This window comes from Tardiphaga sp. vice304 (assembly GCF_007018905.1).
Classification (GTDB): domain Bacteria; phylum Pseudomonadota; class Alphaproteobacteria; order Rhizobiales; family Xanthobacteraceae; genus Tardiphaga.
The window spans coordinates 1,840,418-1,897,605 of the sequence record NZ_CP041402.1 but is presented as its reverse complement, the minus strand read 5'-3'; the positions used below and the strand labels follow the sequence as shown (position 1 = coordinate 1,897,605).

At 64.3% G+C, this 57,188-nt stretch carries 52 protein-coding genes, 1 tRNA gene and 2 pseudogenes (2 of these 55 running past the window's edge); 30 read left to right on the top strand and 25 right to left on the bottom strand.

The features are described from left to right. Window positions 1–70: the beginning of a flagellar protein export ATPase FliI gene (gene fliI, locus FNL56_RS09005; protein ID WP_143572477.1), read on the bottom strand. Its footprint begins 1,256 nt before the window's first position; only the first 70 of its 1,326 coding nucleotides appear in the window; its start codon is at window positions 68–70; its stop codon lies off the left edge, out of view. Window positions 71–437: 367 nt separating this feature from the next. Between fliI and ctrA the strand changes: the two genes are divergently transcribed. Further along, window positions 438–1,139, top strand: a complete 702-nt coding sequence (ctrA, locus tag FNL56_RS09000) for a response regulator transcription factor CtrA (protein ID WP_143572476.1) — start codon at window positions 438–440, stop codon at window positions 1,137–1,139. 249 nt (window positions 1,140–1,388) lie between these two features. Here ctrA and FNL56_RS08995 read toward each other — a convergent pair whose 3' ends face one another. The 6 genes from FNL56_RS08995 to chpT all read right to left on the bottom strand — a co-directional run bounded on the left by FNL56_RS08995 (window position 1,389) and on the right by chpT (window position 7,936). Next, on the bottom strand, window positions 1,389–2,261 hold the full coding sequence (locus FNL56_RS08995) for a CheR family methyltransferase (RefSeq protein WP_143581938.1): 873 nt from the start codon (window positions 2,259–2,261) through the stop codon (window positions 1,389–1,391). After that, the gene (locus tag FNL56_RS08990) at window positions 2,258–3,421 is read right to left on the bottom strand and encodes a protein-glutamate methylesterase/protein-glutamine glutaminase (RefSeq protein ID WP_143572474.1); all 1,164 of its coding nucleotides are present in this window, start codon (window positions 3,419–3,421) and stop codon (window positions 2,258–2,260) included. Before FNL56_RS08990 ends, FNL56_RS08995 begins: the two co-directional genes overlap by 4 nt. Window positions 3,422–3,499: 78 nt before the next feature. Further along, complete coding sequence (locus tag FNL56_RS08985) at window positions 3,500–3,865, bottom strand: response regulator (protein ID WP_143572473.1); 366 nt, start codon at window positions 3,863–3,865, stop codon at window positions 3,500–3,502. A 54-nt stretch (window positions 3,866–3,919) separates the two neighbouring features. Continuing rightward, the gene (locus FNL56_RS08980; protein ID WP_143572472.1) at window positions 3,920–4,390 is read right to left on the bottom strand and encodes a chemotaxis protein CheW; all 471 of its coding nucleotides are present in this window, start codon (window positions 4,388–4,390) and stop codon (window positions 3,920–3,922) included. A gap of 7 nt (window positions 4,391–4,397) precedes the next feature. Further along, window positions 4,398–7,085, bottom strand: a complete 2,688-nt coding sequence (locus FNL56_RS08975; protein ID WP_143572471.1) for a hybrid sensor histidine kinase/response regulator — start codon at window positions 7,083–7,085, stop codon at window positions 4,398–4,400. Window positions 7,086–7,288: 203 nt separating this feature from the next. Beyond that, window positions 7,289–7,936, bottom strand: coding sequence for a histidine phosphotransferase ChpT (chpT, locus tag FNL56_RS08970; RefSeq protein ID WP_143572470.1), 648 nt, complete (start codon window positions 7,934–7,936; stop codon window positions 7,289–7,291). A 155-nt stretch (window positions 7,937–8,091) separates the two neighbouring features. Between chpT and cysQ the strand changes: the two genes are divergently transcribed. Continuing rightward, a complete protein-coding gene (cysQ, locus tag FNL56_RS08965; protein ID WP_143572469.1) occupies window positions 8,092–8,934 on the top strand; it encodes a 3'(2'),5'-bisphosphate nucleotidase CysQ in 843 nt (280 codons plus the stop codon). 3 nt (window positions 8,935–8,937) lie between these two features. On the opposite strand, the gene FNL56_RS08960 is transcribed toward cysQ, so the two are convergent. Next, complete coding sequence (locus tag FNL56_RS08960) at window positions 8,938–9,426, bottom strand: YHS domain-containing (seleno)protein (protein ID WP_143572468.1); 489 nt, start codon at window positions 9,424–9,426, stop codon at window positions 8,938–8,940. A 109-nt stretch (window positions 9,427–9,535) separates the two neighbouring features. On the opposite strand from FNL56_RS08960, the gene FNL56_RS08955 reads away from it, so the two are divergent. From FNL56_RS08955 to FNL56_RS08935, 5 genes are all read left to right on the top strand, one after another. Beyond that, window positions 9,536–10,129 (top strand): DUF1134 domain-containing protein, encoded by a 594-nt coding sequence (locus tag FNL56_RS08955; RefSeq protein WP_143572467.1) that lies wholly within the window; start codon window positions 9,536–9,538, stop codon window positions 10,127–10,129. A 125-nt stretch (window positions 10,130–10,254) separates the two neighbouring features. After that, window positions 10,255–11,511 carry a hypothetical protein gene (locus FNL56_RS08950; protein WP_143572466.1) on the top strand — a complete coding sequence of 419 codons (1,257 nt, stop codon included), beginning with the start codon at window positions 10,255–10,257 and terminating at the stop codon, window positions 11,509–11,511. A 143-nt stretch (window positions 11,512–11,654) separates the two neighbouring features. Next, window positions 11,655–11,729: transfer RNA gene (locus FNL56_RS08945), tRNA-Val, on the top strand. Window positions 11,730–11,914: 185 nt separating this feature from the next. Next, on the top strand, window positions 11,915–13,330 hold the full coding sequence (pyk, locus tag FNL56_RS08940) for a pyruvate kinase (protein WP_143572465.1): 1,416 nt from the start codon (window positions 11,915–11,917) through the stop codon (window positions 13,328–13,330). Between the two features lie 354 nt (window positions 13,331–13,684). Beyond that, window positions 13,685–14,251, top strand: coding sequence for a MarR family winged helix-turn-helix transcriptional regulator (locus FNL56_RS08935; RefSeq protein WP_168204654.1), 567 nt, complete (start codon window positions 13,685–13,687; stop codon window positions 14,249–14,251). Between the two features lie 362 nt (window positions 14,252–14,613). On the opposite strand, the pseudogene FNL56_RS08930 reads toward FNL56_RS08935, so the two are convergent. The 4 genes and pseudogenes from FNL56_RS08930 to FNL56_RS08915 all read right to left on the bottom strand — a co-directional run. Beyond that, a pseudogene (locus tag FNL56_RS08930) lies at window positions 14,614–14,982 on the bottom strand (ABC transporter ATP-binding protein); the annotation flags it as partial. A 78-nt stretch (window positions 14,983–15,060) separates the two neighbouring features. Continuing rightward, window positions 15,061–16,128 carry an ABC transporter substrate-binding protein gene (locus FNL56_RS28320; protein ID WP_246661637.1) on the bottom strand — a complete coding sequence of 356 codons (1,068 nt, stop codon included), beginning with the start codon at window positions 16,126–16,128 and terminating at the stop codon, window positions 15,061–15,063. A 102-nt stretch (window positions 16,129–16,230) separates the two neighbouring features. Beyond that, the gene (locus FNL56_RS28595; protein WP_256365924.1) at window positions 16,231–16,362 is read right to left on the bottom strand and encodes a hypothetical protein; all 132 of its coding nucleotides are present in this window, start codon (window positions 16,360–16,362) and stop codon (window positions 16,231–16,233) included. 150 nt (window positions 16,363–16,512) lie between these two features. Beyond that, entirely contained in the window at window positions 16,513–18,051 is a 1,539-nt protein-coding gene (locus tag FNL56_RS08915; protein ID WP_143572463.1) for an acetolactate synthase large subunit, read from the bottom strand. A 159-nt stretch (window positions 18,052–18,210) separates the two neighbouring features. On the opposite strand from FNL56_RS08915, the gene FNL56_RS08910 reads away from it, so the two are divergent. Beyond that, window positions 18,211–18,816, top strand: a complete 606-nt coding sequence (locus FNL56_RS08910) for a L,D-transpeptidase (RefSeq protein WP_143572462.1) — start codon at window positions 18,211–18,213, stop codon at window positions 18,814–18,816. 96 nt (window positions 18,817–18,912) lie between these two features. Continuing rightward, complete coding sequence (locus FNL56_RS08905) at window positions 18,913–19,713, top strand: DUF2927 domain-containing protein (RefSeq protein ID WP_143572461.1); 801 nt, start codon at window positions 18,913–18,915, stop codon at window positions 19,711–19,713. A 130-nt stretch (window positions 19,714–19,843) separates the two neighbouring features. On the opposite strand, the gene FNL56_RS08900 is transcribed toward FNL56_RS08905, so the two are convergent. Continuing rightward, window positions 19,844–21,016, bottom strand: a complete 1,173-nt coding sequence (locus tag FNL56_RS08900; protein WP_143572460.1) for an isovaleryl-CoA dehydrogenase — start codon at window positions 21,014–21,016, stop codon at window positions 19,844–19,846. 209 nt (window positions 21,017–21,225) lie between these two features. Here FNL56_RS08900 and FNL56_RS08895 point away from each other — a divergent pair, with 209 nt between their 5' ends. The 7 genes from FNL56_RS08895 (at window position 21,226) to FNL56_RS08865 (ending at window position 30,269) form a co-directional block, all read left to right on the top strand. Next, window positions 21,226–22,491 carry a cytochrome P450 gene (locus FNL56_RS08895; RefSeq protein ID WP_168204653.1) on the top strand — a complete coding sequence of 422 codons (1,266 nt, stop codon included), beginning with the start codon at window positions 21,226–21,228 and terminating at the stop codon, window positions 22,489–22,491. Between the two features lie 49 nt (window positions 22,492–22,540). Next, window positions 22,541–23,713, top strand: a complete 1,173-nt coding sequence (locus FNL56_RS08890) for an acyl-CoA dehydrogenase family protein (protein WP_143572458.1) — start codon at window positions 22,541–22,543, stop codon at window positions 23,711–23,713. A 214-nt stretch (window positions 23,714–23,927) separates the two neighbouring features. Beyond that, a complete protein-coding gene (locus FNL56_RS08885; RefSeq protein WP_143572457.1) occupies window positions 23,928–25,022 on the top strand; it encodes a CaiB/BaiF CoA transferase family protein in 1,095 nt (364 codons plus the stop codon). Between the two features lie 9 nt (window positions 25,023–25,031). Further along, complete coding sequence (locus tag FNL56_RS08880; protein WP_143572456.1) at window positions 25,032–25,883, top strand: FAS1-like dehydratase domain-containing protein; 852 nt, start codon at window positions 25,032–25,034, stop codon at window positions 25,881–25,883. Then, window positions 25,877–26,245, top strand: a complete 369-nt coding sequence (locus FNL56_RS08875; RefSeq protein WP_143572455.1) for a DUF2147 domain-containing protein — start codon at window positions 25,877–25,879, stop codon at window positions 26,243–26,245. Before FNL56_RS08880 ends, FNL56_RS08875 begins: the two co-directional genes overlap by 7 nt. 37 nt (window positions 26,246–26,282) lie before the next feature. Continuing rightward, entirely contained in the window at window positions 26,283–27,905 is a 1,623-nt protein-coding gene (gene mdlC, locus FNL56_RS08870; RefSeq protein WP_143572454.1) for a benzoylformate decarboxylase, read from the top strand. Between the two features lie 24 nt (window positions 27,906–27,929). Beyond that, window positions 27,930–30,269, top strand: coding sequence for a molybdopterin-dependent oxidoreductase (locus FNL56_RS08865; protein WP_143572453.1), 2,340 nt, complete (start codon window positions 27,930–27,932; stop codon window positions 30,267–30,269). 182 nt (window positions 30,270–30,451) lie between these two features. Here FNL56_RS08865 and FNL56_RS08860 read toward each other — a convergent pair whose 3' ends face one another. Continuing rightward, entirely contained in the window at window positions 30,452–31,249 is a 798-nt protein-coding gene (locus FNL56_RS08860) for an SDR family oxidoreductase (RefSeq protein WP_143572452.1), read from the bottom strand. A gap of 137 nt (window positions 31,250–31,386) precedes the next feature. After that, window positions 31,387–32,091: a PAQR family membrane homeostasis protein TrhA gene (gene trhA / locus FNL56_RS08855; protein WP_143577707.1), complete on the bottom strand. Its 705-nt coding sequence runs from the start codon at window positions 32,089–32,091 to the stop codon at window positions 31,387–31,389. A gap of 209 nt (window positions 32,092–32,300) precedes the next feature. Here trhA and FNL56_RS08850 point away from each other — a divergent pair, with 209 nt between their 5' ends. Continuing rightward, window positions 32,301–33,761 carry a YcjX family protein gene (locus FNL56_RS08850; RefSeq protein ID WP_143572450.1) on the top strand — a complete coding sequence of 487 codons (1,461 nt, stop codon included), beginning with the start codon at window positions 32,301–32,303 and terminating at the stop codon, window positions 33,759–33,761. Beyond that, window positions 33,758–34,789 carry a YcjF family protein gene (locus FNL56_RS08845; protein WP_143572449.1) on the top strand — a complete coding sequence of 344 codons (1,032 nt, stop codon included), beginning with the start codon at window positions 33,758–33,760 and terminating at the stop codon, window positions 34,787–34,789. The genes FNL56_RS08850 and FNL56_RS08845 overlap by 4 nt, the downstream gene beginning before the upstream one ends. 182 nt (window positions 34,790–34,971) lie before the next feature. On the opposite strand, the gene FNL56_RS08840 is transcribed toward FNL56_RS08845, so the two are convergent. Further along, window positions 34,972–36,594 carry a glycosyltransferase family 39 protein gene (locus FNL56_RS08840; protein WP_143572448.1) on the bottom strand — a complete coding sequence of 541 codons (1,623 nt, stop codon included), beginning with the start codon at window positions 36,592–36,594 and terminating at the stop codon, window positions 34,972–34,974. A gap of 94 nt (window positions 36,595–36,688) precedes the next feature. Between FNL56_RS08840 and FNL56_RS08835 the strand changes: the two genes are divergently transcribed. Continuing rightward, window positions 36,689–38,428, top strand: coding sequence for an adenylate/guanylate cyclase domain-containing protein (locus FNL56_RS08835; RefSeq protein WP_143576104.1), 1,740 nt, complete (start codon window positions 36,689–36,691; stop codon window positions 38,426–38,428). A gap of 266 nt (window positions 38,429–38,694) precedes the next feature. After that, on the top strand, window positions 38,695–38,895 hold the full coding sequence (locus tag FNL56_RS08830) for a cold-shock protein (protein WP_143576103.1): 201 nt from the start codon (window positions 38,695–38,697) through the stop codon (window positions 38,893–38,895). Between the two features lie 246 nt (window positions 38,896–39,141). Here FNL56_RS08830 and FNL56_RS08825 read toward each other — a convergent pair whose 3' ends face one another. Continuing rightward, entirely contained in the window at window positions 39,142–39,741 is a 600-nt protein-coding gene (locus tag FNL56_RS08825) for a hypothetical protein (RefSeq protein WP_210245490.1), read from the bottom strand. Between the two features lie 266 nt (window positions 39,742–40,007). Here FNL56_RS08825 and FNL56_RS08820 point away from each other — a divergent pair, with 266 nt between their 5' ends. Together FNL56_RS08820 and FNL56_RS08815 are read left to right on the top strand one after the other, a co-directional pair. After that, window positions 40,008–41,213, top strand: a complete 1,206-nt coding sequence (locus FNL56_RS08820) for a CaiB/BaiF CoA transferase family protein (RefSeq protein WP_143572446.1) — start codon at window positions 40,008–40,010, stop codon at window positions 41,211–41,213. A 222-nt stretch (window positions 41,214–41,435) separates the two neighbouring features. After that, the gene (locus FNL56_RS08815) at window positions 41,436–41,999 is read left to right on the top strand and encodes a fasciclin domain-containing protein (RefSeq protein WP_143572445.1); all 564 of its coding nucleotides are present in this window, start codon (window positions 41,436–41,438) and stop codon (window positions 41,997–41,999) included. Window positions 42,000–42,127: 128 nt separating this feature from the next. Here FNL56_RS08815 and FNL56_RS27645 read toward each other — a convergent pair whose 3' ends face one another. The 3 genes from FNL56_RS27645 to FNL56_RS08805 form a co-directional block, all read right to left on the bottom strand. After that, entirely contained in the window at window positions 42,128–42,286 is a 159-nt protein-coding gene (locus tag FNL56_RS27645) for a hypothetical protein (RefSeq protein WP_168202887.1), read from the bottom strand. Between the two features lie 12 nt (window positions 42,287–42,298). Further along, the gene (locus tag FNL56_RS08810) at window positions 42,299–43,738 is read right to left on the bottom strand and encodes a hypothetical protein (protein ID WP_246660915.1); all 1,440 of its coding nucleotides are present in this window, start codon (window positions 43,736–43,738) and stop codon (window positions 42,299–42,301) included. Between the two features lie 73 nt (window positions 43,739–43,811). Continuing rightward, window positions 43,812–44,738 carry a hypothetical protein gene (locus FNL56_RS08805; protein ID WP_143572444.1) on the bottom strand — a complete coding sequence of 309 codons (927 nt, stop codon included), beginning with the start codon at window positions 44,736–44,738 and terminating at the stop codon, window positions 43,812–43,814. 170 nt (window positions 44,739–44,908) lie between these two features. Here FNL56_RS08805 and FNL56_RS08800 point away from each other — a divergent pair, with 170 nt between their 5' ends. Further along, window positions 44,909–45,520 (top strand): glutathione S-transferase family protein, encoded by a 612-nt coding sequence (locus FNL56_RS08800; protein ID WP_143572443.1) that lies wholly within the window; start codon window positions 44,909–44,911, stop codon window positions 45,518–45,520. Window position 45,521: 1 nt separating this feature from the next. On the opposite strand, the gene FNL56_RS08795 is transcribed toward FNL56_RS08800, so the two are convergent. From FNL56_RS08795 to FNL56_RS08775, 5 genes are all read right to left on the bottom strand, one after another. Beyond that, on the bottom strand, window positions 45,522–46,019 hold the full coding sequence (locus tag FNL56_RS08795; protein WP_143572442.1) for a TPM domain-containing protein: 498 nt from the start codon (window positions 46,017–46,019) through the stop codon (window positions 45,522–45,524). Continuing rightward, on the bottom strand, window positions 46,019–46,903 hold the full coding sequence (locus FNL56_RS08790; RefSeq protein WP_143572441.1) for a TPM domain-containing protein: 885 nt from the start codon (window positions 46,901–46,903) through the stop codon (window positions 46,019–46,021). Before FNL56_RS08790 ends, FNL56_RS08795 begins: the two co-directional genes overlap by 1 nt. 15 nt (window positions 46,904–46,918) lie before the next feature. Beyond that, window positions 46,919–47,545: a LemA family protein gene (locus FNL56_RS08785; protein ID WP_143572440.1), complete on the bottom strand. Its 627-nt coding sequence runs from the start codon at window positions 47,543–47,545 to the stop codon at window positions 46,919–46,921. A gap of 134 nt (window positions 47,546–47,679) precedes the next feature. Beyond that, entirely contained in the window at window positions 47,680–48,354 is a 675-nt protein-coding gene (locus tag FNL56_RS08780) for a response regulator transcription factor (RefSeq protein WP_143572439.1), read from the bottom strand. Continuing rightward, window positions 48,355–50,691, bottom strand: a complete 2,337-nt coding sequence (locus tag FNL56_RS08775; RefSeq protein ID WP_143581935.1) for a GAF domain-containing protein — start codon at window positions 50,689–50,691, stop codon at window positions 48,355–48,357. Window positions 50,692–51,065: 374 nt separating this feature from the next. On the opposite strand from FNL56_RS08775, the gene FNL56_RS08770 reads away from it, so the two are divergent. From FNL56_RS08770 to FNL56_RS08740, 7 genes and pseudogenes are all read left to right on the top strand, one after another. Beyond that, on the top strand, window positions 51,066–51,221 hold the full coding sequence (locus FNL56_RS08770) for a light-harvesting protein (RefSeq protein ID WP_143572437.1): 156 nt from the start codon (window positions 51,066–51,068) through the stop codon (window positions 51,219–51,221). 10 nt (window positions 51,222–51,231) lie between these two features. Further along, window positions 51,232–51,414 (top strand): annotated as a pseudogene (locus FNL56_RS28555) (light-harvesting protein); the annotation flags it as partial. A gap of 327 nt (window positions 51,415–51,741) precedes the next feature. Then, window positions 51,742–53,145, top strand: coding sequence for a PucC family protein (locus tag FNL56_RS08760; protein ID WP_143576101.1), 1,404 nt, complete (start codon window positions 51,742–51,744; stop codon window positions 53,143–53,145). A 42-nt stretch (window positions 53,146–53,187) separates the two neighbouring features. Further along, on the top strand, window positions 53,188–53,775 hold the full coding sequence (locus FNL56_RS08755) for a hypothetical protein (protein ID WP_143572435.1): 588 nt from the start codon (window positions 53,188–53,190) through the stop codon (window positions 53,773–53,775). A gap of 356 nt (window positions 53,776–54,131) precedes the next feature. Next, window positions 54,132–54,641, top strand: coding sequence for a winged helix-turn-helix transcriptional regulator (locus FNL56_RS08750; protein ID WP_143572434.1), 510 nt, complete (start codon window positions 54,132–54,134; stop codon window positions 54,639–54,641). Next, window positions 54,638–56,047, top strand: a complete 1,410-nt coding sequence (locus FNL56_RS08745; RefSeq protein WP_246660912.1) for an MATE family efflux transporter — start codon at window positions 54,638–54,640, stop codon at window positions 56,045–56,047. Before FNL56_RS08750 ends, FNL56_RS08745 begins: the two co-directional genes overlap by 4 nt. Window positions 56,048–56,246: 199 nt before the next feature. Then, window positions 56,247–57,188, top strand: the 5' portion of a protein-coding gene (locus tag FNL56_RS08740; protein WP_143572433.1) for an MFS transporter. Its footprint extends 444 nt past the window's final position; 942 of the gene's 1,386 nt are visible here — the first part of the coding sequence; it begins with the start codon at window positions 56,247–56,249; its stop codon lies beyond the right edge, outside the window.

Here is a 57,188-nt window from a genome sequence, read left to right as displayed (position 1 = left end):
GGACGCCAACCACCCGTCCATAGATGTTGACGCCGTCCAGATCGGCAATCTGTTCCGCGAGTGCTTTCATTGCGAAAACCTTAAGTTTCCAGGCATTGCCGGCAGACCCTTAACTCCGTGTTTACCCGCATCGTTAATCATTACGTCATTGTCTGAGGAAGCTGAGAGCATTCGCTTTTCAGAACGAAGGGCGAGTCGATGGAGTCGGTTAGCGCTGACTCTTAATGTGGAACTTGAACGGCTGCGGGAACAAAAACTGCCTTTACAGCAATATCTTATGGCGATTCGACAAAAATTGCACGGTTTGGTCTTGCACAGGGGAATCAGGTTTTGTTAACCATATGTCGTCAGGATCCGAATCAGTTGTTCAAAGGCGTTTTTTGGTGCCGCAAGTGCGGCCGACCTGACGCCCGGAGCGGCGACTAAAGGGGACTGGCATGCGCGTTTTGTTAATCGAAGATGATAGCGCGGTCGCGCAGTCGATTGAGCTGATGCTCAAATCCGAGAGCTTCAACGTCTATACGACGGATCTCGGCGAAGAGGGTGTCGATCTCGGCAAGCTCTATGACTATGACATTATCCTGCTCGACCTCAATCTGCCGGACATGTCCGGCTATGATGTGCTCAAGCAGCTGCGGGTGTCGAAGATCAAGACCCCGATTCTGATCCTTTCCGGCCTCGCCGGCATCGAGGACAAGGTCAAAGGCCTCGGCGTCGGCGCCGACGACTACATGACCAAACCGTTTCACAAGGACGAACTCGTCGCCCGCATCCATGCGATCGTGCGCCGCTCCAAGGGCCATGCCCAGTCGGTGATCCAGACCGGCGACCTCGTCGTCAACCTGGATACCAAGACGGTGGAAGTCGGCGGCCAGCGCGTGCACCTGACCGGCAAGGAATACCAGATGCTGGAGCTGCTCTCGCTCCGCAAGGGCACCACGCTTACCAAGGAAATGTTCCTCAACCATCTCTACGGCGGCATGGACGAGCCCGAACTGAAGATCATCGACGTGTTCATCTGCAAACTGCGCAAGAAGCTGGCGAATGCGTCGGACGGCCGCAATTTCATCGAAACCGTCTGGGGCCGCGGCTACGTGCTGCGCGAGCCGCACGAAGAAGAAATCCGCATCCCGGCCTGATCTCGCTTGCTGCGCGTTCGTCATAACCTCCCGAAACTGAGCCCCGCCGGAAACGGCGGGGTTTTTGTTTGGGAAACGCTTGTTGTCATTCCTGGGCGCGAGCGAACCTCAGCCGCTCCGATTGGAGTGGCGGGGAATCTCGATATGTGACGAGGAACACGCGGGGGGTCCCAGCCAATCCAGTTGGATTGGCTGGGACCTGCATCGTACGGCTTCGCCGTCTGCAGCATGCCGGAATGAAAGCGCAATCTACCGCGCGCTGACGACCTTCATGCCCGTACCCATGCCCGGCACGATCGACGGCGCGGCAAGCACGGCGGTCGGACGATACAATCCGCGGCGGTCGGCCTGCGGCTTGAAGGCGTCGGTCAGACCGACCACGGTTTCGGCGGCGCCGAGAGCGAGGAAACCGCCCGGCTCCATCGCCTTGGCCAGTCGGCCAAAAATCTGCGACTTCATGTCCTGATCGAAATAGATCAGAACGTTGCGGCAGAAGATCAGGTCGAACTTGCCCATATGGGAAAAGTCCTGCAGCAAATTGAGCGGCCGATACTGGACCATGGCCCGGATCTCCGGGCTGATCTGCCACATTTCGCCGGTCTGCTTGAAGTACTTCACCAGAAGCTGGATCGGCAGCCCGCGCTGCACCTCGAACTGGGTGTAGAGACCGGATTTCGATTTCTCCAGCACCTGCGGCGAGATGTCGGTGCCGATGATCTCGATGCGCCAGCCGGCGAGTTGCGCGCTCATTTCCTTCACGCACATCGCGATCGAATAGGGCTCCTGCCCGGTCGAGGCCGCCGCGCACCAGATCCGCAGGCTCTTGCGCGACGCGCGCGTCTGGATCAGTTCGGGAATCACCGCCTCGCGCAGATGGTCGAACGGAATCTTGTCGCGAAAGAAGAACGTCTCGTTAGTGGTCATCGCCTCGACCACGTCGGCGCCGAGCGTCGTCGAGCCGCCGCGAATTTTCTGGACCAGCTCGTCGAGCGTCGTGAGGCCGGCCTTGCGGGCCAGCGGCATCAGGCGGCTTTCCACCAGATACTGCTTGTCGACGGAGAGATCGAGGCCCGAGCGTTCCTTCAGGAATTTGCGCAGGTAGTCGTAATTGGCCGGCGTCATGAGCGGTCCCCCGAAAATATCCGAACCAGTTTCGGAGCGATCTGGTTGAGCGGCAGAATTGCCGAGCAGATTCCGGCGTTGGCAGCCGCCCCCGGCATGCCCCACACCACACTGGTAGCTTCGTCCTGCGCGATCACGGCGCCGCCGGCGGCGACGATGTCCTTGCCGCCGCGCATGCCATCCGAGCCCATGCCGGTCAGCACCACCGCCAGGATGGCGCCTTGCCAGGCATCGATCGCGGAGTTGAACAGCGGATCGACCGCGGGTTTGCAGAAATTGACCGCCGGGCCATCGTCGAGCGCGATGGTGATATTGGTGCCGTGCTTGACCACGCGCATGTGCTTGCCACCCGGCGCCAGATAAATCTGTCCGGGCTTGACGAGTTCGCCGTCCACGCCTTCGTGCGCAGGGCGCTTGCTGGTGCGCGTCAGGTGTTCGGCGAGAATCGTGGTGAAGGTCGGCGGCATATGCTGGGTGATCAGCACCGGAACGCGGTCGATGACGGCGCCGATCTCGGCCACCAGCGTCATCAGCGCCTGCGGGCCGCCGGTCGAGGAACCGATCAGCAGCACACGCGGCATGATCTGGCTGAACGGACGCTTGGCGAGCTGGACCTGCCCCGCCACCGGCCCCAGCGCCGTCAACGGCGCCGCCGGCTTCGCCACTGCCGGCACGATCGAGGGCGCAGCAGCAGATTTCAGGCGCCGTACCTTGTGGCCGAGATGGCGGATCTTCTGCAGCAGATCGTGCTTGAATACGTCGGCGGCCGCATTCTCGCGGGTGCTCTCCGGTTTCGGAATGTAGTCGGCCGCGCCCAGCGACATCGCCTTGAACGAGATCTCCGCGTTGCGGCGGGTCAGCGTCGAGGCCATGATGACGATCAGATTGCGCTTCTTGGCCAGCAGTTGCGGCAACGCCTCGATGCCGTCGAGTTCGGGCATCTCGATGTCGAGCACAGCGACGTCGGGATTGATGCGCTCGACCTGGTTGACGGCGTCGAGCCCGGTTCGCAGCGAAGCAGCGACGGTCATGTCCGGCTCGGCCTCGATCCAGCGCGAGATCAGGCCGCGAATGACGACCGAGTCATCCACGACCATGACACGCAACGGCTCATACCGCGCCGTATCCGACACAGGGGCACTCATCACAGCAATACTCATCACTCACCAGACGCAACGAACGCTACAAATGAACTTGCGTGACGATCAGAAACGGGCGCGAACGCCCGGTTGCGAAGCCTAGATCAAACCGACTTCATGAAACTTGGCCGACACGATATCCTTGTCGAACGGCTTCATGATGTATTCGTTGGCGCCGGCATGCAGCGCGCGGGCGATGTGCGCGACGTCGTTCTCGGTGGTGCAGAACACCACTTTCGGTCCGTCGCCGCCCGGCATCCGGCGCAGGTTGCGCAGGAATTCGTAGCCGTCCATCACCGGCATGTTCCAGTCGAGCAGCACGGCGTCCGGCAGGCTGCGCTTGCAGGCTTCCAGGGCCTTCTCGCCGTCTTCGGCCTCGGTGATCTCGAAATCCAGACCTTCGAGTATCCGGCGGGCAACTTTACGGATGACGCTGGAGTCATCGACAACCAGACAAGTCTTCATTTTCGGCCTCTGCCTCTGTGTCCCGAAGGACGTTTGATTGCGCGCGCGCCGGCCTTAGGCAGCCAGCTTGTCGGGCGAAATTTCGAGAATGCGGTCAACGTCGAGCACGACCATCAACTGGCCGTCGAGCCGGTGAACGCCATCGGCCATCTTCGCCATCCGCGGGTCGAGATTGACCGGATTTACCTCGCGGCTGTCGTCGGCAAGCTTGAGGACTTCGCCGATCGAGTCGATCAGCAGGCCGTAGGATTCGCCGCGCAGATCGACGCCCACCGCCATCGGCGGCTTGCCATCGTCGTTCTTCGGCAGGCCGAGGCGCGAGCGCATGTCGATGGCGGTAACGATACGTCCGCGCAGATTGAGCACGCCGGCGACGTCGCTGGAAGAAAGCGGCACGCGGGTAAGTCGTTCCGGCATGAACACATCCTGCACGCGCGAGATCGGCATGCCGAACAGCTGGCCACCGATCATGGTGGTGACGAATTCGGTGATGGCGCCGCCGGAAGTGGTTGTCTTGCTGGTCATGGTCATCTTACGCCGCCTGACTGGTGGTTTGGTTGGTCTGTTCTTTCAGCGAGGCGATCAGACCAGGCCGATCGAACTTCGCGACATAATCGTTCAGGCCGGCCTGCCGGCCGCGCTCGATCGCCGCGGGCGAAATCATCGAAGACAGCGCGATGATCGGGGTGTGGGACATCTTCTGGTCCGCCCGAATGGCTTCGGCGAATTCGAAGCCGTTCATGTCGGGCATTTCGATATCGGTCAGGATGGCATCGAACTCCTGCCCGGAGCGCAGCACGACCAGACCTTCCTGCGCGTTGATCGCAACCCGAACCTTGTAGCCTGCCGCCTTCAGCACCGGCGCCAGCATGTTGCGGAAGAATGCGGAGTCGTCGACCAGCAGGATCGACTGCGTGGTGGCGAACTCCTTCATTTCCTTGCGCGTGAACCAGTCGGCGAATGCCATCGGCAGGAAATGGCCGACGTCGATCACTTCGGTCGCCTGCCCCTTGATGACGGCGGAGCCGAGAATGCCGGGCTGTGCGCCCGCCACTTCGATATTGAGACGCTCCTCGACGATGTCGATGATCTCGTCGACCACCAGGCCCATCGAGCGCTGCTCGTCGGCGAACACCAGAATCGGCTGCGTTCCGCTGGTATGGATCGACACGCCGTCCATCTGCACCAGGGGCATCAGCTGATCGCGGTACTGAACCATATAACGGCCGTTCGACGATTCGATCTTGTCGGCGGCGATCTCCTCGAGCCGCGTGACCAGTGCCAGCGGCACCGATTTTGGCTGCGAGGAGCCGGCCCGGAACACCAGCAGCGAAGTAAGCTGCTCGGACGCATTGGCGTGCTTGGACATGTTTTCGTTGGAGATCTCGGTAACCGCCGAACCGGCCGCACCCAGTTCCTGCGCAATTCCGTTGGGATCGATGATCATGATCACCGCGCCGTCACCCAGAATGGTGTTGCCGGAGAACATGCCGATATGGCGCAGCTTGGTGGACATCGGCTTGACGACGATTTCCTCGGTGTGGAAGACGCCGTCGACGACGATACCGAAGGTCTGGTTGCCGACCTGCGTCACGACGATGAAGCCGTTCTCCGGTTCGGAGTTGGTGCCGTCGTCGATTTGCAGCAGCTTCTTGAGGTGCATCAGCGGCAGCAACTTGTTGCGCAGCCGCAGCACCGGGGTGTCCTTGATACGCTCGATGCGATGTTCGGAATTGGCGCGCGCGCGCACCAGTTCGACGACCGCAAGCTGCGGGATCGCAAAACGGTCTCCGCCGGCTTCGACGATCAGCGCCGAGACGATCGCCAGCGTCAGCGGGATCTTGATGGTGACGCTGGAGCCCTCGCCGGCCACCGACTTGACGTCGATGGTGCCGCCGATCTGGTCGATATTGGTCCGCACGACGTCCATGCCGACGCCGCGTCCGGAGACGCTGGTAACAGCTGCCGCGGTGGAGAAGCCGGGCGCGAAGATGAACTTGTGGATCTGGGCTTCCGACATCTTCTCGATGTCGGCTTCGGAGGCGAGGCCATTCTGGATCGCCTTGGCCTTGATAAGTTCGGTGTTGAGACCGCGGCCGTTGTCGGCGATGCAGATGATGATGTGGCCGCCTTCATGATAGGCGGACAGCCGGATCGTGCCCTGCTCCGGCTTGCCGGCCGCGGCGCGCTCGGCGCCGGTCTCAAGGCCATGATCGGCAGAGTTGCGCACCATGTGAGTGAGCGGATCCTTGATCAGATCGAGCACCTGGCGATCGAGCTCGGTGTCGGCACCGTGCATTTCGAGTTCGATCTGCTTGCCGAGTTCGCCGCCGAGATCGCGGACGATGCGCGGCAGCTTCTGCCATGCATTGCCTATCGGCTGCATGCGCGTCTTCATGACGCCGTCCTGCAGCTCTGCGGTCACCGTCGACAGACGCTGCAACGGCACCTTGAATTCGGTATCCTCGTGACGGCGGCTGATTTCCAGCAACTGGTTGCGGGTCAGCACCAGTTCGGACACCATCGTCATCAGATGTTCGAGCGTGTCGACGTTGACGCGGATCGACTGGTTGGCGACCTTGTCGCCTTCCGGGGTCTCGATCTCGACGACGGATTTCTTCGCTGCCGGTTTCGGCGCGACCTTCTCGACCACGGCGACCACCGGCGCGGGTTCTGCGACAGCCGCAGGCGGCGCCACTTCGATCTCGGTTTCCTGGAACGCCCGCTCCAGCTCGTCCAGCGATACTTCGCCAGGACGCAATTCGCGCTCCAGCATCGGCACCACCAAAGCCGGTGCCTCAACGACGTCCGGCACGATCGGCGGCGCAGCGCTCATCGATGCCATCCCCTTCTCAACCATGTGATGAAGCTCATCGATCAGGTCCTGATCGACGCCCTCCGGTTCGGCCTCGGTGGCCTCCAGCTGCCCAAGAATTTCCTTGATCCGGTCGATGGTGGTCAGGATCAGCGTCACCGCCTCTCCGGTGACCGGCATGCCATCGCGGAATTTACCCATCAGCGTCTCAGCGGCGTGCGCAAGCGCTTCCAGGCGCGGCAAGCCAAGAAAGCCGCAGGTGCCCTTGATGGTGTGTACCAAGCGGAAAATATTATCTAAAATTTTAGCGTTGTTCGGATCCTGTTCGAACCGGACCAATTGATTGTCGACCGTGTCCAGGCTCTCGTTGGTTTCCGTCAAAAATTCCCGCAGAAGATCGTCCATGAAATTGGCCTTCGCATTCCACGCGCGCGATTGCGCGACCCGTTTCGGAATGTGGCTACTTTCACCGCAAAGCGTTTAATATTGGTTGCGTATCCGGGCCGTAAGAGCCCTGATTGGACAGATAGATGCGCCGGGTAGGTAGCCGCCTGCGTTTATGGCTACTTCCGTAAGGCGCCGTTAACGCTGTGGACCGCGACAGCGGTTCAAACGGCGGTCACGACGATGGCCTCGCCTTCGGCTGCCATGCTGACGCTGAGGCCGCAGGCCTGTGCCAGCAATCGCGTATAGTAAGGCTGTACCGCATGGGCATCGACGTTGCCGGCATGGTCGGCGCTGAGCAGCGCGACGATGTTCTGCGGTAACCGGGCGTTCAAACCGGCCGCGTTGACGCGAAATCCGAGCGCGTCGCCTTCGCCGACCTGATCGACAGTCAGCACGCCGCCGCGCGGAATCGTCTGCTGCGCGATGATCAGCATGTTGAGCAGCAGCTTGACCTTGTTCTTCGGAAGATAGGCGCGCGTCGGATTCCATTCGATCCTGGTCTTGGCGTCCTCGAGATGGCCGCGCGCCATCTTCTCCGCGTCGCCAAGGTCGATCTGTGCGCCGGCGGAGCCCGCCGCGCCAAAGGCCAGCCGGCAGAACTGCAGCCGGGCCGAGGCGGTCTTTGCGCTCTTGCGGATCAGGTCGAGGGCGAATTCCTTGTCTTCCGGCTTGGGATTGTCGTCGAGCACTTCGAGCCCGTTGACGATGGCGCCGACCGGGCTGATGAGGTCGTGGCAGACCCGCGAGCACAGCAGTGCGGCCAGTTCGAGCGCGTCAGGGGCCAGGCCGGGAGTGGGCGTATCGGACATCGGGTCGCTCCTGGATGGCCGTATGGTGGACGGCGAATCATGGCATTGCTTTACGGCTTGATACACTGTGGGGAACGGTGCGGCCACCGCAACGCAGGCGGATGCGGCCGTACAAGGCCGAAACACGGTCGGACGGCTATTCAGAGCGCGAGGAAATGAACCACAGATTGGAGAACGATCCGGCACTGGATCTCGATGACACCGCAGCTTTGCTGGCGCCGCTCACCGGGCTGGTGGCCAGGGCCGGGGCCGCGATCCGCGCGGTCAACCGCGAGGCGATGTCGATCGATGGCAAAGCCGATGGTTCGCCGGTAACCGAAGCCGACCTCGCCGCCGACCGCGTCATCGCCGAGGGGCTGGCGCGGCTGTTTCCGGATATTCCGACGCTGTCGGAAGAGCGCCTGCAGCTCGCCTGCCCGCCCTATCCCGGTCGCCTGTTCCTGATCGACCCGCTCGACGGCACCAAGGAATTCGTCGCCGGGCGCCGCGAGTTTACCGTCAATATCGCATTGGTGGAGGGCGGCGTGCCGGTGTTGGGCGTCGTCGGCGCGCCGGATCTCGGGCTGATCTGGCGCGGGCTGGTCGGCCGCGGCGCCGAGCGGCTCGAAATGTCGCCGGACTTCCGTATCCGCTCGGTGACGCCGATCCGCACCCGCGCCATGCCCCGGGGCGGCGCGCCGTGGATCGCGGCGGTCAGCCGCTCGCATGGTGACGCCCGCACCGAGGCGCTGATCGACGCCCGGCCGGGCGCCGTCCGCGTCCCGCTGGGCTCGGCGCTCAAACTGTGCCGGGTCGCCGAGGGCGCCGCCGACCTTTATCCACGGCTGGCGCCGACCTGCGAATGGGACATCGCCGCCGGCCAGGCGGTGGTGGTCGCCGCGGGCGGCATCGTCACCGACAGCCAGGGCGGGGCGGTGATCTATGGCGGCCATCGGGCGGATTTCATCGTGCCGGAATTCATCGCCTGGGGCGACCCCACCGCCGTGCCGCGTGGCTGAGCGTCAGCGCGACAGTTCGACCTGCAGCGTTGTCCAGCGCTTGCGGGCCTCCGCCAGCGCGGTCGCCGGTGCCGCGGCGAAGGCGTCGCGGCTTTCCGCGTGCCCAAACAAATAGAGCCGCTGGTTCAGCACCAGAAAGAGCTGCGGATTGCCAGGATAGGCGACGCCACGGGCGACATCGACAGGGTCGTAGCCGCCGAATTGCGGACTGTAGATCTCCGGATTCGCGGCGAACGACGCCCGGTTGCCCTCGTTGCGAAAGCGCCAGACCACGCCCGCCTCCGACAGTTCAAAGGCGGCATCGCCGGGTAACGGGCGGGCATCGGTAAAATACGCAACTGGATCGAAACCGGCGATCGCCAGGCCCGTAAATCGATCGGTGACGACGCGTTCGGTGGTGCCGGCATGGCCGGGGACCGGCACTGCGGCGAGCAGCAAGATCAAGGCGAATCCGCGGCAATGCCCTATCAATTGTCGCCGTTGTGCCGTCATAGTTGATACCGATAGTATGGGAGTCGGGGACATTGAACGCAGCTTTAGGGCGTGCTGGTCAGCATCCGGTTAAGGCCGCGGTCAACTTTTAATACCTAGGGGTTTCTTCATGACGTTCGTTTCTCGCCTGGCTGTGCTGATGCTGGCCGCGATGACGGTTGGCCTGTCGCCGGCTCAGGCCCAGCAGCCGCGTCCGCCACGGCAGGCGGCCGCCCAGCCCTCGAGCTATGGACCGGACGAGTTGACCACAGCGGGACACCGCTTCTTCGGCAATGTCTCGCGCGGCCTGGCGTCGGTGATCGAGCGCGCGGTCAGCCAATGGGGCCTGCCGAACGGATATATTCTCGGCGAAGAAGGCTCCGGCGCGATCGTCGCCGGGCTGCGCTACGGCGAAGGCACCCTCTATACCAAGAATGCCGGCGACCTCCGGGTCTACTGGCAGGGTCCCTCGGTCGGCTTCGACTGGGGTGGCGACGGCGCCCGCACCATGACGCTGGTCTACAACCTGCCGGCCACCAACGCGATCTACCAGCGTTTCGGCGGCATCGACGGCTCCGCCTACATCATCGGCGGCTTCGGCATGACCGCGCTCACCGCCGACAACATCGTGCTGGTGCCGATTCGCTCCGGCCTCGGACTGCGGCTGGGCGCCAATATCGGCTATCTCAAGTTCACGCCGAGCGCGACCTGGAATCCGTTCTGATCGCGGCGGCCGGACGCGCGCCGCGCCGCCCCGCCGCATTCAGGTTAACGAAGCGTTGAACTGGCCTTCTCCGCCGCCCGCATGGCATGCTAACCCCTGCGTTTTCGCGGGTGGGAGTTTGAGTCATGGTTGAGCCGATCATGTATCTGGCGATCGGTTTTCTGGTGGCGATTCTGGTCGCCCTGACGATCGCACCATTGGTGCATCACCGCGCCGTGCGCCTCACCAAGCGCCGGCTCGAAGCCGCCACGCCGCTGTCGATGGCGGAAATCCAGGCCGACAAGGACCAGTTGCGCGCCGAATTCGCGATGTCGGCGCGCAAGCTGGAAATCAATGTCGATCAGCTCAGGAACAAGACCACCGCCCATCTCGCCGAAATCGGCAAGAAGACCGACGCCGTCAACCGGCTCAAGCTCGAACTGGGCGAGAAGGCCGCGACGATCTTCGACCTCGAGGCGCGCGAAGCCGCCTTGAAGGAAAAGCTGGCCGCGACCGAAGCCGACCTCGCCGGCCGGATCACGGATCTCGCAGCCGCCGCGCAGGCCATGACCGACAAACAGGCCGAACTCGCCCGCACCGCGCATGAACTTTCCGAGCGCTCGATGCTGGCCGACAGCCGCCAGGTCGAGCTGGTAAGCGCGCGGGCCCAGATCGAGGTTCTGAAAAACCAGGTCTCCGATACCGGGCGCGACCTCGCCGCCACCAGGCAACAGCTTGAACTGCAGCGTGGCGAGACCACCACCGTCACCGCGCTGCTCGGCGAGGCGCGCGGCCGCGTCGAAAATCTCAGCCAGCGCGTCGCCGATCTCGATCGTTCATTGATGGCGCAGGTCCAGGAGGCCGAGCGGCTTGGCACCCGCATCACCGAGCTGGAGAGCGCCGAGACGGACCACGACCGGCGCATGGCCGAGCGGGAATTCGAGAACAGCCAGCTCCGCCACGCCGCCGAGGTATCGGAGCGAATCGCAAGGGATTTGCGCGTCGAGGTAGCCGCCCGCCAGGATGGCACGTCGGCCAGCCTGATCCAGACGCTGCAGGCCGAAAAGGTCGCCGTCGAGCGCGAACTGCAGACGGTTCGCGAAGAACGCGCCCGGCAGCAGAACGAACTCAAGATGGTCGGGCAGCAGGCCGAAAGCGCCTGGGCCACCGAACGGGTCGAAAACGCCCTGCTCCGGGAGCGCATCAACGACATCGCCGCCAAGGTCGCCCGGCTGGCGATGACGCTGGAAGGTCCCAATTCGGAGATTGAAGCGATTCTCGCGGCGGCGCCTGCCGCGGACATCGGCAAGGCCGCCAATGGCGCCAAAATTCCCGCCCATGCCACGCTGGCCGACCGCATCCAGGCGCTGCAGAGCCAAGCTACCCACGTGCAGCAGGGCTGAGAAGGCGGATCGGCCGGCGTCTTGCGAACAATGTTCGCTATCGCCGCCCGCGCGGCTTGACACCCCCGCCCCCTATTCCCTAAATCGCGCCACTGGCGTCACGCACCGCCGGGCTACCCGCCCGGCTCTTATTGCGCGACTTCGGGCGATTAGCTCAGCGGGAGAGCACACCCTTCACACGGGTGGGGTCGCAGGTTCGATCCCTGCATCGCCCACCACCTCCTTTAACTTTGATCCGGTACATCGGTACGCGCATCTCGATCGCCATGCAGACGTGGGCAGCGGCATCCGCCTGCACGCCTATCTTGTCATACCCGACCGCTATAGATTCCCGACGTCACGGCCTGCTTCGCGCGGGCACGAATCCAGAGCTTGCAGAGGCGGCCTTGCGGCCGAATGAAACATGCGTCGCAATCGTCGGGCCAAGATCGTCGCTACCGTGGGTCCCGCCAGCGGGTCGCCGGAAATGCTGGAGAAACTGTTTCTGACCGGCGTCGATACGTTCCGGCTAAATTTCAGCCACGGCACCCACGAGGATCACGCAAGGGTGCATGCTGCGATCCGCGCGCTGGAAACCAGGGTCGGCCGACCGATCGGCATCCTGCAGGATCTGCAGGGACCCAAGATCCGCGTCGGCACCATCAAGGACGGCAAAATCACGGTGATCGCCGGAGAACGGGTGCGCTTCGTGCTTCAGGGCGTCGATGGCGACAGCCTGTCGATCCCGCTGCCGCATCCCGAGATATTCGATGCGGTGACGCCGGGCGACGACCTGCTGATCGATGACGGCCGGATTCGCGTCCGCGTCACCGGCCTCGGCGGTGATTTCATCGACGCCCGGATCATCACCGGCGGCGTGATCTCGAACCGCAAGGGCGTCAACGTGCCGAGCGCCGTACTCAACCTGTCGCCGCTGACCGTGAAGGACCGCGCCGATCTCGCCTTCGGGCTGGAACTCGGTGTCGACTGGGTGGCGTTGTCCTTTGTGCAGAAGCCCGGCGACGTGATCGAGGCGCTGTCGCTGATCAACGGCCGCGCCGGCGTGATGTCGAAGATCGAGAAGCCTGCGGCGCTGGAGCACATCGACGACATCATCCGGCTGTCTGGCGCCATCATGGTGGCGCGCGGCGACCTTGGCGTGGAGATCCCGCACGAGGACGTGCCGGGCCGGCAGAAGGAACTGATCCGGGCCTGCCGCATGGCCGGCAAGCCGGTGATCGTGGCCACGCAGATGCTGGACTCGATGATCGCGGCTCCGACGCCGACCCGCGCAGAGGCCTCCGACGTGGCCACTGCGATCTATGACGGCGCCGACGCGGTGATGCTGTCGGCGGAATCCGCCTCCGGGCAATATCCGGTCGAGGCGGTCGACATGATGAGCCACATCATCGAGAGCACCGAGCGGCACAAGATGTACCGCGCGATCATCGACGCCTCGCATCCCGGCGAGGAGGAGACCGCGCCGCACGCCGTCGCCGCCGCAGCCGCCGACCTCGCCGCGGCCCTGCATGCATCGGCGATCGTGGCCTTCACCTCGAGCGGCACCACCGCCGCGCGCATCGCCCGCAAGCGGCCGAAAGTGCCGCTGCTCGCGATTACGCCGCACGAAGGCGTGGCGCGGCAGCTCTCATTGCTTTGGGGTGCTCACAGCGTGCTGTCGGAAGACATCAGCACCTATGAAGAAATGGTCGAAAAGGCCGCCCAGATTGCGGCGAGCGAGGAATTTGCCAAACCGGCGGATTCGATCGTGGTCGTCGCCGGCATTCCGTTCAAGGAAACCGGCACAACTAACAATCTGCGGGTCGTCCATATCGATTGAAGCGACGCGGCGCTCTTTCGCCGCCTGCTCAGCAGAGCGAACGCCACTCGCTCCCTCACGGATCGTCCCCCGCGAACGCGAGGCCCGATCGGTTCCGTCGTATCAATTCAAACCTTGCCCGCTCCGCCGGGCCGCAACGCGGCGACAGCGGCTATGGTTCCGAACGGACGCGTTTAAGTTCCCTCGCGGGGCATCATCGACGACCCGTCGATGGAACTACCTTTACCGGAAAGTTACTCTGGTAACGACCAGTCGGCATTTCACGCATGCCTCTCACGCAGCGTACGGCTCGGCACGCAACTTGTTTGTTATCAGTGCGCCGGATATACGAATAGCGGGTGCGCGGGGAACACGATGGCGATGAAGACGAAGCAACGCAGGGCAAAGATCGAACCAACGATCACCCGAGCGCAGTTGATGGTGGGCGGCTCAGACAGGGCTTTTCGGCAGTTCCTTCACGATACGCTGGCGTTTACGGCAAGGCTTCAGGCGGTTCGCGGCCAACTCGGCGCGGTGATCGGGCTATCGGGAACTCAATACACCGTATTGATCGCCATCGCCCATCTCAGTTCCGACGATGAGAAGGTCGGCGTCAATCAGGTGGCGGAACATCTGCATTTCAGCGGCGCTTTCATCACGATCGAAATCAACAAGCTGGTCGCCAGCGGCCTTGTCGAGAAGCAAACCGATACGGAGGACCGTCGCCGGGTCGTACTCACAATTACGCCGAAAGCCCGCGACCGGCTCAACGAACTCGCCCCCCTACAGCGTTCGGTAAACGACATAATGTTCCGCAGCCTGTCAGGGTCGGACTTCGACAAGTACCGCAAGTTGATGTCCGGAATGGTCGGGGCCGCGGATGAAGCGATCACGATGCTGGACTACAATGGCGCCGTCCCACCGAAAGGTTCCGGGAGATAGACGCGACGGCCGTCGTAGGAACCGCTGTCATCTGCTCTCCGATAACAATCCGGCGCGGCGGGTTTCTGGCGAGGCCCCTGTGCGACACCCCGACTGTTCGATAACGCCTCAATCATTTTGCTATTTCAATTAGCGGTTTCGGTAGCGGCCGCTGTCAAATTGCGCAGGGCCGGCCATCGCTTGGAAGCTCCCGTCATTCGCGACCAGGCTTTCTACCATCGCAGGGTAACAAAAAAGCCGCCCGGGCGTGACACCGGACGGCTTTCTGATGCAACTGCCGGCCCGTATCGCCGGTTCCGCTGCATTCCCCGACAGGGTGCGACGGCTTGGTTACCAAGCGGTTAACGGCGGATCCCGCCGTTTTACACGCTTGCCGGTTCCGGCAATTTGGCGCCGGGGCCGGCAAACATGCCGCGGCCCGGAATCGCATCGAGCAGCGCGCGCGTATAGGGATCGGTCGGATTCTCGAAAATCGCCTGGGTCTCGCCCTGCTCGACGATCTGGCCGCGGCGCATCAGGACGATGCGGTCGGCGATCTCGGCAGCGACGCGCAGATCGTGGGTGATGAAGATCATTGCCAGATTCATCTCCGCGCGCAATTCGGCGAACAGCGCCAGGATCTGCGACTGCACGGAGACGTCGAGCGCCGATACCGCTTCATCGGCCACCAACACCAACGGCTTCAGCGCGATCGCGCGCGCGATGCAGATGCGCTGGCGCTGGCCGCCGGAGATGAGAAAGATCAGGCCGATCACGCCGGCCGGGCGACGCAGGAAAATCTTGAGGCTGTCCATGGCGGGGGTCTCCGTTCAGGACGCGTTGGTGGTGACGCGCGGATCGACCATGCGGTAGATCACGTCAGTCACGAAGTTGAGCACGACGACGATCACCGACATCACCAGGAAGATGCCGAGCATCACTGGATAGTCCCGCTGCAGCACCGAGTCGTAGATCAGCCGGCCGAGGCCTGGCCAGGCGAACACGGTCTCCACCACCACGGCGCCGCCGACCAGAGCGCCGGCCTGCATGCCGGCGACGGTGACCACCGGGAGGATGGCATTGCGCAGCACATGGCGCAGGATGATGCGGCCCTGCTTGAGGCCCTTGGCGCGTGCGGTCTTGATGAAATCCTGATGCATCACCTCGATCACCGAGGAACGCATCAAGCGCGCGTAGATCGCCAGATACACGGCGGCGAGCGACAGGCCCCGAAGCAGAAGATGCTTGCCGATGTCGAGCGCGCGTTCCATCGCGGTCTGCTGCACGCCGATGGTGACGTAACCGAACGCCGGCAGCCAGTTCAGTTGCACCGAGAACAGCAGCACCATCAGGCGAGCCCCGTCGAACAGTTCGACGTCGGTCCACTGCGTCAGCTGCACGGTGCCCTGCTCCAGCGCGACCGAGCGCGACGCGGCGTCCGGAATCACGCGGTAGAAAATCTCGTCGATATGCGGCTCGCCGGCACGGTAGTAGCCCTCGTGCTTGAAGAGATGGACGCGCGAGCCCTTGACCCATTCCTTGAGCTTGAACGGGCCGCAGCCGATCGCCTGCGCGTTGGCTGGATTTTTGCGGAAGTCGGTGTTCCCATAGATATGCTTGGGCACAATCGGCGCGGTGGTGCAGTCGAACGGATTGGGGAACGGTGCGAACGGCGCCTTCAGCGTGAACACCACCGTGAGCGGATCGGGCGCTTCGGCCTTGTCGATGCGGAGTAACGTGCCACGGGCGCGGGTATCGGTGAGCACCTTAATCACCGTGAACACGACATCTTCCGAGGTCAGCGGCTTGCCGTCATGGAAGGTGATCTTCGGGAACAGCTTGAACGTATAGACGAGGACGTCCGGCGACACCGTCCAGGAATCGGCAAGGCCTGGCATCGGTTTCAGATCGGGGCCGCAGCGCAACAGGCTCTCATAGATCTTGCCGCCCAGCGTCAGCGTCGGCTGCTGCTGGTTCAGCGCGGTGACGAGGATCGGCGGTTAGGGCTGGATGATAGTGTTGAGCGTGCCGCCTTTGGTATGACCGACGGCGCGCGTCAGGCCGAGCGGGATGCCCGCGCCGATCGCCGTGCCTGTCAACGCCATCGACCTGGTAAATTCACGCCTGTTCATGCCGGTCCCTCAATTGCTGCGATGTGTATCGATGCGTCATCCCGCGCTCGATCGCTCAACAATTGCTGGCAAGAACGGGACCAGGATTCCATGCCGCGATGGTACCGAAAAGCCATCGCGGCGGCATTATTCACGGGGCTGTGCGTCCGGTCAGGTCACCACTTCGATCAGCTTCGGGCCCTGCTCGGCCATCGCATCGGCCAGCGCCTTGTTGAAATCATCAGCGGTTGTGACGGAGCGCGCCGGCACGCCCATGCCCTTGGCGAGTGCGACCCAATCCAGCGCCGGACGATCGAGGTTGAGCATGTCGAGCGCGCGCTGGCCGGGATGGCCGGCGCCAACGCCGTCGAATTCGCCGAGCAGGATTTGGTATTTGCGGTTGGCGAACACGATGGTGGTGACGTCGAGATTTTCGCGGGCCTGGGTCCACAGCGACTGCAGCGTGTACATCGCCGAGCCGTCACCCACCATGCAGATCACCTTGCGGTCCGGACACGCCACCGCAGCGCCGGTCGACACCGGCGTCGAGAAGCCGATCGAGCCGCCCATGTTCTGCAGCCAGTCATGCGGCTTCGCTGCCGCCGTCGGCGGGAAGAAGCCACGGCCGGTGGTGAGCGACTCGTCCACCATGATGGCGTTTTCCGGAATCGCCATCGCGATCGCTTGCGCGATCGAGGCGTGGTTGAGCGCGCCAGTCGGCTTCGCCAGTTCGATCAGCTTCTGCGGTTGCACATCGGCCGGCCTGGCGCCGAGCGCGCCGGCCAACGCCTCAAGTGCTGCGACCGAATTCTCACCGTTCTCTGTGACGCGATACACGTCGCAGCCTTCCGGCTTCAGCATGCTCGGCTTGTTCGGATAGGCGAAGAAGGCGACCGGATCGTTGGCCTCGACCAGCACGATGTGTTTGAACGCTTTCAGGATCGGCAGCGCCAGCTCGATCACATAGGGAATGCGGTCGATGGCGAAGCGGCCGGCGCCGCGCGCCATCTTCGGATTGTAGGTCTGGCCCATCACCTTGCAGCCGGTCTTGCCAGCGATCTGCGCCGCCAGCGCCAGGCCGTGCTCGGTCAGCGCGCTACCGGTCAACAGCAGCAGCGTCGGCTCGCCGGACTTCAACACTTTGGCGGCAGCGTCCACCGCCTGCGTCGAGTAGCCGGCGCTCTGCGCCGGCGCATGCACCTCGGCGATGCCGTCGGCGTCGCCCCAGGCGGTGTCGGCGGGCAGGATCAGGGTCGCGACCTGGCCGAGCTTCGCGGCGGCGACCGCGGCAGCGCCGTCTCCGGCGACCGACTTCGAATCCGGCGAGGTGTGAACCCATTGCGACATCGGCTTCGCGAGGCCTTCGATGTCCGATGTCAGCGGCGCATTGTATTCAATGTGGTAGACGGCGTGTTGACCGACGATGTTGACGATGCCGGAATTGGCCTTCTTGGCATTGTGCAGGTTGGCCAGGCCGTTGGCGAGGCCGGGGCCGAGATGCAGCAGCGTCGAGGCCGGCGTGCCCTTCATGCGGTAATACCCATCGGCGGCACCGGTGACCACGCCTTCGAACAGGCCAAGCACGCAGCGCATGCCCTCGACGCGGTCGAGCGCGGCGACGAAATGCATCTCCGACGTGCCGGGATTGGCAAAACAGACATCGACCTTGCCTGCCACCAGCGTCCGTACCAGGCTTTCCGCACCATTCATCTTCGACTCCCTTGATCATTTTATGTCGGGTGCAGATCAACCATTGTTCGGGGGGGGCCGTCAAAGGGCGCCACCGCATTGCCGGCTCACGTGGCTGTGGCTTGCGAAACTCGCGGGATTGTGGCCTCTTTGGGGCTTAATCCACTGGTGAGGAATCCGATGAAGCGCGTTTTTGCCCTCCTTGTTGCCACTGCCGCCCTGGTCACCGCCGCACTGCCCGCCCAGGCGAGGATGCGCAGCGAGCCGAAGCCAGACTTCCAGGTCGACGACTCGCCGTCGCTGCTCAACTTCTTTTCCAATTTTACATATTCCGGCGGCACCAGCCCGATCCCGCGCCAGGTCGTCGGCTTCCAGAGCAATTACGCTCCCGGCACCGTCGTCGTGAACACCGCCGAGCGCCGGCTCTATCTGGTGCAGGGCAACGGCCAGGCGCTGCGCTACGGCATCGGCGTCGGCCGCGACGGCTTCCGCTGGGGCGGCGTCCACAAGATCACCGCGAAGAAGGAATGGCCAAGCTGGACCCCGCCGTCGCAGATGCTGGCGCGCCGTCCCGACCTGCCGCGCCACATGGTCGGCGGTCCCGACAACCCGCTCGGTGCGCGGGCAATGTATCTCGGCTCCACGCTGTACCGCATCCACGGCTCAAACGAGCCGGAAACGATCGGCCAGGCGGTGTCGTCCGGCTGCTTCCGCATGACCAATGACGACGTCACCGATCTCTATAATCGCGTCTCGGTCGGCGCGACGGTGATCGTCAAGAACTGACCGGCGACCTCTATCCGCCCGGGAAGACGATCACATCTTCCACCCGGGCGGGTATCGAGGCTTGCGCGGCGCGGTGCCATACGACAGTTTGCAGTCATGCGCGCCTCCTTCATCTCCCCGCTTTTTGCCATCGCCGCGGCCGCTTTCGCCGTCACGATGAGCGACGCCCCGGCCTCGCACGCGGCCGAGCCTGCGGCGGTCGCCTCGCGCCAGCGCGCCGAGAAGAAGATCTTCACCGACGCTGAGATCGTCGATGGTTTTCTCAAGACCGCATTCGGCGCCGAATACCACCTCGCCGGCCGTGTCGACCGTATCCGCAAATACGAGCTGCCGGTCCGCGTCTTCGCCGACGGCCGGGCCGACCGCAAGGCGCAGATCACCAGGATCGTCACCGACATCGCGCTGCGCGTGAAGCACCTCGACATTGCGATGTCGGACACCTCCGACGGCGCCAATGTCAATGTCAAGCTGGTGCGCGACCGCGACCTCCACCGCACCATTTCGAACTTCTACGGCAGCGACCGCGCCGAAGAAATCCGCAACTCGCTCGATCCGCAATGCCTGTCCGGCTTCCGCAAGAACGAGGCGTTCGAGATCGAACATTCCGACGTCATCCTGACGGTCGACAATGGCGACTTCATCTTTCTCGATTGCGCCTATGAAGAACTGCTGCAGTCGCTGGGGCCGATCAACGACACAGACACCGTGCCGTGGACGATGTTCAACGACAACGTCCAGATGGGCTATTTCGACGTGTTCGACCAGTATCTCCTCAACATCCTCTACGACCCCCGCATCAAGGCGGGGATGACGGTGCAGGACGTCGACAAGGTGATGCCGCAGGTGCTGGCGGATGTGCGGGCGTGGGTGACGAAGGTGAACGGGCTGGCGAATTGAATTGTCATTCCGGGGCGGGAGCAGCGTCAGCTGCGACCGAACCCGGAATCCCGAGATGGTGATTCACATATCGGGATTCCGGGTTCGCAGTCGGCTGGCGCCGCCCGCGCCCCGGAATGACAGGTAAAGTCTACGCCCCCTTCTCGAACAACTCTCTTCCAATCAGCATCCGACGAATTTCGCTGGTCCCCGCGCCGATCTCGTACAGCTTGGCGTCGCGCAGCAGTCGCCCGGTCGGATAGTCGTTGATATAGCCGTTACCGCCGAGCAGTTGGATCGCATCCAGCGCGCATTGCGTCGCCTTTTCCGACGCGAACAGGATGGCGCCGGCGGCGTCCTCGCGCGTGGTCTCGCCGCGGTCGCAGGCCTTCGCCACCGCATAGACGTAGGCGCGCGCCGCATTCATCAGCACGTACATGTCGGCGACCTTGCCCTGCACCAGCTGGAACGTGCCGATAGGCTGGCCGAACTGCTTGCGCTCGTGGACATAGGGCATCACGATATCGAGGCAGGCCTGCATGATGCCGAGCGGCCCCGCCGCCAGCACCGAACGCTCATAATCCAGTCCCGACATCAGCACGTTGACACCGCGGCCGACGGTGCCGAGCACGTTCTCCTCCGGCACCTCGCAATCGGCGAAAACAAGTTCGCCGGTATCGGAGCCGCGCATGCCGAGCTTGTCGAGTTTCTGCGCGGTGGAAAATCCCTTCATGCCCTTCTCGATGATGAAGGCGGTGATGCCGCGCGCGCCGGCGGCGGGGTCGGTCTTGGCATAGACCACCAGCGTCTCCGCGATCGGGCCATTGGTGATCCACATCTTGCTGCCGTTCAGCACGTAGCGGTCGCCCTTCTTGTCGGCGCGCGTCGCCATCGACACCACGTCGGAGCCCGCCCCCGGCTCCGACATCGCCAGCGCCCCCACATGCTCTCCGGAGATCAGCTTCGGCAGATATTTGCGCTTCTGCGCCTCGGAGCCGTTGCGGCGCAGCTGGTTGACGCAAAGGTTGGAATGCGCGCCGTAGCTCAGGCCTACCGAGGCCGAGGCCCGCGAGATTTCCTCGACCGCCAGCACGTGTTCGAGATAGCCCAGCCCCGAACCGCCATATTCCTCCTCGACGGTGATGCCGTGCAGCCCGAGTGCGCCGAGCTTCGGCCACAGGTCGCGCGGAAAGGTGTTGGTCTTGTCGATCTCCTCGGCGCGCGGCGCGATCTCGTTTTGCGAGAAATCGCGCACGGTTTCGCGGATCGCGTCCGCCGTCTCGCCAAGATCGAAATTGAACATGCGCTGGGCGTTCGGGATCATCAGGCGTGCCTCCGGTCAGTTGCGTGGCGCGTCGGGCGCGCGCGTTTGCCTATTGAAGACAGGAAATACCGTGCCAGATCAATCCCTTCCTTGGGCGCAAAAACCGGCTGGCGGCCTTGCGCGCCGGCCCGCAACGGGGTGTAATTCGGCCCAACAAGGCAGCCGGGTCCACCACGGCGCGCATCGGGACGAACACAGGGATTGGCCACATGCACGGCACCATCGAGAGCGAAAAAGCTGCACGCCAGCGCCTTGCGCGCGAGCAGGCCTATGCAACGCCGCTGAAGGATTTTCACCCCGGCGCGCCCAAGCTTTTCCGCGACGACACGCTATGGCCGTGGTTCGAACGGCTGCGCAAAGAGGAGCCTGTGCATTATTGCACCAACGCACCGATCGAACCGTATTGGTCGGTTACCAAGTATAACGACATCATGCATGTCGATACCAACGCCGGCATCTTTTCGTCCGACGTCAAGCATGGCGGCATCGCGATCCGCGACGTGCCGGAAGGCTACAACTGGCCGAGCTTCATTGCGATGGACGAGCCGCAGCACAGCGCGCAGCGCAAGACCGTGTCGCCAATGTTCACGCCCCAGCATCTCGACGAACTCGCAGTGCTGATCCGCGGCCGGGTCTGCAAGGTGCTGGACGGCCTGCCGCGCAATGAGACGTTCGATTTCGTCGAGCGCGTCTCGGTCGAACTGACCACGCAGATGCTGGCGACCCTGTTCGACTTCCCGTGGGAGGAGCGCCGCAAGCTGACGCGCTGGTCAGACGTCTCCACCGCGCTGCCGAAGAGCGGTATCGTGTCTTCCGAGGAGGAGCGCCGCCGCGAGATGGACGAGTGCGCCGCCTATTTCAACCGGCTGTGGAACGAGCGCGTTAATTCCGAGCCGCGGAAAGACCTGATTTCGATGATGGCGCACTCTGACGCCACCCGATTCATGGACGCCGATACGCTGACCGGCAACATCATCCTCCTGATCGTCGGCGGCAACGACACCACGCGCAACACCATGACCGGCTCGGTGCTGGCGCTGAACGAAAACCCCGAGCAGTTTCGCAAATTGCGCGACAATCCGACACTGATCGACAGCATGGTGCCGGAAGTGATCCGCTGGCAGACGCCGCTGGCGCATATGCGGCGCACCGCGCTGGTCGATACCGAAATCGGCGGCAAGACCATCCGCAAGGGCGACCGGGTGGTGATGTGGTACGTATCCGGCAATCGTGACGACGAAATGATCGAAAATCCCGACCAATTCATCATCGATCGCGCGCGACCGCGCACGCATCTGTCGTTCGGCTTCGGCATCCACCGCTGCGTCGGCATGCGGCTGGCCGAATTGCAGCTCAAGATCGTATGGGAGGAACTGCTGGCGAGGTTTGCCAATATCGAGGTTGTCGGTGAACCCACGCGGGTATATTCGAGCTTCGTCAAAGGTTACGAGTCCCTGCCCGTCAGGGTCTCGTAACCCGGCTCGTCTGTCTGATTCTTCCCAATAAGAGAATGTAAATTCCTCGATGAAAAATGAAGCCGCGGAACAAGACGAATTTCATGACATCCGCGACGCCGTCGCCAAACTCTGCGCCCAGTTTCCCGGCGAATACTGGCGCAAGCTCGACCGCGAGATGGCGTACCCCTCGGCCTTCGTCAATGCGTTGACCGAAGCCGGTTATCTCTCGGTACTGATCCCGGAAGAATATGGCGGCTCCGGCCTCAAGCTGTCTGCCGCGGCCGCGATCCTGGAAGAGATCCAGCGCGCCGGCTGCAATGGCGGCGGCTGCCACGCCCAGATGTATACGATGGGCACGGTGCTGCGGCATGGCTCGGATGCCCAGAAGGCGCAGTGGCTGCCCAAGGTCGCGACCGGCGAAGTTCGCCTGCAGGCCTTCGGCGTCACCGAGCCGACGTCAGGCACCGACACCACCTCGCTGAAGACTTTTGCGAAGAAGGATGCCGACGGCAATTACATCGTCAACGGCCAGAAGATCTGGACCAGCCGCGCCGAACATTCCGACCTGATGCTGCTGCTGGCACGCACCACGCCGAAGGACCAGTCGGCGAAGCGCACCGATGGTCTCTCGGTGTTCCTGGTCGACATGAAGGAAGCGAAGGGCAACGGCCTGGAGATCCGCCCGATCCGCACCATGATGAACCACGCGACCACCGAGGTGTTCTTCACCGACCTCAAGGTGCCCGCGGCCAATCTCATCGGCGAGGAAGGCAAGGGCTTCCGCTACATTCTGTCCGGCATGAATGCCGAGCGCATCCTTATCGCCGCCGAATGCATCGGCGACGCCAAATGGTTCATCGCCAAGGCGACGGCCTATGCCAAGGAACGCGTGGTGTTCGGCCGCCCGATCGGCCAGAACCAAGGCATTCAGTTCCCGATTGCCAAGAGCTACGCGTCGATGCGCGCCGCCGAACTGATGGTCAAGGAAGCGGTACGCAAGTACGAAGCGGGCCTGGACTGCGGCGCCGAGGCCAACATGGCCAAGATGCTGGCAGCGGACGCGTCCTGGGAAGCGGCCAACGCCTGCGTGCAGACCTTCGGCGGCTTCGGCTTTGCGGAGGAATATGACGTCGAGCGCAAATTCCGCGAGACGCGATTGTATCAGGTGGCGCCGATCTCGACCAATCTGATCCTGTCGTATGTGGCCGAGCACGTGCTCGGCATGCCGCGTTCTTACTGACGCGACTACGGTCTGCTCGGTAACTTGCCACGCGCGCGGTTCACCTCTCCCCTGCGGGGAGAGGTCGGATTGCGCAGCAATCCGGGTGAGGGGGCTGGGTGTCATCGATAGGCCTGTGCCCCCTCACCCGCCCGGCTTCGCCGGTCGACTTCTCCCCGGTGGGGAGAGGTGACAGCGCGTCATTGCTCGTTTGTGAATGAATTCGGAGACTACCATGCTGCCGCTTGAAGGCCTGACCGTCATCGCCGTCGAACAGGCGGTGGCCGCACCATTCTGCAGTTCGCGGCTGGCGGACGCCGGCGCGCATGTCATCAAGATCGAGCGGCCGGAAGGCGATTTCGCGCGCGGCTATGATCATGCCGCTAAGGGCCAGAGCAGCTATTTCGTCTGGCTCAACCGCGGCAAGGATTCCGTGGCGATCGACCTCTCCACGCCGGAAGGCCGCCGTTCGCTCGAAGAACTGATCGCCACCGCCGACGTGTTTCTACAGAATTTGAAGCCCGGCTCGATGGACAAGCTCGGCTTCACGCTCGAGCGTTTGCGAAAAGACTATCCGCGACTGATCTGCTGCACCATTACCGGCTATGGCGACACCGGTCCTTACGCGCATCGCAAGGCCTATGATCTCCTGATCCAGGCCGAGAGTGGCCTTGCCTCGATCACCGGAGGTCCGGACGGCCCGTCACGCGTCGGCGTCTCGATCGTCGACGTCGCTACCGGCGCCGCCGCGCATGCTTCCATTCTCGAGGCGCTGATCGGCCGCTCGGTGTCCGGCCAGGGCGCCGACATCCGCATCTCGATGTTCGACGTGATGGCCGACTGGCTCACGGTGCCGCTGCTCAATGCCGAAGCCGGCAACCCGCCGAAGCGGATGGGGCTCGCACATCCCTCGATCGCGCCCTATGGCGTGTTTCGCTCGCAGGACGGTAAGGACATTCTGATCTCGATCCAGAGCGAGCGCGAATGGAAGACGCTGTGCGCAAAAGTGCTAGGCGATGCCTCACTGGCCAGCGATTCGCGGCTGGTCAACGGCGTCGAGCGCGTGCGCAACCGCGCCTTCACCGATCAGACTGTCTCGGACATTTTCGCATCGCTGAGCCGCGACGCGCTGCTGCAGCGTTTGACCGAAGCCGACATCGCCTTTGCCGAAGTCAACGAGATGGCCGACCTCGCGAACCATCCGCATCTGCGCCGCATCACCGTGGCGACGCCGAATGGCGACGTCGCCTACCCCGCGCCGGCCGCGATCTTCGTCGACGCGCCTCGCACCTACGGCGCGGTGCCCGGCATCGGCGAAATACAGAAATAGGAAGCGGACATGACCGACGCCCTCGATCTAGATCACCTTCGCACCTGGATCGGCCGCACCGACGAGGCCAGCGATGTCGTCACGGCCCAACTCGTCAAGGGCCTGCGCGCGACGCTGTTTCTCGACATCGGCACGCCCGCCCCCGGCGATGCCGCGCCCTACACCACGCATTGGTGCCTGGCGCAGCCGGTGGCGCCCGCTGACAAGTTAGGCGAAGACGGCCACCCCGCCCGCGGCGGCTTCCTGCCGCCGGTGCCGCTGCCGCGGCGGATGTGGGCCGGCGGCCAGCTGGAATTTCTGGACACGCTGCTCGTCGGCGACGCCGTGACGCGGACGTCGAAAATCCTCGACGTCACGCTGAAGACCGGCTCGACCGGCGCGCTGTGCTTCGTCTCCGTCGAGCACCTCATCACCACGCCGCGCGGCCTCGCGATCCGCGAGCGCCAGGACATCGTCTACCGCGACGCGCCGACCAGCATGGCGCCACCTGCCCCGGCGCCAAAGGAAGTGCCGGCCGCGCAGCACAGCGAGACGCATTACGCCGATCCCGTGCTGCTGTTCCGCTATTCCGCGCTGACCTTCAACGGCCACCGGATCCATTACGACCGCGACTACGTCACCAAGGTCGAATTTTACCCCGGCCTGGTGTTCCATGGCCCGATGCAGGCGGCGCTGCTGGTCGAACTGGCGGCGAAGCTGCACGGCGGCAAGGCGCCCGCCAAATTCAGCTACCGCGGCGTGCAGCCGCTGTTCGACGGCGCGGAATTCTCGGTGAATGCCAACAAGACCGATATCGGCTATGAGCTCTGGACCGCCAACGACAAGGGGGCGCCGACAATGAAGGCGACAGCGACATGGTGATTGCGCGCATACTCATCATCGCGCTGGCGCTGAGCGCCTCGTCGGCGCAGGCCGCCGACGAATTGATGGGCGCCTGGCAACGCGGCGATGGCATCGCCCGCGTCAAAGTCGCGCCATGCGGCAAGGTCATCTGCATGACCAATATCTATATCCGTCCCGACGTCACCGACGAGAAGGTCGGCGAACGTATCGAGTTCGACGTGAAGTCGTCCGGCGCGGACCTGGCCGGCACAGTGCTCGATCCCAAGACCGGCAAGAGCTATTCGGCCACCATCGTGGTCGATGGCGACCGCATGTCGACCCGGGGCTGTATCCTCGGTGGCGTGATCTGCAAGAGCACCGAGTGGACCCGTCTTCGCTGACGTCGCGTATCAAACTTCCGCCAGAGAAGGATCGCCCGTGACTGCCAAGAAAACGACGACAACACGCACCAATACCGTCAAGAGCGTCACACTCGACCTGCTCCGAGCATTCGGCATCACAAAAGTGTTCGGCAATCCCGGCTCGACCGAACTGCCGTTCCTATCGGACTGGCCGGACGACATCGACTACGTGCTCGGCCTGCAGGAAGCCTCGGTGATCGGCATGGCCGACGGCTACGCGCAGGCGACGCGCAATGCGTCCTTCGTCAATCTGCATTCCGCCGCCGGCGTCGGCCACGGGCTCGGCAACATCTATACCGCGCATCGCAACCAGACGCCGATGGTGATCACCGCCGGCCAGCAGGCGCGCAGCATCCTGCCGCTGCAGGCGTTTCTCTATGCCGAGCGCGCCTCGGAATTTCCTCGGCCCTACGTCAAGTTCAGCGTCGAGCCGGCGCGGGCCGAAGACGTGCCGGCCGCGATCGCGCGGGCCTATTATGTCGCGATGCAGCCACCCTGCGGGCCGACCTTCGTGTCGGTGCCGATCGACGACTGGACCCATCCGGCGCAATCGATCGCAGCTCGGCAGATTAGCCGCGAATTGGGCCCCGATCCCGTCGCCATGCAGGAGCTGGTCGCAGCACTCGGCAAGGCGAAGAAGCCGGCGCTGATCGTCGGCCCCGCGGTCGATCGCGCGCAGGCGGTCGCGTTGATGGTGGAAGTCGCGGAGAAAACGAAAGCCGCGGTGTGGGTCAGCCCGTTCTCGATGCGCTGCAGCTTTCCGGAACGGCATCCGCAATTCGCCGGCTTCCTGCACGCCTCGCCGGCGCAACTGTCCGACGCGTTGCGCGAGCACGATCTGGTCGTGGTGATCGGCGCGCCGGTCTTCACCTTCCATGTCGAAGGTCACGCGCCAATCTTCGACGGCGACACCACGATCTTCCAGATCACCGACGACGCCACCTCCGCCGCCGTGATGCCGGTCGGCTCCAGCATCATCGCCACCATGAAGCCGGCGCTGACGATGCTGCTCGACCTGTTGCCGGCTACCAAGCGCGTCGCCGCGCCGGGTCGTATCCTGCCGCCGCCGCCTGCCGCGGCCGATCCGATCCCGGCCGACTTTCTGCTGCATACGCTGGCGCAGGCGATGCCGAGCGATGCGCTGTTGGTCGAGGAAGCGCCGTCGCATCGCCCGGCGATGCAGAAATTCATGCCGATGCGCGGCGCCAATTCGTTTTACACGATGGCGTCCGGCGGCCTCGGCCATTCGCTGCCGGCCTCGGTCGGCATGGCACTGGCGCACCCCGACCGCCGCACGGTCTGCCTGATCGGCGACGGCTCGGCGATGTATTCGATCCAGGCGCTGTGGACAGCCGCCCAACGCAAATTGCCGTTGACCATCGTGGTCATCAACAATGCAGGCTACGGTGCGATGCGCTCGTTCAGCCAGGTGATGCAGGTGCGCAATGTTCCCGGGCTCGATCTGCCGGGCATCGACTTCATCAAGATTGCGCAGGGCTTGGGCTGCGATGCCGTCCGCGTGAGCAAGGCGGCCGATCTGGCGCCGGCGCTGACGCGAAGCCTGCAGCATGTGGGCGTCAGCCTTGTCGAAGTCATCGTCGATTCCGCCGTGCCCATGTTATATGGCAAAAAGCATTGAGGCACTGACTCATGGGATTTTTCGATGACGGAACAGGTCAAGGACACGCCGGCGAAGCCGCATAATTCGCATTGGGGAGTGTTTTCCGGCCAGTGGATCGGCGGCAAGCTCGTCATCAAGCCGCACCCGAACGATCCCGATCCGAATCCGATCCTGCAAAATTTTCCCGAGGCGCTCAGCCACAAGGCCCGCATAGCCAAGCCGATGGTCCGCCGCGGCTGGCTGGAGAACGGTCCGGGCAAGGACGCCCGCCGCGGCCGCGACGAATTCGTCGAGATGGAATGGGACGAGGTTCAGGACCTGCTCGCCGCCGAGCTGAAGCGCGTTCAGGACAAGCACGGCGCCAAGGCGGTGTTCGGCGGATCCTATGGCTGGTCGAGCGCCGGGCGCTTCCATCACGCGCAGAGCCAGCTGCACCGTTTCCTTAACGCCGCGCTGGGCGGCTATGTGCGCTCGATCAATTCCTATTCGGCCGGCGCCTCGATGGTGATCCTGCCGCACATTCTCGGCAATTACGACGACGTGTCGCGCCGGAACGTCGCCTGGGCCGACATCGTCGACTACACCGACGTCATCCTCGCCTTCGGCGGCATGAACACCAAGAATTCGCGCGTCGCCGCCGGCGGCATCAGCCGCCACACCGAGCACGGCGACATGATCGCGGCCTCCAGGCGCGGCTGCGAACTGGTGCTGATCGGCCCGTTGAAGACCGACCTGCCCGACGAGGTGAACAACGAGTGGGTGCAGATCAGGCCCGGCACCGACACCGCGATGATGCTGGCGCTGGCGCATACCATCGTGATGGACGACGCGCATGACCGCGCGTTTCTCGCCAGCCACTGCCACGGCTGGGAGACATTCGAAGACTATCTGATGGGCCGCAGCGACAGCCAGCCGAAGAACGCCGACTGGGCCTCCGACATCACCGGGCTTTCTGCGGAGACGATGCGCGCGATCGCGCGCCGCCTGCCTGGCAAGCGCGTGCTGGTGACCGTCGCGCATTCGCTGCAGCGCGCCGAGCACGGCGAACAGCCGGTGTGGATGGCTTCGGTGCTGGCCGCGTTGCTTGGCCAGCATGGCCTGCCCGGTGGCGGCTTCTCCTATGCGCTGGGCTCGATCGCCAATTACGGCCGCCGCCACAATGCGGTGCCGATCGCCGCGCTGAACCAGCTCAAAAACAACGTCAGCGACTACATTCCGGTGGCGCGCATCTCCGACATGCTGCTCAATCCCGGCCAGCCGTTCGATTACAATGGCGAGCGGCTGACCTATCCCGACATCAAACTTGTGTACTGGGCCGGCGGCAATCCGTTTCACCACCACCAGGACCTCGCGCGGCTGCGCCGGGCCTTTGCCGAGGTTGACACGCTGGTGGTGCACGAGATCGGCTGGACCGCGACCGCGAAACACGCCGATATCGTGCTGCCCTGCACGATGACGCTGGAGCGCGAGGATATCGGCGGCGCGCCGACCGATCCACTGCTGGTGGCAATGCACCGCCTTGCCGTGCCCTTTGGCGAGGCACGCGACGACTACACGATCTTTTCAGGCCTGGCCGAGCGGATGGGCTGCGCCGAAGCGTTTACGGAAGGCCGCAGCACCGAGCAGTGGCTGCGCTTTCTCTACCAGTCGACGCAGGATGGGCTAGCGGGCCTTGGCCTCGAGGCGCCGGATTTCGACACGTTCTGGGAACGCGGCGAGATGATGCTGCCGCAACTGCCGCATGACGGCGGCACCGTGCGCGCCTTCCGTGACGATCCCGCGGGCAAGCCATTGCCGACCCACAGCGGCAAGATAGAAATTGCGTCTGACCGCATCGCCGGCTTCGGCTATGCCGACTGTCCCGGCCATCCCGCCTGGCTGCCGCCGGTCGATGTCGTGACGCCCGCGACGCCGCTGCAACTGGTCGCCAACCAGCCCGCGAGCCGGCTGCACAGCCAGTTCGATTTCGGCGGCCACAGCCTGGCCGAAAAGCGCCGCGGCCGCGAAGTCGCGCGCATGCATCCGTTGGACGCCGCCGCGCGCGGATTGGCGGACGGCGATATCGCCAGACTGTTCAACAGCCGCGGCGCCTGCCTCGCCGCGATCGCCGTCACCGAGGATGTCATGCAGGGCGTGATCCAGCTGCCGACCGGCGCCTGGTACGATCCGCAGGATGCCCATGAGGACAATCCGCTCTGCGTGCACGGCAATCCCAACGTGCTGACGCGAGATGTCGGCACGTCCTCGCTGGCACAGGGCTGCTGCGGACAGTTGACGACGGTGGAGGTGGAGAAATTCACCGGCAACCTGCCGCCGATCCAGGCATTCGATCCGCCGGTGGCGGTCAAGCGCACGCCGCCAAGGCTGGAAGCGGCGGAGTAGCGAGCGCGCGCCTTCTTTCTTCCTTCTCCCCTAGTGGGAGAAGGTGGCGCTGACGAAGTCAGCGTCGGATGAGGGGGCTGCAGAGCGCAACACTACCCCTCACCCGTCTCGACCGCTCCGCGGTCGATCCACCCTCTCCCACAAGGGGAGAGGGAAGAAAGTCAGCGGCTCCGCAACTAAACTCACTTCCCGCCGAATTCTTCCCGCATTTTCGCCTGGATCTTGGCCATGCCGCCGATCCAGCGGTCGTAATTCTCGGTCTTCTTGCGCATGTAATCGAGCACCTGGCGGTGCGGCAGGATCAGGAAGGTCTCGGCCTCGATGCCGGCCAGGGCGTCGGCCGCAACCTGCTGCGGCGTGAGATCGCCGTCGCCGGATTGCGGGCCCTTCGGGATCGACTTCAGCATGTTAGTGTCCACGCCCTGCGGACACAGGATCGAGACCTTGATGCCGTGCGCGCGGTGCGAGATCGCGAGGTTCTCGGCAAAGCCGACCGCGGCGTGCTTGGTGGTCGAATAGGCCGGGCTGCCGACCTGCGACAGCAGGCCCGCGGCGGAAATCGTGTTGAGGAAATAACCGCCGCCGCGCGCTTGCATCAATGGAACAAGGTGCCGCGCGGCATAGACATGGGCCATCACATGGATCGCCCAGCTCTTTTGCCACGGCTCGTCGGACGTGCCGCCGGCATTGACCGTCAGCGGATCGAAGCCGCCGCCGATCCCGGCATTCGAGCAGAACAGCGCGATCGGGCCGAACTGCCGTTCGGTTTCCGTGATGACATGAAGAATATCCGCCTCACGGCCGACGTCGCAGGTGAAGGCCACGCCATCGACGGAAGCAGCCACCGCGCGGGCCCGCTCGCCGTCGAGATCGACCACCACCACTTTCGCGGCACCGGCCTCGTGAAACGCCTCGCACAAGGCCTGGCCGATGCCATTGCCGCCTCCGGTGACGACGACGACGTTACCAGCGACCTGCATGCGTAACTCCCTGATTTGATACTTTTGTTCATAGCGTGGGCAAGCTTCTTGATGCGGAGCGTAACGAAGCGTGCCCAGCATTGCCAGCTTTGCGGTCGGCACGGCGCCATCGCGCCTTTGCCTGGCCTGCGGCCAGGTCAGGCAGAATTGCTCATCACCACATCGAGCACCGCAGTGTAGTGGCAGGCCGCGCCCATCAGCACGAAAGCGTGCCAGATCGCGTTCTGGAAACGCAGCCGCTGCCAGGCATGGAAGATCACCCCGAGCGTATAGAGCATTCCGCCGATGCCGATCAGCCAGACCGCCAGGGGCGGCAATGGCGTGAACACCGAATCATAGGCCACCACCCCGCTCCATCCCATCGCGAGAAAGAGGCCGACCGCGACGCGGTCGAACCGTCCGGGATATTTCAGCTTGATGAAAATGCCGGCGATCGCCACCGACCAGACGCCGGCCAGCAACGCTGCGGCGAGCCCGGTGTCCTGCATCTGCGCAAAGAACGGCGTATAGGTGGCGGCGATCAGCAGATAGATCGCCGAGTGATCGAACCGGCGCAATTGCCATTTGCGGGGGCTCACCGGCCAAATATTGTAGGCCGCGGAAAAACACAGCATGGCGAGCAGGCCGGCTGCATAGACCGACGCGGTGACGACCTCAAAGGTCGATGCGAACATGGCGGCAACCACGATCAGCGCTGTCGCCGCGATCAGGCCGAAGGAGACGCCGATGCCATGAACGATGCCATCGGCGATCAGTTCAGCCCGGTCGTAATTCCAGCGGATCGCACCGGCGACGATGTGGGCGGTGTCCGTGGTGAGCTGCTTGAGTGTGAAAATAGCCATGAAAGTTCTGTCCGGCGCAGTGGTGGCGTGCCCCAAGCCCAGTGACTTCGCTGTCAGGTCAGCGATAAATCATGGGCCGGCGCGGGTCAACGATACGCCGGCGACAAGGTTGCGATGCAATATCGATATGCTTGATTTGAGCCGGGCAATCGCCACTTTCAGAGCAGCCGCTTGTCTCTTTTGTGCTCTTTTCGTGAGACCTCCCGTTCATGGCCCGCCTGTCCGAACTCGTCGAAGAAGCCCGGCTGTCCGCCCGGGCGCTGAAAGATTGTGGCGACGGCCTGTTCAATCCGACGGTGCGGCTGGGGGTCACCGGCCTGTCACGCGCCGGCAAGACGGTGTTCATTACCGCGCTGGTGCATGGCCTGACCCGCGGCGGGCGTTTCCCGGTGTTCGAATCGCTGGCCACCGGCCGGATCGCCCGTGCCCGCCTCGCCCCGCAGCCCGACGACGACGTGCCGCGCTTTGCCTATGAGGAACATCTGCGCACCCTGGTGGAGGAACGGCGTTGGCCGAACTCCACGGTGGACATCAGCGAACTCCGCCTCGTCATCGACTACCAGCGCAGCAATGGCGCCGAACGCACGCTGACGCTGGACATCGTGGACTATCCCGGCGAGTGGCTGCTCGACCTGCCGCTGCTGAACAAGACCTTCGAGGAATGGTCGGCGGAAAGCCTGTTGCTGGCGCGCGCCGGGCCTCGTGCCGAATTGGCCCGTGACTTCTTGGCGCATCTCGCGACGCTCGACCCGAACGCGCCGGAGAACGAGCAGACGACGCTGATTGCCGCAAAGCTCTTCACCGACTATCTGAGCGCCTGCCGCGACGACCGCTTCGCCATGAGCCTGCTGCCACCCGGCCGCTTCCTGATGCCCGGCAATCTTGCCGGCTCGCCGGCGCTGACCTTCGCGCCGCTCGATGTGACGGAAGGCGGCGCGCCGGATGGCTCGCTGTGGGCGATGATGCGACGGCGCTTTGAGGCCTACAAGGACGTGGTCGTGCGGCCGTTCTTCCGCGATCATTTCTCGCGGCTGGACCGCCAGATCGTGCTGGTCGATGCACTGTCGGCGTTCAACGCCGGGCCCGAGGCGCTGCACGATCTGGAAGCCGCCATGGCCGGCATCCTCGACTGCTTCCGCATCGGCCGCAGCACCATTTTCTCCTCCCTGTTCCGGCCGCGGGTCGATCGCATCCTGTTCGCGGCCACCAAGGCCGATCATTTGCACCATCTCAGCCACGACCGGCTGGAAGAGGTACTGCGGCGAACCGTCGGCCAGGCGGTGGCGCGCTCCGAACTGGCCGGCGCCGCGGTCGATGTGGTGGCGCTCGCCGCCGTGCGCGCGACCAAGGAAGCGCTGGTGCAGCGCGGGCGCGACAAGCTGCCCTCGATCATCGGCACGCCGGCGAAAGGCGAACTCGCCAATGGTGAGGCATTCGACGGCGAGACCGAGGTAGCGACCTTTCCGGGCGACCTGCCGGCGAACCTTGACGGGCTATTCGAGGGCGGCGCCTTCAGGGGTCTCTCTACCGACGCTCCGGACAAGGCCGATTATCGCTTCCTGCGCTTCCGGCCGCCCAGGTTGGTGCGCAACGGCGCCGAGGAGCCGGCGCTGCCTCACATCCGCCTCGACCGCGCGCTCCAGTTCCTGATCGGAGACAGGCTGAAATGACCGAACGTTCGACCAGGCGGCCGGCCACCTTCCGGCTCGATGATTCCCGCATCACGCTGATGGATGCCGACGACGATGCCGGCCGCCTCGGACGCGGCAGCATCCGGATCACGCCGGAAGCCGATCCGATGGCCATGCCCATGGTGATCGAAACCCCGCTGCCGCTCCGAAGTGGCTTTCGCTGGGGCACCTTGTTCTGGAGCGCGCTCGGCGGGCTGGTGCTGCTGGGCGCCGGCCTCGGCGTCACCCATCTGGTACAGGACCTGTTTGCGATCAATGACGGCCTCGGCTTTCTCGGCGTCGGCCTCGCCGCGCTCGTGACGCTGGCGCTCTGCGTCATCATCGTCCGCGAAGCGATCAGCCTGTCGCGGCTGGCGACGATCGAGAAACTGCATGCCCGCGCACTCGCCACCATCATCAGCGACGACCGCGCCGAGAGCCGCGTCATCGTGCAGGATTTGTTGAAGATCGCGCATGGCAATCCGCAACTGGCGCGGGCCCGCGCCGCGCTGCAGAACCACACCGACGACATCATCGACGGCGCCGACATGATCAAGCTCGCCGAGCGCGAGTTGATGTCACCGCTGGACATCGAAGCACGGCGGCTGGTGTCGGTCGCCGCGCAGCGCGTCTCGGTCGTCACCGCGATCAGCCCGCGCGCGCTGATCGATGTGCTGTTCGTGTTCGCCGCCGCCTTGCGGCTGGTGCGGCAGTTGGCGCGGCTCTATGGCGGGAGGCCCGGCACGCTCGGCATGATCCGGCTGATGCGCCACACCCTCTCGCACCTCGCCATCACTGGCGGCATGGCGGCCAGCGACAGCATGATCCAGCAGATACTCGGCCATGGCATCGCCGCGAAACTCTCGCAGCGGCTCGGCGAAGGCGTGCTGAACGGGTTGCTGACGGCGCGTCTGGGGCTGGCGGCGATCGACGTGACACGGCCGCTGCCGTTCACGGCGTTGCCGCGCCCGGCGCTGGCGGATCTCGCAAAGGACCTGCTGCGCAAGAAGGACGAAGAGATGCTTTGAAGCCACGACGCGCTTCTTCCTTCCTTCTCCCCTTGTGGGAGAAGGTGGCGCGGACGAAGTCCGCGTCGGATGAGGGGGAGCAATGAAGCGCGGAGCGTGCCGCGCGCCCTCACCCGTCTCGAACTGCTTCGCAGTTCGATCCACCCTCTCCCACAAGGGGAGAGGGAAGAAAGAGTGCCGCTTCAGCGCGATGCGACTTGATAGTTCGGTGAAATCCCCATCGCCAGATTCGGCCAGCGATAGAACGGCGTGCCCGGCGCAGGATTGAGTTCGGGCGTCCAGCCGGTCAGCTTCTCGATGCGGTAGGTCTTCATCGCCACGTCGCGGAACATCGTCTCGACGGTCGCCAGCGGCGCCAGCACCGCCGGGGTCGATGCCAGCAGCGAACGATCGTCGTCGGTGACCTGTGCGATGTAGAGGCCAGCATGATCCCTGATCACCGCCACACCGGGATCGCGGAAGCCGAGGAAACGGGCGCGCTGGTTGATCTGGATCACCGGTACGCGGTCTTTCAAATGCCAGCGCAGCATCGCATAGGTCCGGTAGTCCGTCGTCGCGATCCATGTCGCGCCCGATGTCTGCATCTCGGCCACCGCGCGGTCGGCCAGCGCGGCATAGCCGGCCTCGCCGCCAATCGGGTCGTTCTTGCCGATCAGATTCCACGGGCTCGCTACGCAATACAGAAACACCAGCACGACCAGCGGAATGCCGGAGGCGATGGCGCCGTAGGTCCAGGCGACGCCGGACTTCAGCATGCCCGGTGAGAATTGCCCGCGACCAATCATCGAGACGTTGATCGCCGCGGCCGCGAAGGCGGGCGGCCACAGGAACATCGGCCAGGTGTCGCCGACCCGCAGCGTCAGCGACTTCCACAGGAAGTAGCCGAACGGCACCAGCACGGCGGTTGAGAGCAGGATCGCCACCGGTTCGCGGCGGGAATATCCGCGCCAGGCGGTGAGCACGATCGCCGAGAGCACGACCGGAAGAACGATCAGCCCGACCTGGCCGAATTGCAAGCCGAGGAAATCGCCGACCGTGCGCAGCGAAATTTCATTGTTGGTGGTGGCGCGGATGAACTGGAACTTGAACGAGGCCCAGTCGTGCCCGGCATTCCAGATCAGCACCGGCGACGACACCGCAAAGGCAATCAGCACCGCCAGCCACGGATACGGGCTGCGCAGCCAGCGCCCGCGCCAGGCCGGTACCAGCATGAAAGCGAGGATGGCGGGCACCAGCATTACCACCGTCAGCTTCGACAGCAGCGCCAGCCCGGCGAACAGGCCCGCCGCCAGCCACCAGCTGTTATCGTCGCTCTCGACCAGCCGCACCAGCGACCAGATCATCGCCATCGCGAACGGGATCATCGCGACGTCCGGCGCGACCTTGGCGGTCAGGAGCCCGTAATATAGCGCTGCCTCCGGCAGCAGCACCGCCACCAGCATCGCGCGCAAATCCTGCGTCACCCGCCGCACGATGTCGGCGAGCAGGCCTTGCGTTACCAGCATGCCGACGATGCCCATGAAGCGGACGCCGAGACCGGTATCGCCGAAGATCGCCGTGCCCGCCCGAATGAACCAGGCGATCATCGGCGGATGGTCAAGGAACGACAGCACGCTCTCCTTCGACCAGGTCCAGTAATAGGCCTCGTCGGTGCGCAATTCGAACAGGCCGGCATAGACCAGCCGCATCGCGGTCAAGGCGAGCAGCAGAGCGCCGATTACCCAGAGGGCGTTGCGTGGCACGTTGCGTTCGAGCGTCAAAGGGCGGTTCGATATCGTCATCGCCGAGCTTTTGGGCGGCGCCATGCCCGCTGTCAACGTGTTGACAATGCTGGCGCAAAGCGCCGCCGACGGGCATGGTGCCCGGACCGGCCGCCCGGCTACGCCTGCCACGGATCCCATGACCGACCTCAGTGCACCGCAGCCGGTTTCCTCGCTCCGCGGCCTCGGCCTGCGGCAGCTCCGGCTCGCGTGCGGACTCGTGCTGTTCGCCTATCTGGTCAGCCACTTCCTCAATCACGCACTCGGCAACGTCTCGCTAGCTGCGATGGGCGCCGGCATCGACTGGCACATGGCGTTCTGGCAATTCAGGCCGATTGCCTATCTGTTCTATTCGGCGGCGGCTATCCATGCCGGGCTGGGCATCTGGGCGCTGTATGAGCGGCGGCAATTCCACCGCAAGGCGATCGAGCCGCTGCAATTGCTGCTCGGCCTCAGCATTCCCGCGCTCATCATCGGCCATGTCGTCGGGATGCGGCTGAGCCACGTGTTGTACGGACAGGAGCGCGGCTACGAGCAGGTCTTTTATGGCTATTGGGTGCTGGTGCCGTACCGGATGTGGCTGATCTACGCGACCATGCTGATCGCCTGGGTGCATGGCTGCATCGGGCTGTATTTCTGGCTGCGCATCAAACCGTTTTTTAGGCGCGCCGCGCCGTGGCTGCTGGCCGCCGCCGTGCTGCTGCCGACGCTGGCGATGCTCGGCCTGTATCAGGGCGGCCGCACGGTCGTGCAGCAAAGTACGTCGCCCGAATGGCAGCAGGCCAACCTGTCGCCGAAGCAGGTCGGTACCGCCGCCGAGAACGCGGCGCTGTCCGATATCAGCGACACGGCGCTGACGATCTATCTCGGCCTGCTCGGGCTGGCGCTGGCCGCGCGCGCCTTCCGCATTATCGCCGAACGCCGCACCGGCCTGATCCGGCTGTCCTATGGCGATGGCCGAACTGTCCGCGTGCCCCGTGGACTGAGCGTGCTGGAAGCCAGCCTGCGTTACCGCGTGCCGCATGCCAGCGTCTGCGGCGGCCGCGCCCGCTGCTCGACCTGCCGCATCCGCGTGATCGGCGATACCAGCGCGCTACCCGCTCCATCGCCGCGCGAGGCCTTCATCCTCGGCCGCATCGGCGCCGCCGCCGACCCGGCGATTCGGCTGGCCTGCCAGTTGCGCCCGAACACCGACCTCGACTTCCTGCAATTGCTGGCGCCCCACGCGATGTCATCCCACGCGCATGCGGCACGTCCGCAGCGCGTCGGCCAGGAGCGTTATCTCGTCAGCATGTTCATCGACATGCGCGGCTCGACGAAACTGGCCGAACACCGGCTGCCGTTCGATACCGTGTTCATCGTCAACCGCTTTCTCGCGGCGGTATCGCAGGCGGTGAGCGATTGCGGCGGCGAGCCGAACCAGTTCGTCGGCGACGGCGAACTGGCGCTGTTCGGCCTCGCCTGCGATCCGCCGACCGCCTCGCGCCAGGCGCTGCGCGCGGCGGCGATGATCGCGACCAATATCGAAGAGCTGAACGAGGCCATGAAGCACGACCTGCCGGACCCGATCCGCTTCGGCATCGGCATTCACGGCGGCGAAGTCATCATCGGCGACATCGGCTATCGCGACCATATGGTGTTCACCGCGCTCGGCGACTCCGTGAACGTCGCGGCAAGGCTGCAGGACCTCACCAAGAACCTCGGCTGCGAGCTCATGGTATCGCAGGACGTCTGCGCGATGGCCGGCCTGCAGGCCAGCGACCTTCCCGCCGCGCAGCAGGTCGCCATCCGCGGCCGGATCGAGCCGATGCTGGTGCAGGCGATGGCCGACGCACGACAGCCCGCCGCATTGGTCACAGACACGGCGGCAGCTGCCTGACACGCATCGCCCGAGCGAGCGCCACAACCTTTCGCAACCGCGAAGGTTTATGCCGCACTGCGTGCGAAGTGCTTTCAGGCGCGTCAAAACGCCTCAAAACTGGGCTAAATCGCTAAAAAAGCGAAAATACCGGCGTGTTTCGTCGATTTTTGCACGTCGTTTCCGCTATCACACTTGGCAGGGAGCAGTTATCGTGCGCATGTCGGATATGCCGGTTTGCGGGGACCGACAATTCGTTATTTTTTTTATCCCGCGGAGACGACGTGATGGCTAAAGGTACTGTGAAGTGGTTCAACGCCACCAAGGGCTTCGGTTTTATCCAGCCCAGCAATGGCGGCAAGGACGTGTTCGTTCATATTTCGGCAGTCGAGAAGGCTGGTCTTTCTTCGCTGAACGAAGGGCAGACCGTTGAATACGAGGAAGTCGCGAACCGCGGCAAGACCTCGGCTGAAAACCTCAAGGTTTGATGCGACGGCGTGATCCGGATCGCTCCCTCGATTAATCCAGGCCAGTCTCCGAGAAGATCACGTTTCAACAACTTAGAGCGCATTCGGCAAGAGCGGTTACCCCAAAGGTTTCCTCTCTTGCACGCAATGAGGTTCTCGCAGGTCCACGCAGGTTGCGCTAATTCGATCCGCGGGGTGCGCTCTACCCTAATTTGAAGTCCACGCGTCTGCTTCGGCAGCGCGTCGGCGCTCAGCGCCCCTCCTCTCCTAGTTTTCCTTGACCCATTGATCTGCCGGCTTGACGTCGGGCGCCTGCGCGTAACCGCGCGTCCACAGGTCGACCACCCATTCGCCACGCGTCGCGCGGTCCAGCAGCACGGCGGTGTTGTGCGGGGTCTGCAGCGCCAGCGGGTTGCCGCGGTAGCGCGGATTTCCCACGTCATGATGCTTCAGCAGGCCCCAGTCCTGCAGGATCAAGAGCAGGCTGGTCACGTTGCGCGTGGTGTCCCAACAATCGAAATTATGCTTGTCGTCGAAATAGCGGATGTCCGCATTGGCGATGCGCTTGTCGGTGCCGATCACCGGCCCGACGCGGCGATCGAACCAGATCACCGCTTTCTGCACAGCCGCGCGCTCCGCCACGGCCGACGCTTTGCCAGTGGCCATGATCTTGGTCAGCGCCGCTTTGTCGCCGGGGCCGAAATCCAGGATATGGCGGCGTCGGCAGACGAAGCCATAGCAGACCGTCATCGAATCCGCCGACGGCGGATAGATCGACACCGAGGTGTAGAGTTCGCTGATCCCCGGGCTCAGTTCGACCGCGCGCGCGGCCGGGGTGCCGCCAAGCGTTGCAGCGATCGCCAACATGCACGCAGCCAGGGCGCTGCGCCTTCCCAGAACCGATACTCGCATGATCGACAGCTTCCAACGTGATGAGTGGAGCTGAAACTAACGCAGCGCCCGATCCCTGCCAAGCGGCGGCCGGCCGCCGCGTTTTGCGCACGGCAGCCCGCCGCGTCCGCATGTTGCATCGTTGCAGCGAGATGGTTCAAATGCGCCGCCAAATTCGATCTTGCCTCAGAAGCGAACGAATTCCGGTGGACGGCAATCACAATAATCTTCGGGAGTGAGACATGGACGACGGTATCTTCGCGGGCCTCAAGGTTCTGGATTGCGCGAGCTTCATTGCCGCGCCGGCCGCGGCCACCGTGCTGTCCGATTTCGGCGCCGACGTCATCAAGATCGAGCCGCCCGGCGCCGGCGATCCCTACCGCAACCTGCCCAACCTGCCCGGCTATCCCAAGAGCGAGCACAACTACGCGTGGATGATGGAGAGCCGCAACAAGAAGAGCCTGGCACTCGACCTCGCGAAACCCGAAGGACAGGCCGTGCTCTACAAACTCGTCGCCGAGGCCGACGTGTTCATCACCAACTTTCCGCCGCCGGTGCGGGCGCGCCTGAAGATGGCCTATGCCGACCTTTCGCCGCTCAACGAGCGGCTGGTCTATGCCTGCTTCACCGGCTACGGCGACCTTGGCGCGGAGGCGAACAAGCCGGGTTTCGACTCCACGGCGTGGTGGGCCCGCTCCGGCCTGATGGACCTGGTTCGCGCCGACGACGACACCACACCGGCGCGCTCGGTCGCGGGAATGGGCGACCACCCCTGCGCGATGGCATTGTTCGGCGCCATCGCCATGGCGCTGTACAAGCGCGAGCGGACCGGGAAGGGAAGCCAGGTCAAATCCAACCTGATGGCCAACGGCGTGTGGTCCTCCAGCGTGCTGGCGCAAGCCAAGCTGGTCGGCGCGACATTCGAAAAGCGCCGGCCGCGCGAGCGCGCGCTGAACGCCGTTACCAACCACTACAAATGCCGCGACGGCCGCTGGATCATGCTGTCGCTGCTCAACGAGGAGAAGCAGTGGCCGGTGCTGACGCGCGCGCTCGGACGCGACGACCTGACCAACGATCCTCGCTTTGCCACCAAGCCGGATCGCCACGCGCGCTCGCTCGAACTCATCGCAGTGCTGGACGAGGTGTTTGCGACGCGCGACTGGCCGGACTGGCGCGCGCGGCTCGACGGCCAGGGACTGATCTTCGGCGTCGTCGGCATTCTCGACGACATTCCGGACGATCAGCAGATGAAGGACAACGACGTGCTGATCCCGTTCGAGGATTCCAGCCTGATGACCATCAACAGTCCGATCTGGGTCGAAGGCAGTGCCAAGAAGAAACCGCGGATGCCGCCCTCGGTCGGCCAGCACAGCGACGAGATCCTGCGCAGCGCAGGCTTCGATGATGCCGCGATCGCCGCCTTGCGAGCGACGGGTACGGTGGGCTGATAGGTTCACCTGCTGCACGGGCGTCGACTATACGTCGCGTTCGCCAAAGAGTTTCAGATCGTTCCAAATCACCGCCGATTCGGCGGTGATTTTCGTTTGTGAAACCGTTTGTGCCGGTCCGCGTAGCTGCTGAAGACAACGCGACAGCGCTTCGCTGCAAAACTCGATCAGTCCGCTCGCGAATTCTCGCCGGCGTTTTGAAGTACAAATGGAGACAATCAAATGTCCAAGCGTATTGCCCTGCTCTCTTTCGCCGCCTTCAGCACGCTGATGATTTCCGCGAGCTTCCTGCAGCCCGCAACCGCCAAGATGATGAAAGGCGAGAATACCGTGATGGTCGGCGGCGCGCCGATGTACCCGTCGAAGAACATCATCGAGAACGCCGTCAACTCCAAGGATCACACCACGCTGGTCGCAGCCGTGAAGGCCGCGGGCCTCGTCGACACTCTGGCGGGTCCGGGTCCGTTCACCGTGTTCGCGCCGACCAACGCCGCGTTCAACAAGCTGCCCAAGGGCACCGTCGCTACACTGGTGAAGCCTGAAAACAGGGCGACGCTCACCAAGATCCTGACCTACCATGTCGTCGCCGGCAAGATGAACGCAGCCGACCTCACCGACGGCAAGAAGCTAACCACCGTCGAAGGCGAGCAGCTCACCGTGAAGCGCAGCGGCGGCAAGGTGTTCATCGTCGATGCGAAGGGCGGCATGTCGCGGGTCACCATTGCCGACGTCAACCAGTCGAACGGCGTGATCCATGTCGTCAACACCGTGCTGATGCCTGGCTAAGAGGTTCCTGAATTCTTTGACTTCAAGAGTGTCCCCGGAGAGATCCGGGGACGCTTTTTATTGCCGTACTCACAGGAGCGCGAAGGCGCACTTGCGCCGTGTCCCCCCTCCTGATCCTTTCGGTGCCTCTATCGCGCCAGCAGCCAGCCGAACACGGCGAGCGCGACCAGCACCGTGATCGCGATGGCCCAGGTGCTGACGCGAACATCGCCGCTGGTCTGACGTGCGCTTTCGTTGTCGACGATGGCGACGTTACGCTCCTTGGTGTCCTTGTCGGCCTCGTTCATCGCGCGCTCGTTCTACTGGACGAAACACATGCCGAAGCGGGACGCCATGTCGGCGCCGACCGGCTGACACGACAATCCCTCGGCACAATTCCACGCCGCAAAGCTGGCATCATTGTCGATCGGTTGCGGCCGGTAGCACGTCGCGCCCCAGCCATCGAGCATGGCGGTGCCGGCAAGCCCCGTGCTGCGCCGCGCCTGCGGACGATCGGAGAAGCCGCGTGAAAAATCCGGCGCCACGCCGTCGCGCAGCGCGACCAGAATATAGCGGCGGCGCGGCTGATCGCCGTTGAAATGCGGCGACATCGCCACCGTCGCAGGCGACGCCGCGTCACCGCCGGGGAAGTGAAAGCCGCCGATGCCGCGGACCTGATGGCAGCCGCCGCAACCGATGTCGCCGAGCCGCCGGACAAAGCCTGCCGGCGAATGGATGTTCTGCAGCACGACGCCGCGCGAGGCGACCGCCGCCAGTGCCGCCACGATATCGCCGTCGCTGAACACGGCATTGCTGCCGGCGTGGTCGGACTGCATCAGGCCGAATGATGGCTGCAGGCTCGACCGCGCCATGCCGGCCGGGGTCGAGGCCACCGAGCTTGTGGCGAGAAATTCCTCCGGGATGACGACCGTGCCGGCGTCGAAAGCCGCCAGATGATCGGGCGTCAGCAGCCACGTCCTGAACGCGCGGGCGAGGTCGGCGTCGGCCAGCAGCCGCTCGGCGTCGATCTGGTTTTCCATCGCCGCCTCGGCAAAGGCGGCGCCCGGCGCGCCCCGGCGAAACACCTTCTGCAGATAGTGGGTGCGAAATTCGCGGGTGGCCGATCGCGGCGCATGCGCAATCTGCAGATTGATCTCCAGGCGGTCGATATGATCCGGCGTCAACGTCGCCAAAGGCGCGTCCGACGACAGCCAGCGTCGCGCGATCTCCGCGCAATTTTGCGCATCGCCGGGCTGCCTGGCGCGCAGCACCAGGTTCAGCGTCATCGGCAACCGGGACGGCGCGCCCTCGCCGTTCCCCATCAGCCGATAGATCAGCCGGATCTCGCCGCAGGTCTCGGGCGCGACAAAGGCGCGGTCCATGCGATTGACGACGCCGGTCAATACGAAGCGGGTATCGGCCGCGTAGAGTTGCGCTTCGTCGAAGAGCTGGACATCGTACGACGCGCCGACGCCGAGGCTCTCGCCGGGCCGCGTCGCTTTGTGGCGCTCAACATAGCGGGTGAATTCGGCCTCCAGCGCGCGGCGCAGCGGGGCCAGCGCGGGCTGCGCGAACAGCACGTCATTCGTCAGGGGTGGATTGCGCGACGCAGCCAGCATCCGGCCGAGACCAAGGTCCCCATCATCCAGTTTGCGCAATGTGTGCGGATCGGTGATGGCGAGCCCCTGCGCGGGCTCAGCCTGAATGAAATTCGGCACCATTGCGCAGATCAGGACGATGAAAGCGAAGCGATATCGCACGGGCGTTTCCGGATCGTGCCTGCCTCACGCCGGCACGATACCGAAAAGCTAGCCTAAAAACCCCGTCCCCGCATCAGCGCGCGACGACCAGGCCCTTGCTGGTGACGACGACCCAGCGGCCGTCCTGCTTGCGGATCGCATCGATGCGGCCGAGGCCGGGGACCGGATCGCCGGCATAGACCTCGAACACGCCCGAGCGGCCTTCGATGGTGGCGCCGCCATTGCCGACGTCGAGCAGGTTCCAGCCTTCCACCGTCGGCAACCGGGCGACTTCCGGCTTCGGCGCCGGCGTGGGCACCGGTGCCGAAATCGAGCCGGTGACTTCCCTGGCAGGCACGGATGCCACCGGGGACAATACGGGCGCCGGCGCCGGGCGCTGCTTCTCGACGGTCTCGCCGAGCTTGGCGACCGTCTCGCTGAGCTTGGCCACCGTATCGCTCAGCTTGGCGACGGTGTCGTTCTGGCGGGCGATTTTGGCATTGGGCTCGGCCTGGGCTTTCTCGACCCGGTCGAGGCGGTCCGTGGTCTTGCCGATCTGGGCGGCGCTCTGCTTGCCGTTGCGCTCGGTGCTGATCTTCAGCGCGGCGATATCGGCATCGATCCGCATCACCTGCTCCTCCAGCGCGCGGCTGGCGGTGTTGCTGCTATCGTCGCGGCCGAACATCTGGCTGATGCCTGCCGTGGCCAGCGAGCCGCCGATGGCGCCGGTGATCGCAGCCAGCGCAATGACCATCGCCACCGCGGAGATCCGGCGCTGGCGCGGCGCGGCCTCGGCGTGGGTGTCGGGATCGCGGTCGGCTTCCTTGACGAAATCCTCCCAGGTGCGCTCGCGCTGCGGCGACATGATCATGATCTTGCTGGCGGTGTGCGGCGACTTGACCTTCGGCGCCTCGATCCGCGGCGTCCCGGACTGCTCGGGCACCAGCTTCGGCGAGTCGACATGGGCCGCGTCGGAGGCAGCATCGTGGGGTTCGCTGGAATGGGTCGGGGTGTCGCTCACGGCAAATGCTCCGGAAAGGATGAACCATTTGGTAACTTTCATTGCTTGCCAAATCCTTACCGGCCGCCGCGGTTACCAAAATTTCACCTGTTGCCCCGGCCCGGGCGCCGCTTGACGACGCCGCTCCGATTTCGTCAAAAAGCGTTCAACAAGGTTCAGGGAGAACGCGCGTGAAACTGTACGATTCGATCGGGCCCAATCCGCGCGTGGTGCGAATGTTTCTGGCCGAAAAAGGCCTCGGCATGCCGGTGCAAAGCGTCGATCTGGCGGCGGGCGAGAACCGCGAAGCGGCGCACCTGGCGCGCAATCCGCACGGCCAGATGCCGACGCTGCAACTCGACGATGGCAGCTTCCTGTCGGAAACCGTGGCGATCTGCGAATATCTCGAAGAGGTCCAGCCCGCGCCTGCGCTGATCGGCAGCACGGCGGCCGAGCGCGCCGAAGCGCGGATGTGGCGGCAGCGGATCGACCTCAACATCTGCCAGCACATCGCCAACGGCTATCGCTTCAGCAAGGGACTGCCGCGCTTCGAACGCCGCATCGTCTGCGTGCCGGAGGGTGCCGAGGGATTGAAGAACATCGCCGCGGACCGGTTGCGCTGGCTCGATGGCCAGATGGCCGGACGGACCTATCTGTGCGGCGATCGTTTCACGGTGGCCGACATCGTGCTGTATTGCTGGCTGGATTTTGCCGGACAGGTCGATCAGCCGCTGGATCCCGCCAATGCCAACCTGGCGTCATGGTTCGCACGCGTCGCCGAACGGCCGTCGATCAGGGCGTAATCTACAGAATAACCGGCGCGTCGGGCAATTCGTTGGCGGCAGCCCCGTCACGCGGGAAATGCGTGGCCAGATGCTGCGTCACGGCGGCGATTCCGCGGATGACACCGCGCTCGAAATGGCCGGCACGGAATTCGGCCTCCATCGCCTGGCAGATCGCTTCCCAGCCGGCCGCGCCGACATGCGCGTCGATGCCGCGATCGACCACGATCTCGACGTCGCGGTCGGCCAGCAGGAGATAGATCAGCACGCCATTATTGTGCTCGGTGTCCCAGATCCGCAGTTGCGAGAAAACGTCGATCGCCCGCTCGCGCGCCGACTGGTCGCGGAACAAGGGCGCGCCGTCGAGCGCGCCTTCGACCACGAAGCGGATCTGGCCGGCGTGGCTGGCCTCAGAGGCCCGGATGGCCTGCTCGATCGCCGCCAACGCCTGCGGCGGAAACGCGTTGCGGACCCGCGAGCGGTTGCCGAGCAGATGCTTCGTGATCCGTGCGATTGACATCACCAATTCCCCGATGCGCCGCCGCCGCCGAAACTGCCGCCGCCGCCACTGAAGCCGCCACTGCTGCTGCTCGACGAGCCAGACGACCACGATCCGCCACTGCCCCCGACATAGCCGCCGCCACGCCCGCCGCCGCCGCCCATGAAGCTATCGGCGACCAGGGTGAAAACAAATGCGATGATGCCCGCGACACCGGCCAGCAAGGCCGTGCCGATCAGCATCCAGACCACCAATGCGGCCAGCCCGCCGGTCGCGATCGAGCCGTACAGGCGGCCAAAGATGGTGCGCAGGATGCCGCCGCCGATCAGCACGCCGAACAGCAGGAACGGCCCGAACTCTTCGAGTTGATTGACGAAGTTCGTCGTCGGCTGCCGCACCTCAGGCGCCGGCAGCGGTTCGCCATCGATCACTTTCAGGATCGCATCGGTGCCGGCGGTGATGCCGCCGGCGAAATCGCCGGTCCTGAATTTCGGCGTGATGATCTGGTCGATGATGCGCTTCGACGTGACGTCGGTCAGCGCGCCTTCGAGGCCGTAGCCGACCTCGATGCGCAGCTTGCGGTCGTCCTTGGCGATCACCAGGATCGCGCCGTCATCGACCTTCCTGCGGCCGATCTTCCAGGCTTCCGCCACCCGGATCGAGAACTGCTCGATTGATTCCGGCGCGGTGGTCGGCACGATCAGCACCGCCACCTGGCTGCCCTTGCGGGCCTCGAAGGCGCGGAGCGTGGCGTCGAGCGCCGCCTGCTCGCTCTGGCTGAGCGTCATGGTGCGATCGACCACGCGACCGCTGAGCGGCGGCACCGCGACATCGGCAGAAGCCATGGCGCTGCCTAACAGCAGCAGCGCCAACAGGCTAGCGCAGAGCGCCCTGATCACGGTCATGCGCCTGCCGCCCGCCTATTTGGCAGGTGCGGGGACGGCTGGTGCCGGCGCCGGCGCGTTGAAGTCAACCTTCGGCGCGGTCGAGATTTCGCCTTCATTGGCCACCGAGAAGTTCGGCTTTTCCTTATAGCCGAAGATCATCGCCGTGATGTTGTTCGGGAAGGTGCGGACGCCGACATTATAGTCCTGCACGGTCTTGATGTAGCGGTTGCGCGCCACGGTGATGCGGTTTTCGGTGCCTTCGAGCTGCGACATCAGGTTGGTGAACAATGCGTCGGACTTGAGCTGCGGATAGTTCTCGGTGACCACCAGCAAACGCGACAGCGCGCTCGACAGCTCGCCCTGCGCGGCCTGGAATTTCTGCAGGGCGGCGGGATCGTTGACGACTTCCGGCGTGGCCTGGACGCTGCCGACCCGGGCGCGCGCATTGGTAACGCCGAGCAGCACATCCTTCTCCTGCTGCGCAAAGCCCTTCACGGAATTGACCAGATTGGGCACCAGGTCGGCGCGCCGCTGATACTGGTTGACCACCTCGGACCACGCCGACTTGACCTGTTCGTCGGTCGTCTGGATCGCGTTGTAGCCGCAATTGGTCAGACTTAGGGTGGCCAGCGCGGCCAGCACCGTGAAAAACTTACGCATCGAATTCTCCTGAAATCAGTTTGCCGAGCACTCGCTGCACGGGCCTTAGCATAGCAGAGATGACAGACGGGCAACAATGGGCTGCGCCATACAGGGGGTCACCGGCCGCGCGGGAACTCACCCGACCCGTGGCCTCAGGGTGTGCCGAGCCAACCCTGGGCGATGGCGTAATGGATCAGTTCGACCCTGCTCTGGAACCCGAGCTTGTGCATGTAGCGGGTCTTGTACGTCTCGACGCTTTTGACGCCAATGTTCAGTCTCAGCGCGATCGTCTTGGAACTGTAGCCGGCCGCCGTCAGGCCTGCGACTTCGACTTCACGCGAAGAGAGTTCGATCTTCGTCAGCGCACCGGTCCGGATCGGCAGTTGTCGGGCTGCGGAACCGACGGCGCGGCCGGCGATGGCTGGATCGAGATACACCCCTCCCGAGGCCACCGCATGGATCCCGCGGTTCAGCTCTTCAGTCGCCGTGCGCTTGAGAAGGTAGCCGGCCGCGCCGATTTCGAGAGCCTGCCGGAGATAGGCGGCGTCCTCGTGCACCGTTAACAGCAGCACGCGGCAGGTCGGACAGGCGGCGATCAGCTTCTTTGCCACGTCGATGCCGTTCATTCCCGGCATCGAGAGATCGAGCACCGCCACGTCGGGCTTGAGTTCGACCGCGCGGCGCAACGCCGTTGGTCCATCCAGGGCGTAGCCGACGAGGTCGAGCTGCTCGTCTTCGGCGATCAGGGCCTTGATGCCGTCGAGCACGATCGGATGATCGTCGGCAAAGAACACGCGCAGGCGTTCAGATGGCTGAGAGGATGTCATCTAGATTGGAATCCTGACAAAAACGGTGGTGCCGCGGCCGGGCGACGATTCGATCTTCAGCGTGCCGCCGACCAGGGCGAGGCGCTCGCGAATGCCCAGCAGACCGAGTCGCAAGGCGGGACTGTTCCCATTCTCGTCGTAGTTGGCCGGAAAACCGCGCCCATTGTCCTCGACAATCAGACTTGCCTGGCCGTCCGCGACGGCAAACATCACGCCGACATTGCTGGCCTCCGCATGGCGCACGACGTTGGCCAGGGTCTCCTGCAGAACCCGGTACAGCGCGGTCTCCGCGGGCTTCGGCAGACGCACGTCCATCGGCGACAGATGCAGGTAGTATTTGGTCGAGGTCGTTTCGCTCCAGCTTTCCAGCAGGCTTTCAATCGCCTTCTGTATTCCCAGGTCGTCGATGGATGACGGGCGAATTTCCGTGGCAAGGCGGTTGACGTCGAGGCCGAGGCTGGTGGCGAGCTTCTTCATGGTGTTCAGGCGCTGCTGAACCCTGTCGCCCGCCGGCACTTCCTGGCCGATGGCCTGCAATCCCAGCTGCAGCATGGCCAGCGATTGCCCCAGCGTGTCGTGCAGTTCACGGGCGATGTGCTGCCGTTCCGTCTCCTGGTCCGTCACCATGCGGCGCAGCACCTGGGTGAGATCGCCTTCCACGGCCGCGCGCAACTCGGTCTCTTTGCTGAGCGCCAGCGCCAGGCGTTCGGATTGCGCCAGGCGTTCGTTCAATTCACTGGTCAGCCGCTCCTGCCGGATCCGGGCCGCCTCGCGCTCCCGCGCGATCTGGTCGATCCGGCTCAGGACGACTTCGAGCAGCGCCAGCCTCAGCCGGTGCGCCGCCTCGATTTCCGCTCCGAGCCAGGGCGTTGCGTGCAACCGTCTCTCTTCCTGCCACAGCGCAAAACTGTTGCGCGGCGTCAGCACCTGGCAATCGGATGCATCCTCGACGAACTTGTCCGGCCTGCCGGCCCAGTTCACGGTCTGAACCAGTTCAGGTCGAAACCAGAGCACGTAGTCGCGTGGATTCCTGGATACCGAAAGCGCCAGCAATCCACTGGCAACGCCGGCAAAGCGTTCTGCCGGAGGATAGATCAGCGCCAGATGGTCGGTATGGAAGACGCCTTCCTTGACCGTCGCGTTCAGCCAGCCAACCATCGCCTCGATCTCGGCCGGCGGCGGCGTCGCGCCGATCGTGGTGAATTGGCCGTCCATCCACAGACCAACCCCGCCGGCAGGAACGAGATCCAGCAAATTCGGCCGAAAGCGAACAAGACCCGCGGCGAGTTCGGACTCACGACTCATGTGATTGAGTAGTTCTTCATGAATTTGCCGGCTACGCTGCTCGGTCTTGAAGCTCTCGCCGGCGGCCCTGCCCTCGAGTTGCGATGAGACCATCTCGGCGAACAGTCCGCAGGCCTCGCGCAAGCTGTAGGGCAGATAGCGAGGCGCGCTGTGGTGACAGGCAATCAAGCCCCAGAGCCGGCCTTGCATGATGATCGACATCGACAGCGAGGCTACGACACCCATATTGGCCAGATACTGGCAATGCACCGGCGAAACGCTGCGGATCACGCTGCTACTGAGATCGAGCGACAGGACGCTGGATGCTCCCGGCTCTGACAAAATCGGCGCCGGCGAATAGCGGGCATCCGGGATCGCCCGCAGCCAGTTCAGCCGATACAATTCGCGCGCCTGCTTGGGAATGTCGGATTCCGGGTAATGCAGACCGAGGAAGGACCCGGCGCCGGGGGCCGTGGCCTCGGCCACCACCTCCCCGCTGCCGTCGTTTAGAAAACGATAGAGCATCACGCGGTCGAAACCGATGACACGACGTACTTCGTCGGCAATCGACTGACAGAAGCCGCTGCTGCTTTCGGCCTGTTGAACCCGGTGCAGCATCGCGCGAATGACGGCCAGCGGGTTGTCGGGCGCCGGCTCGCGCCGCGGATCGAACTCCACCACCAGCAGTTCGCCGCTGTGGTAGACAATCACGTCGCAGTTCGCCGAGCGTCCTGCTTCATATGCGATACTGAACGTATGCACGGCGCGCGGCTGGCCAACCTGCTTGGCCAGGGCGGATAGTCTTGCTACTTGCGGGCTGGAAAATACCTGACCCGCGTGCTCGCCGAGCAGCGATTGCGGTAAAACGCCCAGCAAACCCTGCGTATCGCCGCCGGCATGGACGATCCGGAGATCCCGGTCGAGCGCCAGCAGCGCGCCATGAGGCTGCACCGCGCCGGGCGTATGGATCGGCTCGCGGTCGCACAGCGTCAGCGCCGCCGCATCGAAGGCGGTCGAGAGAGATGATGGTCCGCGGTCGAGAATAAGGTCCATCGTTCACCGCCCCGTCGGTTGGCAGCGAGGGGGAAAGCCCATTTCGACGCAAATCCTGACGTCAGTAAATCGCATGACAATTATCGCCCCGTAGGGAATTTACCGGACAAGATCACGTGTCAATTACAATTGACGACACTTTACGTAAGGTAGAATTTACATTCAAGTTCCGTATCAGCGCGACCTTATGAATCGGAACGGCGACCACCGATGGTCAACGTCTGGCTGATGCAGCCAAGCGATCGGCTATCTGTGCTCGGATGAATAGCGATCTGTAGCATCAAGGCGAACGAATGCGTCCGCCCTGGCGAAAAGGTCGAAGCCCGGTGCGGGTTCAGCACTGATCAACCTGACAGACTTCCAGGAGGTACGTAATGGCAGATGATGTCAACAGAGTTTGGCCAACCGGTCTGACGATCCCGGAATCGGAAGAACTACACAAGCACGTCATCGACGGCGCCCGCGTGTTCTTCGTGATTTCGGCGTTCGCGCACCTGCTTGCCTACATCTATTCGCCCTGGCTGCATTGAGGGGGTCGACATGAATCAAGGTAGAATTTGGTGCGTGGTGAATCCCACAGTCGGCCTGCCGCTGTTTCTGGGTAGTGTCGCGGTGACATCTCTCATCGTGCATTACTCGGTCCTGACGCATTCGAACTGGTTTGGCGCCTTTCTGGAGGGAGGAAAATCCAAGAAGGCAGCATCGCTGGAGGAATCCGTGTCTCCAGTCGCCCTGACCAACCGGGCCGTGCCGGGCTATGTCATCTCGGTCGCACCCGCTGCGGACACCGCCAGGCTCGGCACTTCCTTCGTCGTCACGGTCGCGCCCGCTCCAGCGCAGGCGCAGACTGTGACCGGTGATGCGTCGATGCGTCCGTTCGACAAGGTCTCGCTCGCCACCCTCGCCCCATCAGACGAAAAGTGAACGAGCACTTTTCGCGGATATGAAAACGATCCGGGATCCACGGGTCCCGGCCATTTTCGCGGCGGAGCGGCAGGGCGCTTGGCTGCTTCGACGCATCTGCCGGGGTGCATCAGAGATTCTGAGATGATGAATCGCGTAAGTCAAAAACTGATGAAAACCTGGATCGGCCTGGGCTCGCGCTTTCTGCCGTTCGCGGACGCCGCCACGCCCGATTTGCCGCTGTCGCGGCTGCTGAGGCTGTCGCTATTTCAGGTCTCGGTCGGCATCTCGCTGGTGCTGCTGATCGGCACCCTGAACCGGGTCATGATCGTCGAGCTCGGCGTGCCCGCTTCGCTGGTCGGCGTGATGTTGGCGATGCCGCTGATCTTTGCACCGTTCCGTGCCCTGATCGGATTTCGTTCCGACACCCACCGGTCCGAACTGGGCTGGAAGCGTGTGCCCTTCATCTACAAGGGCACGATGCTGCAGTTTGGCGGCCTGGCCATCATGCCGTTCGCCTTGCTGGTGCTTTCCGGCGGCGGCAATGCCGGCAACGCACCGGCCTGGATCGGCCAGCTCGGCGCTGCGCTTTCCTTCCTGCTCGTCGGCGTCGGACTGCACACGACCCAGACCGTCGGCCTCGCGCTGGCCACCGATCTCGCGCCGCTTGAGTCGCAGCCCAAGGTCGTCGGGCTAATGTATGTGATGTTGCTATTAGGGACCATCGCGAGCGCGCTGCTGTTCGGCCTGATGCTCGCAGATTTCAGCCCGGCGCGCCTGATCCAGGTGATTCAGGCCTCGGCGGTCGTCACCATCGTGCTCAACGCCGTGGCGCTCTGGAAGATGGAACCGCGCAGCCGATCGACGAAGACCGCAACTCGCCAGCCGACGTTCCAGCAATCCTGGGACAGCTATATCAGCGGCGAACAGTCGATGCGACGCCTCATAGCGGTCGGCCTGGGCACCATGGCCTTCACCATGTCGGACGTCCTGCTCGAACCCTATGGCGGGCAGATCCTGCAACTGACCGTGGCGGACACGACCAAGCTGACCGCAGCCCTGGCCGCTGGCGGGCTGTGCGGCTTTGGTCTGGCGTCGCGGATCCTGAGCCGCGGCTACGATCCGTTCCGCATGGCCGGCTACGGCGTGCTAGTCGGCATTCCGGCGTTCGCTGCGGTCATTCTCGCCGCACCATTTTCCTCGGCGCTGCTGTTCAGCGCCGGCACCCTGTTGATCGGTTTCGGCGCCGGGCTGTTCGGTCATGGCACGCTCACTGCCACCATGAACTTTGCCCCGCCGGGCCAGACCGGACTGGCGCTCGGCGCGTGGGGAGCCGTACAGGCCTCGGCGGCGGGCGTGGCCATCGCGCTCGGTGGTATCATTCGCGACATCGTTGCAACCCTCGCTCCCGAGACCCCTCTGGGCGCAGCGGCTGGATATGTTTCCGTGTACTCCCTTGAGATCTGTTTGCTGATGGCTACGTTGATAACGATGGCCGGAATACGCTACCGCGGCCAGGCCTGTGCAGAGCCTGCCGCAATCGAAGGATGACGCCGAAACCTGGGTGCGACCGCATCGGAACGGGAAAAAACCATGAGCCAGACGATCAGCCGGATGTACGAATTACCGGAGCAGGCGGTGAACGCGAAGGCGGCACTCGAGCGAGAAGGCTATTCGGACGTTCATCTGGCATTGTCCAGCGGCGCCAATGGTCCCATGGAGGATCTCGTCGCGGAGATCACCAAGGGCAATGTTCTGAAGGCCCATGCACGGATCTATGCGGGGGGCCTCGCGCGGGGCGGATCGCTCGTAACCGTCCATGCAGCGTTCGGCGGTGCCGCCAAAGCCATCCGCATCCTCGACATGTTCAGCCCGATTGCCTCCGGCATTGCCGAACCGGAAGACCGCCCAATGCTATGGGACGAGGCGACGCCGATGTCGTGCGCCCTGCAGATGCCGGTGTTGCTGGACGACGCAGCGCCATTCTCCCGATTCTGGGGGCTGCGGACGCTTTCATCCCCCTCCTTCTCGCTATCGGCCCTGTTGGGCATCAAGCTGTTGAGCGGGTTCGGGTCCCGCCACTCGTCCTTTGGCCTGCCGCTACTGATGGACAAAGCGGCGCCGCTGTCCTCACTGCTGGGTCTTCCGACATTGATCAAGCAGCAACCATCGCATCGGTAGCTGAGCGGCAAGCGACGCCTTCGCGTCAGCCGGCGATCGGCGGATGGTGCGCAGGCACTCGCCGGTGGCCCTGCCCTCACGGTTCGCGACCGGCCGCAGGGTGTTCGGGCGCGTCGCTCGAGCCGGTCGCACATCCGGCCTGTAGACACAGCTCCAGCACCGCCCACTCGCAGCATCGGGTGTTTGGCCGCGCCGTCGTGCGGCAGGATCGCGTCGGCCCGCCTGACGAAACCGAGCGCGGCACGATGGCGATTGCGACGCGCGGCATGCCCTCGCGCCATCGCCCTGTGCGGGTGCGGCGGAATCGCCCGCAATAGTTACTTGCATGATGATAGTCACTGCCGTAGGCTGGCCGCATGCAGCGTAAGAATTTTGGCAACATGCAATGCCCGGTCGCCCGCAGCCTCGAGCGCGTCGGTGAGTGGTGGAGCATTTTGATCCTGCGCGATGCGATCCACGGCATCACGCGGTTCGACGAGTTTCAGCGGAACCTCGACATTGCACCGAACATCCTGACCCGTCGGCTGACAGCCCTTGTCGATAGCGGACTGCTGGAGAAGCGGCTGTATTGCGAAAAGCCGCCACGCTACGAATACATCCTCACCCCGCGCGGTCGCGATTTCCGCCCGATCCTGCTGTCGCTGCAGGCCTGGGGCAACCGGCACTTCGCGCCCGAGGGCGCCAGCGTGATGCTCGTCGATCGCGCTACCGGCGTGGCGGCCGATCCCATTCTGATCGACCGCAACACCGGCCAGCCGATCACCGACGCCACCCATGCCAACGCCCCCGGCCCTGCCGCGGGCCCGGGTGTCAGGAAGCGTCTGACGCGCAAGACTTCCGCGACATCACAGGACGGCAGCCCATGAAGCTCGATGCGCCGCAGGCGATCATCGCGGCCACCGCCGCGCCCGAGATGAACCCGCGGACCAGAATGCTGCTGCAGGCGCCGATCGTCTCGACGCTGCTCAGATTGGCCTGGCCCAACCTGCTGGTGATGCTGGCGCAGGCCTCCACCGGGCTGATCGAGACCTGGTGGGTATCGAAGCTCGGCACCGACGCGCTCACCGGCATGGCCGTGGTGTTTCCCGGCTTCATGATGATGCAGATGCTGTCCGCCGGCGCGATGGGCGGCGGCATTTCCTCGGCGATCGCCCGCGCGCTCGGCGGCCGCCGCCATCACGATGCCGAGGCGCTGGTGATGCACGCCGTCGTGCTCAACGTCGCGATCGGCCTGTTCGGCGCCGCGCTGTTCCTGATCTGGGGCCGGCCGCTGTACCGGGCGATGGGCGCCGACGGCGGCGCGCTCGAGGCCGCGATGCAGTACTCGAACGTGGTGTTCGGCGGCAGTGTACTGGTCTGGCTGATGAACGCTCTGGCCAGCATCATCCGCGGCACCGGCAACATGCTGGTGCCCTCGCTCGCGGTCTGCATCGGCGTGGTGCTGCTGATCCCGCTGTCGCCGCTGCTAATCTTCGGCTGGGGTCCGATCCCGGCGCTGGGCATGGCCGGGGGCGGCTGGGCCGTGGTGCTGACCACCGCGATCGTCGCCGCCGTGCTCGCCGTCTATATTCTTTCCGGTCGCTGCATCCTGCAATTCAAGCCGGCGCGGCTGCGCCGCGATCTCACCATCGACATCCTGCGCGTCGGCGCCATCGCAGCGGTTGTGTCGCTGCAGACCAGCCTGACAGTTCTGCTCACAACCGCTCTGGTCGGCGCCCATGGCGGCGGCGAGGCGGTCGCCGGGTTCGGCACCGGGGTGCGGCTGGAATATCTGATGGTGCCCTTGGCGTTCGGCTTCGGCGGGCCATTGGTGGCGCTGGTAGGTACCAATATCGGCGCGGGGCTGGAAGCGCGCGCGCTGCGCATCGCGCTGATCGGCGGCGCCATGGTGTTCGCGCTGACCGAGACCGTTGGCCTCGCCGCGGCGATCTGGCCGGCAGCGTGGCTCGGCCTGTTCGGCAGTGACCCACAGATGATCGAAACCGGCAGCGCGTATCTGCGCATCGTCGGCCCGGCCTATGGCTTCTTCGGCCTCGGCCTGTCGCTGTACTTCGCCTCGCAGGGCGCCGGCAAGATGATCTGGCCGCTGGCCGCCGGCGTGCTGCGGCTGGCGATCTCGGTCGGCGGCGGCTGGCTGGTGCTGCGGCTCACGGGATCGCTGACCTGGCTGTTCGCATGCCTTGCGCTAGCGCTGGCGATCTATGGCAGCCTGATCGCCGGCGCCGTGGCCTCCGGCGTGTGGTTCAAAAAGCCCCGCGGCGAGGCTGGCTAAGTCACTAAACCAGGAACGACGCTCACTTTAATCTCTCCCTACCGGGGAGAGGTGACAGAACATCGGCAGCTCGATCGCTGGCGAACTTGTCGGAGCCCCTGCATACGCCTCATGCAGTACCACGGCTGTAGGCGGGGGCCCATCCGGCCTACATAGCGGCTCCCGGCCTGCATGTGGCGCCGGCCGAGGAATTGTTGCGATGGCTGATGGACTTGCGGCGCCCGATCACTCGCCGGCTGATGGCCTCACGCTGAAGCAGCGGCGCTGGGCGACGGTGGCGATCTTCACCGCGCTGGCGATGGCCTCGCTGGACACCGCAATCGCCAATATCGCCCTGCCCGCCATCGCGGCCGACCTGCGTGCGACCCCGGCCGACGTCATCTGGGTGGTCAATGTCTATCAGATCGCCATGGTCGCCACCCTGCTGCCGCTCGGCGCGCTCGGCGAGATCGTCGGCCACCAGCGCATCTATATCGGGGGCCTGATCCTGTTCACCGCGGCGTCCGTGTTCTGCGCGCTGGCGTGGTCGCTCGAGACGCTGCTGATCGCCCGCGTCCTGCAGGGGCTGGGCGCCTCCGGCATCATGAGCGTCAACACCGCGCTGGTCGGTTTCGTCTACCCCCGGCATCGGCTCGGCCGCGGCTTTGGCCATAATGCGCTGGTGGTGGCGACCTCTTTCACGCTGGGGCCGACCATCGCCTCCGCGATCCTGTCGGTCGCGACCTGGCCGTGGCTGTTCGCCATCAACCTGCCATTCGGCCTGCTGGCTATCGCCATCGGCCTGAAAACGCTACCGAAAACGTCGCGGGCCACGCACGGGTTCGATATTCCGGGGGCGGTGCTGGCATCGGGCTGTCTGGGACTGCTGATCCTCGGCCTCGGCAGCGCCGCGCATCAGACAGCGCCCGTTGTCGTGATCGGCGAACTGGTGGCCGGCCTGCTGTTCGGCTGGCTGCTGCTGCGCCGCCAGGCCGGCCATCCGGCGCCGATGCTGCCGGTCGATCTGTTTCGAAGGCCGGTATTCGCGCTGTCGGCGGCAACCGCGATCTGCGCGTTCTCGGTGCAGGGCCTCGCCTTCGTGTCGCTGCCGTTTTACTTCGAAGACGTGCTGCACCGCTCGCAGGTCGAGACCGGCTTTTTC

Coding starts and splice junctions, on each gene's coding strand:
- FNL56_RS08780 (WP_143572439.1), bottom strand. CDS start 48,354: ATGACATCCTCTCAGCCATCTGAACGCCTGCGCGTGTTCTTTGCCGAC.
- FNL56_RS08935 (WP_168204654.1), top strand. CDS start 13,685: ATGGCGATGAAGACGAAGCAACGCAGGGCAAAGATCGAACCAACGATC.
- FNL56_RS08785 (WP_143572440.1), bottom strand. CDS start 47,545: ATGCGTAAGTTTTTCACGGTGCTGGCCGCGCTGGCCACCCTAAGTCTG.
- FNL56_RS08845 (WP_143572449.1), top strand. CDS start 33,758: ATGACCGAACGTTCGACCAGGCGGCCGGCCACCTTCCGGCTCGATGAT.
- trhA (WP_143577707.1), bottom strand. CDS start 32,091: ATGGCTATTTTCACACTCAAGCAGCTCACCACGGACACCGCCCACATC.
- FNL56_RS08840 (WP_143572448.1), bottom strand. CDS start 36,594: ATGGCGCCGCCCAAAAGCTCGGCGATGACGATATCGAACCGCCCTTTG.
- FNL56_RS08895 (WP_168204653.1), top strand. CDS start 21,226: ATGCACGGCACCATCGAGAGCGAAAAAGCTGCACGCCAGCGCCTTGCG.
- FNL56_RS08815 (WP_143572445.1), top strand. CDS start 41,436: ATGTCCAAGCGTATTGCCCTGCTCTCTTTCGCCGCCTTCAGCACGCTG.
- FNL56_RS08875 (WP_143572455.1), top strand. CDS start 25,877: ATGGTGATTGCGCGCATACTCATCATCGCGCTGGCGCTGAGCGCCTCG.
- FNL56_RS08760 (WP_143576101.1), top strand. CDS start 51,742: ATGAATCGCGTAAGTCAAAAACTGATGAAAACCTGGATCGGCCTGGGC.
- FNL56_RS28595 (WP_256365924.1), bottom strand. CDS start 16,362: ATGAACAGGCGTGAATTTACCAGGTCGATGGCGTTGACAGGCACGGCG.
- FNL56_RS08775 (WP_143581935.1), bottom strand. CDS start 50,691: ATGGACCTTATTCTCGACCGCGGACCATCATCTCTCTCGACCGCCTTC.
- FNL56_RS08980 (WP_143572472.1), bottom strand. CDS start 4,390: ATGACCAGCAAGACAACCACTTCCGGCGGCGCCATCACCGAATTCGTC.
- chpT (WP_143572470.1), bottom strand. CDS start 7,936: ATGTCCGATACGCCCACTCCCGGCCTGGCCCCTGACGCGCTCGAACTG.
- FNL56_RS08985 (WP_143572473.1), bottom strand. CDS start 3,865: ATGAAGACTTGTCTGGTTGTCGATGACTCCAGCGTCATCCGTAAAGTT.
- FNL56_RS08905 (WP_143572461.1), top strand. CDS start 18,913: ATGCGCGCCTCCTTCATCTCCCCGCTTTTTGCCATCGCCGCGGCCGCT.
- FNL56_RS08975 (WP_143572471.1), bottom strand. CDS start 7,085: ATGGACGATCTTCTGCGGGAATTTTTGACGGAAACCAACGAGAGCCTG.
- FNL56_RS08850 (WP_143572450.1), top strand. CDS start 32,301: ATGGCCCGCCTGTCCGAACTCGTCGAAGAAGCCCGGCTGTCCGCCCGG.
- cysQ (WP_143572469.1), top strand. CDS start 8,092: ATGAACCACAGATTGGAGAACGATCCGGCACTGGATCTCGATGACACC.
- FNL56_RS08890 (WP_143572458.1), top strand. CDS start 22,541: ATGAAAAATGAAGCCGCGGAACAAGACGAATTTCATGACATCCGCGAC.
- FNL56_RS08915 (WP_143572463.1), bottom strand. CDS start 18,051: ATGAATGGTGCGGAAAGCCTGGTACGGACGCTGGTGGCAGGCAAGGTC.
- FNL56_RS08755 (WP_143572435.1), top strand. CDS start 53,188: ATGAGCCAGACGATCAGCCGGATGTACGAATTACCGGAGCAGGCGGTG.
- FNL56_RS08820 (WP_143572446.1), top strand. CDS start 40,008: ATGGACGACGGTATCTTCGCGGGCCTCAAGGTTCTGGATTGCGCGAGC.
- FNL56_RS08770 (WP_143572437.1), top strand. CDS start 51,066: ATGGCAGATGATGTCAACAGAGTTTGGCCAACCGGTCTGACGATCCCG.
- FNL56_RS27645 (WP_168202887.1), bottom strand. CDS start 42,286: ATGAACGAGGCCGACAAGGACACCAAGGAGCGTAACGTCGCCATCGTC.
- FNL56_RS08860 (WP_143572452.1), bottom strand. CDS start 31,249: ATGCAGGTCGCTGGTAACGTCGTCGTCGTCACCGGAGGCGGCAATGGC.
- FNL56_RS08990 (WP_143572474.1), bottom strand. CDS start 3,421: ATGAGTATTGCTGTGATGAGTGCCCCTGTGTCGGATACGGCGCGGTAT.
- FNL56_RS08900 (WP_143572460.1), bottom strand. CDS start 21,016: ATGATCCCGAACGCCCAGCGCATGTTCAATTTCGATCTTGGCGAGACG.
- FNL56_RS08865 (WP_143572453.1), top strand. CDS start 27,930: ATGACGGAACAGGTCAAGGACACGCCGGCGAAGCCGCATAATTCGCAT.
- ctrA (WP_143572476.1), top strand. CDS start 438: ATGCGCGTTTTGTTAATCGAAGATGATAGCGCGGTCGCGCAGTCGATT.
- FNL56_RS08825 (WP_210245490.1), bottom strand. CDS start 39,741: ATGTTGGCGATCGCTGCAACGCTTGGCGGCACCCCGGCCGCGCGCGCG.
- FNL56_RS08995 (WP_143581938.1), bottom strand. CDS start 2,261: ATGACGCCGGCCAATTACGACTACCTGCGCAAATTCCTGAAGGAACGC.
- FNL56_RS08885 (WP_143572457.1), top strand. CDS start 23,928: ATGCTGCCGCTTGAAGGCCTGACCGTCATCGCCGTCGAACAGGCGGTG.
- FNL56_RS08745 (WP_246660912.1), top strand. CDS start 54,638: ATGAAGCTCGATGCGCCGCAGGCGATCATCGCGGCCACCGCCGCGCCC.
- FNL56_RS08910 (WP_143572462.1), top strand. CDS start 18,211: ATGAAGCGCGTTTTTGCCCTCCTTGTTGCCACTGCCGCCCTGGTCACC.
- FNL56_RS08795 (WP_143572442.1), bottom strand. CDS start 46,019: ATGTCAATCGCACGGATCACGAAGCATCTGCTCGGCAACCGCTCGCGG.
- FNL56_RS08950 (WP_143572466.1), top strand. CDS start 10,255: ATGGTTGAGCCGATCATGTATCTGGCGATCGGTTTTCTGGTGGCGATT.
- FNL56_RS08955 (WP_143572467.1), top strand. CDS start 9,536: ATGACGTTCGTTTCTCGCCTGGCTGTGCTGATGCTGGCCGCGATGACG.
- FNL56_RS08835 (WP_143576104.1), top strand. CDS start 36,689: ATGACCGACCTCAGTGCACCGCAGCCGGTTTCCTCGCTCCGCGGCCTC.
- FNL56_RS28320 (WP_246661637.1), bottom strand. CDS start 16,128: ATGCCAGGCCTTGCCGATTCCTGGACGGTGTCGCCGGACGTCCTCGTC.
- FNL56_RS08790 (WP_143572441.1), bottom strand. CDS start 46,903: ATGACCGTGATCAGGGCGCTCTGCGCTAGCCTGTTGGCGCTGCTGCTG.
- pyk (WP_143572465.1), top strand. CDS start 11,915: ATGCGTCGCAATCGTCGGGCCAAGATCGTCGCTACCGTGGGTCCCGCC.
- FNL56_RS08880 (WP_143572456.1), top strand. CDS start 25,032: ATGACCGACGCCCTCGATCTAGATCACCTTCGCACCTGGATCGGCCGC.
- FNL56_RS08750 (WP_143572434.1), top strand. CDS start 54,132: ATGCAGCGTAAGAATTTTGGCAACATGCAATGCCCGGTCGCCCGCAGC.
- FNL56_RS08960 (WP_143572468.1), bottom strand. CDS start 9,426: ATGACGGCACAACGGCGACAATTGATAGGGCATTGCCGCGGATTCGCC.
- FNL56_RS08830 (WP_143576103.1), top strand. CDS start 38,695: ATGGCTAAAGGTACTGTGAAGTGGTTCAACGCCACCAAGGGCTTCGGT.